At 71.4% G+C, this 42,857-nt stretch carries 39 protein-coding genes and 2 tRNA genes; 17 read left to right on the top strand and 24 right to left on the bottom strand.

Annotation, left to right across the window (positions count from 1 at the left end):
* Positions 1-3: 3 nt before the first annotated feature.
* Positions 4-1,038, bottom strand: coding sequence for an SIS domain-containing protein (locus I0C86_RS13685; protein WP_196201624.1), 1,035 nt, complete (start codon positions 1,036-1,038; stop codon positions 4-6).
* 191 nt (positions 1,039-1,229) lie between these two features.
* Here I0C86_RS13685 and I0C86_RS13680 point away from each other — a divergent pair, with 191 nt between their 5' ends.
* The gene (locus I0C86_RS13680; protein ID WP_323373628.1) at positions 1,230-3,083 is read left to right on the top strand and encodes a tetratricopeptide repeat protein; all 1,854 of its coding nucleotides are present in this window, start codon (positions 1,230-1,232) and stop codon (positions 3,081-3,083) included.
* A 64-nt stretch (positions 3,084-3,147) separates the two neighbouring features.
* Here the strand turns inward: I0C86_RS13680 and I0C86_RS13675 are convergent, their stop codons facing one another.
* Positions 3,148-4,731, bottom strand: coding sequence for an MDR family MFS transporter (locus tag I0C86_RS13675; protein ID WP_196201616.1), 1,584 nt, complete (start codon positions 4,729-4,731; stop codon positions 3,148-3,150).
* 114 nt (positions 4,732-4,845) lie between these two features.
* Here I0C86_RS13675 and I0C86_RS13670 point away from each other — a divergent pair, with 114 nt between their 5' ends.
* Entirely contained in the window at positions 4,846-5,445 is a 600-nt protein-coding gene (locus I0C86_RS13670) for a TetR/AcrR family transcriptional regulator (protein WP_196201615.1), read from the top strand.
* A 15-nt stretch (positions 5,446-5,460) separates the two neighbouring features.
* On the opposite strand, the gene I0C86_RS13665 is transcribed toward I0C86_RS13670, so the two are convergent.
* Together I0C86_RS13665 and I0C86_RS13660 are read right to left on the bottom strand one after the other, a co-directional pair.
* Positions 5,461-6,000, bottom strand: coding sequence for a GNAT family N-acetyltransferase (locus I0C86_RS13665; protein WP_196201622.1), 540 nt, complete (start codon positions 5,998-6,000; stop codon positions 5,461-5,463).
* A gap of 23 nt (positions 6,001-6,023) precedes the next feature.
* Entirely contained in the window at positions 6,024-6,239 is a 216-nt protein-coding gene (locus I0C86_RS13660) for a biotin/lipoyl-binding carrier protein (protein ID WP_196201614.1), read from the bottom strand.
* 202 nt (positions 6,240-6,441) lie between these two features.
* Between I0C86_RS13660 and I0C86_RS45450 the strand changes: the two genes are divergently transcribed.
* Positions 6,442-6,516, top strand: a complete 75-nt coding sequence (locus tag I0C86_RS45450) for a 50S ribosomal protein bL37 (protein ID WP_369814844.1) — start codon at positions 6,442-6,444, stop codon at positions 6,514-6,516.
* A gap of 144 nt (positions 6,517-6,660) precedes the next feature.
* Here I0C86_RS45450 and rsrA read toward each other — a convergent pair whose 3' ends face one another.
* From rsrA to I0C86_RS13635, 5 genes are all read right to left on the bottom strand, one after another.
* The gene (gene rsrA / locus I0C86_RS13655) at positions 6,661-6,945 is read right to left on the bottom strand and encodes a mycothiol system anti-sigma-R factor (protein ID WP_196201613.1); all 285 of its coding nucleotides are present in this window, start codon (positions 6,943-6,945) and stop codon (positions 6,661-6,663) included.
* 6 nt (positions 6,946-6,951) lie between these two features.
* Positions 6,952-7,821: a sigma-70 family RNA polymerase sigma factor gene (locus tag I0C86_RS13650; protein WP_323373627.1), complete on the bottom strand. Its 870-nt coding sequence runs from the start codon at positions 7,819-7,821 to the stop codon at positions 6,952-6,954.
* A gap of 250 nt (positions 7,822-8,071) precedes the next feature.
* Positions 8,072-8,686 carry an alpha/beta hydrolase family protein gene (locus tag I0C86_RS13645; RefSeq protein ID WP_196201611.1) on the bottom strand — a complete coding sequence of 205 codons (615 nt, stop codon included), beginning with the start codon at positions 8,684-8,686 and terminating at the stop codon, positions 8,072-8,074.
* A 134-nt stretch (positions 8,687-8,820) separates the two neighbouring features.
* The gene (locus tag I0C86_RS13640) at positions 8,821-9,225 is read right to left on the bottom strand and encodes a WhiB family transcriptional regulator (protein ID WP_196201610.1); all 405 of its coding nucleotides are present in this window, start codon (positions 9,223-9,225) and stop codon (positions 8,821-8,823) included.
* A gap of 201 nt (positions 9,226-9,426) precedes the next feature.
* Positions 9,427-10,152 carry an SOS response-associated peptidase gene (locus I0C86_RS13635; protein ID WP_196201609.1) on the bottom strand — a complete coding sequence of 242 codons (726 nt, stop codon included), beginning with the start codon at positions 10,150-10,152 and terminating at the stop codon, positions 9,427-9,429.
* 100 nt (positions 10,153-10,252) lie between these two features.
* On the opposite strand from I0C86_RS13635, the gene aroA reads away from it, so the two are divergent.
* Both aroA and rsgA read left to right on the top strand, forming a co-directional pair.
* A complete protein-coding gene (aroA, locus tag I0C86_RS13630) occupies positions 10,253-11,560 on the top strand; it encodes a 3-phosphoshikimate 1-carboxyvinyltransferase (protein ID WP_196201608.1) in 1,308 nt (435 codons plus the stop codon).
* A 171-nt stretch (positions 11,561-11,731) separates the two neighbouring features.
* Positions 11,732-12,682 (top strand): ribosome small subunit-dependent GTPase A, encoded by a 951-nt coding sequence (gene rsgA, locus I0C86_RS13625; protein ID WP_323373626.1) that lies wholly within the window; start codon positions 11,732-11,734, stop codon positions 12,680-12,682.
* Positions 12,683-12,701: 19 nt separating this feature from the next.
* On the opposite strand, the gene I0C86_RS13620 is transcribed toward rsgA, so the two are convergent.
* Complete coding sequence (locus I0C86_RS13620; RefSeq protein ID WP_323373625.1) at positions 12,702-13,271, bottom strand: DUF2087 domain-containing protein; 570 nt, start codon at positions 13,269-13,271, stop codon at positions 12,702-12,704.
* Between the two features lie 51 nt (positions 13,272-13,322).
* Here I0C86_RS13620 and hisN point away from each other — a divergent pair, with 51 nt between their 5' ends.
* Together hisN and I0C86_RS13610 are read left to right on the top strand one after the other, a co-directional pair.
* On the top strand, positions 13,323-14,114 hold the full coding sequence (gene hisN, locus I0C86_RS13615) for a histidinol-phosphatase (RefSeq protein WP_196201607.1): 792 nt from the start codon (positions 13,323-13,325) through the stop codon (positions 14,112-14,114).
* 74 nt (positions 14,115-14,188) lie between these two features.
* Positions 14,189-15,136, top strand: coding sequence for a hypothetical protein (locus tag I0C86_RS13610; RefSeq protein ID WP_230394116.1), 948 nt, complete (start codon positions 14,189-14,191; stop codon positions 15,134-15,136).
* A 22-nt stretch (positions 15,137-15,158) separates the two neighbouring features.
* Here I0C86_RS13610 and I0C86_RS13605 read toward each other — a convergent pair whose 3' ends face one another.
* Positions 15,159-16,358, bottom strand: a complete 1,200-nt coding sequence (locus I0C86_RS13605) for a glycosyltransferase (protein WP_196201606.1) — start codon at positions 16,356-16,358, stop codon at positions 15,159-15,161.
* A 281-nt stretch (positions 16,359-16,639) separates the two neighbouring features.
* Between I0C86_RS13605 and I0C86_RS13600 the strand changes: the two genes are divergently transcribed.
* Positions 16,640-17,206, top strand: a complete 567-nt coding sequence (locus I0C86_RS13600; RefSeq protein ID WP_196201605.1) for a DUF5709 domain-containing protein — start codon at positions 16,640-16,642, stop codon at positions 17,204-17,206.
* 60 nt (positions 17,207-17,266) lie between these two features.
* Here I0C86_RS13600 and I0C86_RS13595 read toward each other — a convergent pair whose 3' ends face one another.
* Entirely contained in the window at positions 17,267-17,896 is a 630-nt protein-coding gene (locus tag I0C86_RS13595; RefSeq protein ID WP_196201619.1) for a response regulator, read from the bottom strand.
* Positions 17,897-18,102: 206 nt separating this feature from the next.
* Positions 18,103-19,290: a MacS family sensor histidine kinase gene (gene macS, locus I0C86_RS13590; RefSeq protein WP_323373624.1), complete on the bottom strand. Its 1,188-nt coding sequence runs from the start codon at positions 19,288-19,290 to the stop codon at positions 18,103-18,105.
* A 157-nt stretch (positions 19,291-19,447) separates the two neighbouring features.
* On the opposite strand from macS, the gene I0C86_RS13585 reads away from it, so the two are divergent.
* Both I0C86_RS13585 and glpK read left to right on the top strand, forming a co-directional pair.
* Complete coding sequence (locus I0C86_RS13585) at positions 19,448-19,909, top strand: ATP-binding protein (RefSeq protein ID WP_196201603.1); 462 nt, start codon at positions 19,448-19,450, stop codon at positions 19,907-19,909.
* Between the two features lie 32 nt (positions 19,910-19,941).
* Positions 19,942-21,435, top strand: a complete 1,494-nt coding sequence (gene glpK / locus I0C86_RS13580) for a glycerol kinase GlpK (RefSeq protein WP_196201602.1) — start codon at positions 19,942-19,944, stop codon at positions 21,433-21,435.
* A gap of 26 nt (positions 21,436-21,461) precedes the next feature.
* Here glpK and I0C86_RS13575 read toward each other — a convergent pair whose 3' ends face one another.
* The 3 genes from I0C86_RS13575 to I0C86_RS13565 form a co-directional block, all read right to left on the bottom strand.
* Positions 21,462-22,193, bottom strand: a complete 732-nt coding sequence (locus I0C86_RS13575) for a 2OG-Fe(II) oxygenase (protein WP_196201601.1) — start codon at positions 22,191-22,193, stop codon at positions 21,462-21,464.
* A 30-nt stretch (positions 22,194-22,223) separates the two neighbouring features.
* Entirely contained in the window at positions 22,224-22,733 is a 510-nt protein-coding gene (locus I0C86_RS13570) for a methylated-DNA--[protein]-cysteine S-methyltransferase (RefSeq protein ID WP_196201600.1), read from the bottom strand.
* Between the two features lie 295 nt (positions 22,734-23,028).
* Positions 23,029-23,655 (bottom strand): hypothetical protein, encoded by a 627-nt coding sequence (locus tag I0C86_RS13565; RefSeq protein WP_196201599.1) that lies wholly within the window; start codon positions 23,653-23,655, stop codon positions 23,029-23,031.
* Between the two features lie 140 nt (positions 23,656-23,795).
* Here I0C86_RS13565 and I0C86_RS45020 point away from each other — a divergent pair, with 140 nt between their 5' ends.
* The 3 genes from I0C86_RS45020 (at position 23,796) to I0C86_RS13550 (ending at position 30,107) form a co-directional block, all read left to right on the top strand.
* Positions 23,796-27,656, top strand: coding sequence for an nSTAND1 domain-containing NTPase (locus tag I0C86_RS45020; protein ID WP_196201598.1), 3,861 nt, complete (start codon positions 23,796-23,798; stop codon positions 27,654-27,656).
* 115 nt (positions 27,657-27,771) lie between these two features.
* Complete coding sequence (locus I0C86_RS13555; RefSeq protein WP_196201597.1) at positions 27,772-28,974, top strand: glycosyltransferase family 4 protein; 1,203 nt, start codon at positions 27,772-27,774, stop codon at positions 28,972-28,974.
* Positions 28,971-30,107, top strand: a complete 1,137-nt coding sequence (locus I0C86_RS13550) for a glycosyltransferase (protein WP_323373623.1) — start codon at positions 28,971-28,973, stop codon at positions 30,105-30,107. The genes I0C86_RS13555 and I0C86_RS13550 overlap by 4 nt, the downstream gene beginning before the upstream one ends.
* Here I0C86_RS13550 and I0C86_RS13545 read toward each other — a convergent pair.
* Entirely contained in the window at positions 30,088-30,918 is an 831-nt protein-coding gene (locus tag I0C86_RS13545) for a phosphoribosylaminoimidazolesuccinocarboxamide synthase (RefSeq protein ID WP_196201596.1), read from the bottom strand. The two genes, I0C86_RS13550 and I0C86_RS13545, sit on opposite strands and share 20 nt — an antisense overlap.
* 296 nt (positions 30,919-31,214) lie before the next feature.
* Between I0C86_RS13545 and I0C86_RS13540 the strand changes: the two genes are divergently transcribed.
* The gene (locus I0C86_RS13540) at positions 31,215-32,450 is read left to right on the top strand and encodes an ABC transporter substrate-binding protein (RefSeq protein WP_323373622.1); all 1,236 of its coding nucleotides are present in this window, start codon (positions 31,215-31,217) and stop codon (positions 32,448-32,450) included.
* A gap of 77 nt (positions 32,451-32,527) precedes the next feature.
* Here the strand turns inward: I0C86_RS13540 and I0C86_RS13535 are convergent, their stop codons facing one another.
* Entirely contained in the window at positions 32,528-32,776 is a 249-nt protein-coding gene (locus I0C86_RS13535; protein ID WP_196201594.1) for a hypothetical protein, read from the bottom strand.
* Between the two features lie 210 nt (positions 32,777-32,986).
* On the opposite strand from I0C86_RS13535, the gene I0C86_RS13530 reads away from it, so the two are divergent.
* The gene (locus tag I0C86_RS13530) at positions 32,987-33,490 is read left to right on the top strand and encodes a MarR family winged helix-turn-helix transcriptional regulator (RefSeq protein WP_196201593.1); all 504 of its coding nucleotides are present in this window, start codon (positions 32,987-32,989) and stop codon (positions 33,488-33,490) included.
* A complete protein-coding gene (locus I0C86_RS13525; RefSeq protein WP_196201592.1) occupies positions 33,487-35,229 on the top strand; it encodes an MFS transporter in 1,743 nt (580 codons plus the stop codon). The genes I0C86_RS13530 and I0C86_RS13525 overlap by 4 nt, the downstream gene beginning before the upstream one ends.
* Before the next feature lie 78 nt (positions 35,230-35,307).
* On the opposite strand, the gene I0C86_RS13520 is transcribed toward I0C86_RS13525, so the two are convergent.
* From I0C86_RS13520 to I0C86_RS13505, 4 genes are all read right to left on the bottom strand, one after another.
* Positions 35,308-35,384: transfer RNA gene (locus tag I0C86_RS13520), tRNA-Met, on the bottom strand.
* A gap of 195 nt (positions 35,385-35,579) precedes the next feature.
* A tRNA-Met gene (locus I0C86_RS13515) sits at positions 35,580-35,653 on the bottom strand.
* Positions 35,654-35,759: 106 nt separating this feature from the next.
* Positions 35,760-38,774 (bottom strand): UPF0182 family membrane protein, encoded by a 3,015-nt coding sequence (locus tag I0C86_RS13510; RefSeq protein WP_196201591.1) that lies wholly within the window; start codon positions 38,772-38,774, stop codon positions 35,760-35,762.
* A gap of 179 nt (positions 38,775-38,953) precedes the next feature.
* A complete protein-coding gene (locus I0C86_RS13505) occupies positions 38,954-39,970 on the bottom strand; it encodes a YlbL family protein (protein ID WP_196201590.1) in 1,017 nt (338 codons plus the stop codon).
* Between the two features lie 181 nt (positions 39,971-40,151).
* Here I0C86_RS13505 and I0C86_RS13500 point away from each other — a divergent pair, with 181 nt between their 5' ends.
* Positions 40,152-41,351: a zinc-dependent metalloprotease gene (locus I0C86_RS13500; RefSeq protein ID WP_196201617.1), complete on the top strand. Its 1,200-nt coding sequence runs from the start codon at positions 40,152-40,154 to the stop codon at positions 41,349-41,351.
* A 29-nt stretch (positions 41,352-41,380) separates the two neighbouring features.
* Here the strand turns inward: I0C86_RS13500 and I0C86_RS13495 are convergent, their stop codons facing one another.
* Both I0C86_RS13495 and I0C86_RS13490 read right to left on the bottom strand, forming a co-directional pair.
* Positions 41,381-41,980, bottom strand: a complete 600-nt coding sequence (locus I0C86_RS13495) for a hypothetical protein (protein ID WP_196201589.1) — start codon at positions 41,978-41,980, stop codon at positions 41,381-41,383.
* Positions 41,981-42,104: 124 nt separating this feature from the next.
* Positions 42,105-42,635, bottom strand: a complete 531-nt coding sequence (locus I0C86_RS13490; protein ID WP_196201588.1) for a M48 metallopeptidase family protein — start codon at positions 42,633-42,635, stop codon at positions 42,105-42,107.
* Positions 42,636-42,857: the final 222 nt, after the last annotated feature.

Here is a 42,857-nt window from a genome sequence, read left to right as displayed (position 1 = left end):
GGGTTAGAGGGTGGCGGTTACCTTGTTCAGGCCGCGTGGGGCGTCGGGGTCCTCGCCCCGGGCCAGGGCCAGGGCCAGGGCGAGCCGCTGCACCGGCAGGATGTCCAGCATCGGGGCGTACCGCTCGTCGACCTCCGGCACCGTCAGGTGTGCGGCGGCGCCGTCGATCTCGGACGGTCCGACGACGACCAGGTCGGCGCCGCGCTCGCCGAGTTTGGTGACCACGTCCCGCATGGCTCCACCGCCGAGCCCGGGACCGACGACGGCGAGCACCGGAACGTCCGGGTCGGTCATTGCCAGTGGGCCGTGCAGCAGGTCCGCGCCGGAGAAGGCGAGCGCCGGCAGGTACGAGGTCTCCATCAGCTTCAGCGCCGCCTCCCGGGCGGTCGGGTAGGCGTACCCCCGGCCGGTGGTGACCATCCGGTCCGCGAAGCGGTAGCGGGGCGCCAGTTGACCCGGAACCGGATCGGCGAGGGTACGGCGGGCCAGTTCCGGCAGTGTCTCCAGTGCGGCCCGCTCGTCGGCGGGGAGTACGCCGTTCCCGGCCCGGATCCCCTCGACCAGCAGCAGCAGGGCGAGCAGTTCGGCGGTGTACGTCTTGGTGGCGGCGACGGCCCGCTCGTGCCCGGCGACGACGTCGATGGAGAGTTCCGCCGCCTGGGTCAGCGGTGAGTCGGGCGCGTTGGTCACCGCCAGGGTCAGCGCCCCGGCCGATCGGGCCACCCGGAGCACCTCGGTCAGGTCGGGTGAGCCGCCGCTCTGGCTGACCCCGACGACGAGCGCCTCGGACAGGTCCGGTCGGGCGCCGAAGACGGTGATCGTGCTCGGGGAGGCGAGCCCGGCCGGCAGGCCGAGCCGGATCTCGGCGAGGTAGGCGGCGTAGAGCGCCGCGTGGTCCGAGGTGCCCCGGGCGGTGAACACCACGTGTCGGGGTCGGCGTTCGGCGATCACGGCCGCCACCTGGGCAATCGCGGCAAGGGATCCCGGTTCCAGCAGTCGCGCGAAGCCCTCCGGCTGCTCGGCGATGTCCGCCGCCATGCCGGCTCCTGGTTGCGCCATGATGACCTCCTCATGCGCGAAACCCGCGCGTTTGATGCTCAGCGTTGCACGATTCAAGGTAATTAGGCAATTGAACGAGCAGCTTTGCGCAGTAGATCACCACGCTCCGTCCACATGCCCTAGGCTCCCCAACCCAGGGGAAAATCCACGTGCGGCGAAGGGTCGACTCGGTGCCCGAGGGAACGGACGACCCCCGGCTGTCGGCCGAGGGCGAACTGGCGCTGGCCCGGCTGGCGCTCGACGACGGCGACCTGCGACACGCCGCCGGGCACCTGGCCGGGGCGATCGCGTACGCGCCGACGATGCCCGAGGTCCACGAGGCACTCGCCCAGCTCGCCGCCCGGTCCGGCGGTGGGGTGGAACTCTTCCCGCTCGACCAGCACCCCTTCATCGGCACGGTGGTGGCCCGGGCACACCTGCTCGCCGCCGCCGGGCGCCCCGCCGACGGACTGGAGCTGCTGGCCGCCGCGACCGGGCACGCCCCCTCCGCCGACTGGGCCGGTGTGCCCTGGGTCAGCGCTCCGGAGCTGCCCGGCCATCTCGACCCGGACCGGATCGCCCGGATCCTGATGCAGGTCTGCGCCGGCATCCCCGATCCGGTACCGGAAACCGCCCGGGAACCCCTCTGGCCGTACCTGCGGCTGGCCCGGCACGCGGTGGCCGCGCACCCGCGACACGGCCTGCTGCTCGGCGCGTCCTCGGCACTGGCCCGCCGGGTCGGCGCGATCACCCTGGCCGTCGAGTGGGCCAGTCGGGGAACCCGGGAGTTGCCGTCGAAGCTCTCCGAGGTGTGGCTGGGCTACGCCTACCGCAGCGCCGGGCGCACCGACGACGCGCTCGCCGCCCTGCGCCGGGCGGTCGAGCACGACCCGGACGACCTCTCGGTGTACGCGGACATCGCCGGTACGCTCGCCGACCACGGCCAGCTCGACGAGGCCCTGGACTGGATCGACCGTGCGTTGGCCCGGGATCCGTCCTTCGACTGCGCCGTACACACCGGTCACCGGCTGCGCTACCGACGGGACGGTGCGCTCGACCATCTCGTGGCGCTCGCCGACTTCCAGCGGGACCATCCGGACGACTCGCACGAACACAGCGACCTCGCCGAGTGCTGCCACGGTCAGCCGTGGCTGGGCCGGGTTCCGGCGGCGACCGAGAAGGTGGCCGTGGCGGTACGGCAACGGCTCGGCGCCGGGGAGTCCGGCCTCGGCGTACATCTCCTGCTGACCGAGTTGGAGCCGCCGAGCGCGATGCGGACCGCGCTCGGCGAGGCCGCCGACCTGACCGTCACGGTCGAGCGGACACCCGCACCGGACCTGCGCGAGCCACGTCGGCCGGTCGCCCGTCGGCTGTGGCGCTACGACGGTACGGACGCCGTGCCGACGCTGCCCGAGCCGGCCGCCCCGGCGGTGGAACGGATCCGGCACCTGGCCCATCCGGCGTGGCCGCATCCGCCGGCCGCCTACGACGCGGCGGTCGGGCTCGCCACCGTCGAACTCGACGACCTGCTGGGTCTCCTCGTGCACCCGCCGGAGCCGCCGCCGACCGAGCTGGGCCGGACCCTGGCCGAGCACGATCCGACGCTGTGGGTGCGCTGCGTCCAGGTCTGGGTCTGTCTCGGCCTGCTGCACCACCGTACGGACGAGCCGTGGCCGGACTCGACCCGTCGCCGGGTACTGCTCGACCTGGTCTGGGGCGTCGAGGACTGGATCACCGAGGCGGCACTCTTCGCCCTGGTCACCGCCGCCTGGGTGGACCCGTCGGTGCGTACCGACGTGGCCCGGGTCGCGGCCGAGCGGCTGGTGGACGCGGTCGAGGTGGCCGGGCGTCGGCCGGTCTCGGTCAAGCGGTCACTGGCCCAGCTTGTCCTGGCCACCCCGTTGGCCGAGCCGGCCGCGGTCGATGCCGCCCGTCAGCTCCTCGCCCGGGAAAACGTCGCACGGGCGAGCCGGCTCCGCCGGTTCGGGCAACTGTGGCACCGGATGTGGAGCCGGATGTGGAGCCGGCTCGTCCGACGGCGTTGAGCGACGCGGCCGGCCGGCCGGCCGCGGTGTCGCCAGCCCGAGGGCTGGCGACACCGTCAGCGGATCAGCGCACCGGCGGGCTGGCCAGCGCCGTCTCCGCCTGCTCCTCCGGGCTCGCACCCTCGGCCGGCTTGTCCAGTGAGCCACGCAACGGGATCTCCTTGATGAACCAGGCCAGCACCGCGACGGCCAGGGCGAACGGAACCGCCCACAGGAAGACCCCACTGATCGAGTCGGCCAGGCCGCCGAGCACGGCGAGCCGCTGCTCAGTCGGCAACCCCTGTAGTGCTGCGGGGTCCACTCCGGCGCCATCGCCGCCGCTCAGCGCCGGACCGGCCGCCGAGTCGGCCAGCCGGTTGGCGAAGATCGCCCCGAACAGCGAGACACCGAACGAGCCGCCGATCGACCGGAAGAAGGTGGCCGCGCCGCTGGCCGCGCCCAGGTCCTTCTGCTCCACGCTGTTCTGGGCGATCAACATCGATGTCTGCATCAGGAAGCCCATGCCGACCCCGAGCACCACCATGTAGAGCGAGGACTCCAGCTTGCTCGTGTGAACGTCGAGCATCATCAGCAGCGCCATGCCGACGGTCATCACGATGCCGCCGATGATGGGGAAGGCGCGGTAGCGGCCGGTCTTGGTGATCGTCCGGCCGACCACGATCGACACCACCAGCATGCCGAACATCAGTGGCAGCAGCAGGAGTCCGCTGTTGGTCGCCGATGCGCCCTGCACGGTCTGCTGGAACAGCGGCAGGAAGTTCATCGCGCCGAACATCGCGAACCCGAGCAGGAAGCCGATCGCCGAGATCACCGCGAAGTTGCGGTTGGCGAACAGGCCCAGCGACAGGATCGGCTCGGACACCCGGCGCTCGACCAGTCCGAACGCGACCAGCGACAGCACGGCGAGTACGGCCAACCCGAGGATCTGCCCGGACGTCCAGTCGTACTCGTTGCCGCCCCAGGTGGTGACCAGGACGATCGCGGTGATGCCGACCGAGAGCAGCGCGGCGCCGAGCCAGTCGATCCGGTGCTCGGTGCGGTACTTCGGCAGGTGCATGCGGGTGGCCAGCAGGACCAGCGCCACCCCGCCGAGCGGCAGGTTGACGTAGAACGCCCAGCGCCAGGAGAGGTGGTCGGTGATGAAGCCACCGGCCAGCGGCCCTGCCACCATGGCGATGGCCATGATGCCGGCGATCATGCCCTGGTAGCGGCCCCGCTCCCGCGGCGGCACGAGGTCACCGATGATCGCCATCACCCCGACCATGAGCCCGCCCGCGCCCAGGCCCTGCACCGCGCGGAACCCGATCAGCTCCATCATGCCGTCGCCGGGTCCGCCGAGCAGGCTCGAACCGGCCATTCCGCAGAGCGCCGAACCGAACAGGAAGATCCCGATCGAGGTGAGGAAGACCGACTTGCGCCCGTACAGGTCCCCCAGCTTGCCCCAGATGGGCGTGGACACGGTGGTGCCCAGCACGTACGCGGTGACCACCCAGGTGAAGTGGTTCAGCCCGCCGAATTCCCCCACGATCCTCGGCAGTGCCGTGCTCACGATCATGTTGTCGAGCATCGCGAGCATCATCGCGATCATCAGGCCGCCGAGCACCACCCTGATGTTGACTCTTACCGGCGCCTCCGCCGTCGTGGTCATCTACGCTCCCCCTGAGTTGCGAACCACTTACTTGCCGACCGGCTAGTTATCTTACTTGCCGCACGGTAAGTTGAATGCCTGGTTCGCGTCAAGTGATTAGGAAAGGTGGTCCCGGTGACCGGCAGCACAGGCGATACGCGGTCCCGCATCCAGGCCGTGGCCCTCGAGCTGTTCACCGAGCAGGGATACGAGAAGACATCCCTGCGGGAGATCGCCGAACGGCTCGGAGTCACCAAGGCCGCGCTGTACTACCACTTCAAGAGCAAGGACGACATCGTCACCAGCTTCGTCTCCGACCGGATCGAACGGTTGGACGGGCTGATCGAGTGGGCCGGGCATCAGCCGGCCGACGCCGCCGGACGCCGAGCGATACTCCAGCGGTACTCGGAGGAGTTCTTCGGCGACACGGGACACACCGTGATGCAGTTCTTCGAGCAGAACCGGACGGTGCTCACGCACCTGTCCTCCGGACAGATGATGAGGGACCGGCTGCTGCAGATGGCCGCGGTGCTCTCCCGCGCCGACCCGTCGCCCGCCGGGCAGCTCCGGGCGACGCTGGCCATCTTCGCCGTGCACGGGAGCACGTTCGCGCTCCGCGGGCCGGACATCACCGTCGAGCAGCGGAAGCAGCTCGCCCTCGATGTCGCGTACGAGATGCTGGACCGGATCGGGGCGTCCGGAGCCGACGAGGACCGGACCGCGCTGCGGAGTTAGCCGTTCCGCGCCGGATCAGCCCCGGCTCGCCTCCGCCGCCACCGGGGACGGCACGCCGGCCAGGTCGATCCGGAGGGCGTGCAGGTCCACCCCCGGATCCGGCGACCAGTCGCGCTCCGGGGTACGGACGAAGCCGAGCCGCGCGTAGAGCCGGTGCGCCGGAGCGGAGAAACTGCGGGTGCAGATGACCACGCCATGGCAGCCGAGGGCGGTGGCACGGTCCAGGCAGGCCCGGACCAGCGACTCGCCGGCACCACGCCCCTGCGCCGCCGGATCCACGGCCAGCATCCGGAACTCCGCCTCGCCCGCCCCCGCCAACTGGGCGTACGGGGTGCCCGGCACCACGAACAGGACGGAACCGAGCACCTCGCCGGTGGCCTCGTCCACGGCCACCAGGAGTTCACCCGCGTCGGACCGGGACGACACGTCGAGAAGGGTCCGCTCGTACCCGGACTCGCCGGCGAGCTGTCCGTCCGCCCGGTACGCGGCAACGGTCAGCCGGGCGATCGCGTCGAAGTCGGCCGGCTCGGCACGCCGGACCAGCAGCGTGGCCATCCGGTCCTCCGCGTCCACGCCGGTCAGTCGATGACGGCGATCAGGTCGCCGTCCTGTACGACGTCGCCCTCGTTGACGGCGAGTTCCCGGAGCACCCCGTCGGACTCGGCGATCACGGGGATCTCCATCTTCATCGACTCGAGGATCACCAGCGTGTCGCCCTCGGACACCGAGTCGCCGGCCGCGGCAACGACCTTCCAGACGTTGGCCACCATCTCGGCGCGAATCTCCTCGGCCATCAGGCCCCCCTCGTCGTCACTGATACCTGCGAACGGTATCCAATCATGCGACGGCCCGCCTCGGGTCCTTGGCGGCGATCCAGCCGCTCGGCCTCGGCGGGTCCGGCCGAGCCGCCATGGGAGGATTGCCCGGCGCGAGCACAGCAAGGGCGGCGCACCGTAATGACCGCCGCCGCTCGCCGGAAGAGACGGGAGGTCAAGCATGGCGAAGAAGTCACGTAAGAAGAAGGCACGCAAGAAGAGCGCCGCCAACCACGGCAAGCGCCCCAACTCCTGAGCATCGGCGGAGCCGAGCCTGGACGGACCGGGCGGGGCAGGGGACCATCGACGATCGCGTGGTGCGGTCAAGGTGGCCCGGCCCCGGCCCGGTGATCCGTCCCATCCACCGCCCAAAGGGGGCGGAACGGGACCGGCCGAGGCGTCAGTCGGCCAGGTACTCCCGGGACTCGTTCTCGAAGACCAGCTCGGCGAGGCGGAGACGCAGCCGCTCGCGCAGGTCGGCGGGCGCGGTCTCGTTGCCGCAGCACCGGGCGACCAGCGCCTTGACCTCCTGCTCGATGCCGTACTCGCGCAGGCAGGGGGAGCATTCGTCGAGATGGTCCCGGATCAGGTTCCGCCGGTCGTCGGCGCACTCGAGGTCGAGGTATAGGTAGACCTCGGTGAGCACCTCACGGCAGTCGGTCTCGTGTGGTTCACCGCAACTCATGCTTGCTCACACCTCCTGGCCAGCGGCTGCGGACCTGGTCGACGGGGCGGACGAAAAGCCCCGCTCGGCAGCGTAACGCTCAAGCAGCTTCCGCAGGTTCCGCCGACCACGGTGCAACCGGGACATCACGGTGCCGATCGGCGTTCCCATGATGTCGGCGACCTCCTTGTAGGAAAACCCCTCGACGTCGGTCAGGTAGACCGCGAGCCGGAAGTCCTCCGGAAGTTGCTGCAACGCCTCTTTGACGTCGCTGTCCGGCAGCCGGTCCAGCGCCTCGGTCTCCGCGGACCGCAACCCGCTGGAGGTGTGCGACTCAGCCTCGGCGAGTTGCCAGTCGGTGATCTCCTCGGTGGGCGCCTGGACAGGCTGACGCTGCCGGCGACGGTACGAGTTGATGTAGGTGTTGGTCAGGATCCGATAGAGCCACGCCTTGAGATTCGTACCCTCTTCGAACTGGTGAAACGCGGCGAATGCCTTCAGGTACGTTTCCTGGACCAGATCCTCGGCGTCGGCGGGATTGCGGGTCATCCGCAGGCCGGCGGCGTACAACTGGTCGACGAAGGGCAGCGCGTCGCGCTCGAACCGGGCCCGCCGCTCGTCCGTACGCTCGTCCGTTTTCTCCGGTCGTGTCAACCGCGCGTCTCCCTCGCCTCGATACCGAACCGGCGCAGCGGCCTCCTTCACCACCGCCGCGGCGCTAGTCGGCTGTCCCGCCGAGGATACGCGGAAAACCCGACCCGGCGATTGCGTTCGGGTCGTGCCGGTGCTCACCGCGGCCCGATCAGCCGGCGATGGGCCGGGCCGTCCGTTCCGCCACAGGTCGAGCCGCCGTGCGGCGTTCCGCTCGTGCTCCAGGCTCCGTGTCTCGGTCGACACCGGTCAGACCCCCTCGTACGCAGTAGCTTCCGGGAGTTGTAACCCGTCCGACCGGCGAGGCATTCCGACCACCGCCCGTCCCTGGCCCCGGCCGCGGCCAATCCGGCTCGACTCGCCACCGCTGGGACCAGGAAGGGCCTGGGAGGATGAAACCGGGCGCCGCAGTGGATTCGCATCACCCGTGCGGTGTCCGGCATCAGAAGGAGCAACGATCACCCCGGTACGGAGAAACGGGCGTCCCACCGCGTCCTCAGGCCGTCCAGCCCCGCTCCCGGAGCCAGTCCACCACCACCTCGGCGATGCCCACCGGGTCACGTCGAAGGTCGTGCCGCTCCCCCGGCCGCACCTCGACCCGGATCCGCGGTCCGGCCGACGGCACACCGAACGGGTCCCGATCGCCGTTCACCACCAGGGTGGGCAGGCCGGTCTCCAGTTCCGCCGCCCGGGACCGCTCCGGAGCCCGGGGTGGACGCAGCGGAAAGGCCAGCGCGACGACACCGGACGCCGACAGTGCACCGGCGGTACGGCAGGCGACCCGGGCGCCGCTGGATCGACCGCCGACGACCAGGGTCGGGATCGAGCGATGCCGTCGCATCAGTTCCCCGACGACCGCCGTCCAGGCCTCGTCGAGGTGACCGGCGGGTGCCGGTGCCCGTCGACCGGCCACCCGGTACGGCTGGGTGACCCTGGCCACCCCGATTCCCGCACCGAGCGCGGCGTTCCGGAGCGCGACCAGGTCGGGCGCGTCCACGTCGCCGCCCGCGCCGTGCCCGAGCACCAGCAGGGTCGCGGGTTCGGAGTGCGGCAGGTCGACGTCCGCCCGAGCCGGCCCCCGTGGCGTGTCGATCTCGTCACTGCGGCGCACGGCGTCACTGTATGGCAGGTCCGACCGGGATATCGCCGATCGTGGTCCGGCCCGGCCGAAGACGTCCGCTGGTCGTCGGCCACGGCCCACCCCCGGGGGTCGACGGCCGACGACCAGCGATCTGTGCTCTTTGCTCAGTGACGACTCGTACTGAGTGGGATCAGGGTCAGTAGCCGGTCCCGGACCGGGGGGCCGGCGTCGCCGGCCGCGTCCGGGTCACGCTCCACCTGATCCCGCCAGGCGACCAACATCGCCCGTCGCTCACGGGGCGTGGTCGCTCCCCACACACCGTGACAGTCACCCACCTCCAGCGCCCAGGCCAGGCAGGGCCCCTGTACGTCACATGTCCGGCACAACGCGACCGCCGAATCGGCCGGTTCGCTCGGTGCCGGAAAGAACGTCTCAGGATCCACGCTCTGGCATACCCCTCTGGTTCGCCAGGCATCGTCGAGCCGCCGCTCAGTGAGCGCCCGGAGCAATCTCGGGTCTCGTCGCGCCATGGCAACCTCGTGCGGGCGTGGCATCCGCGCCCGTGTCATTCACCCACCTCCCCCGTGGGACCGACAATGTTCCGATGAGCGTCGCTCGCCCGGTGCGAGCCGACACCCACTGCCGGCGCTGTGTTCTATCGCACGAACACGAGGGGTGACAAGTGCTTCAAGCAAAGGTGTGGAAAAGTCGGTACGACGATCTATGCCGAACAGTGGCAAATCGGTGCACACGAATGTGCCGGAGCGTTCTCAGAACAGTGTCGATAAGACCGGGTCTTCTGGTAACGCTCCCAGTGGCGGGGCCGGGACCCTGGCCACCAGTTCCGGCCCGTCGTTCCGGACGTCACCGACACCCCTGCCGACCGGCCGGACCTCGATGGCCGCGAGCGCCTGGGCGGACGGCGCAGCGAGGAGCCCCGCCGGGTCAGCATCGTCGCCCGACAACCAGTCGGACCAACGGTGCCGGGGCAGCACCAGCGGCATCCGGTCGTGCACCAGCGCCAGCTCGCCGAGCGCCGCCATGGTGACCACGCTGCAACTGAGCAGCGGGTCACCGGCACCCCGCCAGACCGACCAGAGACCGGCGAAGACGAGCACCTCCCCGTCGCGCGGAGTCATGAAGTACGCCTGCTTGGCGCCGTCCCGGCGGACCCACTCGTACCAGCCGTCGGCGGGAACGAGACAGCGACGCCGGGCGAACGACTGGGCGTACGCCCGGGTGGTGGCCACCGTCTCGGCCCTGGCGTTGATCATGCGGGCGGCACCCCGGGTGTCCTTCGCCCACGAGGGGAGCAATCCCCAACGGGCGACGGAGAGCACCGAACCGCCCACCCGCTCGGAGATCCGGACGATCGGCACCGGATCGGTGGGAGCCACGTTGTAGTCGGGCACCAACCGGTCACCGCTGTCGTCGTACGCCTCGAACAGCGCGCTCAGATCGGCCGCGCTGCGGGTCGTCGCGTACCTGCCGCACATGGGGCCCACGCTAGCGCCTCGCGGTCCGTTCGGCCGTCCCGCGCAGCGGGAGGGCCGGGCCGGTGGGCCGCCCGGTCCGGTCGCCGGGCAGACTGTAACGGTGGCGAATCTGACGGCGACCCGGCCGCTCCAACCCTGGACCGCGCCGACCGCGACCGACCCGGTCGGTTCGACGTTGCGCCTGCCCGGTTCCAAGTCGTTGACCGCCAGGGCCCTGGTGCTCAGCGCGGTCTCCGACGGCACCTCGACGCTCAGCCATCCGCTGCGCGCCCGGGACACCGAACTGATGGCGGGTGGGCTGCGCGCGATGGGCGTCCACGCCTCCATCGTGGACGACGACCGCTGGCTGATCCGGCCCCGCCCGCTACAGGGCCCCGCCCACGTCGACGTCGGACTCTCCGGCACCGTCATGCGGTTCGTGCCACCGCTGGCCGGTCTCGCCGAGGGACCGGTCACCTTCGACGGCGACCCGTACGCCCGGATCCGCCCGCTCGGCCCGCTCGTCGGCGCGCTCCGCTCGATCGGTCTGCGGATCGACGCGGCCGACGGCGGACGACTGCCGCTGACCGTGCACGGCGCCGGACAGGTCGCCGGCGGCGAGGTGGTCATCGACGCCTCCGCCTCCAGCCAGTTCGTCTCCGGGCTGCTGCTCGGCGCGGCACGGTTCGAACGCGGCATCGTGGTCCGGCACGAGGGGCCACCGGTCCCGTCCGCGCCACATCTGCGGATGACCGTGCAGATGCTCCGGGCCGCCGGTGCCGCGGTCGACGACAGCACCCCGAACGTCTGGACGGTGGAGCCGGGCCGGCTCTCCGGACGCGGCTGGGACATCGAACCGGACCTTTCCGGCGCGGTGCCGTTCTTCGCCGCCGCGCTGGTCACCGGGGGCGGGCTGACCCTGCTCGGCTGGCCACGCAGCAGCCTGCAACCGGTCGACACGCTTCGTACGCTGCTCCAGCAGATGGGCGGCGAGGTGACGCTCGGCACCGACGGGCTGACCGTACGGGGCACCGGCGTGATCCACGGGCTGGACGCCGACCTCTCCGACGTCAGCGAGTTCACCCCGGTGCTCGCCGCGCTCGCCGTACTGGCCGACTCGCCGTCCCGGCTGCGCGGTGTGGCGCACATCCGCAACCACGAGACCGACCGCCTGGCCGCGCTGGCCCGGGAACTTCAGACGCTCGGTGCCGACGTCGTCGAGTCGGCCGACGGGCTGGAGATCCGTCCCCGGCCGCTGCGTGGCGGGCTCTTCGAAACCTACGCCGACCACCGGATGGCCCACGCGGCGGCGGTGATCGGACTGGCCGTCCCGGGGATCGAACTGAGCGACGTGGCGTGTACCTCCAAGACCATGCCGGAGTTCCCGGCACTATGGTCAACGATGGTGGCCGGCGGCGGACGCCAGTAGCCGGGACCGATTCGTCCCGTCGCTGGCTGTCGCCGCGGAACGAGACGGGGGACGGACCTGGCGGGCAAGCGGCGGGAATACGACGAGGACGACGTACGGGTACGACCCGGTCGCTCGTCACGTCCGCGTACCCGCACCCGGCCCCAGCACGCCGACGCCGTCGACGGGTTCGTGATCGCCGTCGACCGCGGTCGCTACACCTGCGTGACCGAGGACGACCTGACGGTCGGCGCCGGTGCCAAGGGCGGGGTCGGCACGGTCACCGCGATGCGGGCCCGGGAACTGGGTCGCAAGTCGGTGGTGGTCGGCGACCGGGTCGCACTGGTCGGTGACACCTCCGGCGCGGACGGGGCGCTGGCCCGGATCGTCCGGATCGCGGAGCGGACCTCGGTGCTGCGGCGCACCGCCGACGACGACGAGACCACCGCCGAGGGCCGGCTGGAACGCGTCGTCGTCGCCAACGCCGACCAACTCGTGATCGTCAGCTCGCTGGCCGATCCGCCACCACGGACGGGCTTCATCGACCGCTGCCTGGTGGCCGCGTACGACGCGGACATCGAGCCGCTGCTCTGCCTCACCAAGGCCGATCTGGCGGCGCCGGACGCCGTGCTCGGTTACTACACGGAACTGGACCTGCGGCACGTGCTGGTCGGGCCGTCGGTGGACCTCGGCGAGGTGCGCCAACTGCTCAGCGAGCGGATCTCGGTCATGGTCGGCCACTCGGGAGTGGGCAAGTCGACCCTGGTCAACCGGCTCGTCCCGGCGGCGGCCAGGGCGGTCGGCACGGTCAGCGCGATCGGGCGGGGACGACACACCTCGACCAGCGCCGTCGCGCTACGGCTGCCGCCGGTACGCGGCGGCGGCAAGCGGACCCATCCCGGCTGGATCGTCGACACGCCCGGGATCCGCAGCTTCGGACTCGCACACGTCTCGGCGGAGAGCCTGCTGCACGGCTTCCCGGATCTGGTCGAGGGGACCGTCGAGTGCCCGCCCAACTGTGAGCACACCCCGGACGAGACCGAGTGCGCCCTGGACGCCTGGGTGGCGGCGGGTAACGCCGATCCGCGCCGGCTGGCGTCGTACCGCCGGCTGCTGGCCTCCCGGGCCGGTGAGATCGAGTGACCGGTGCGGCGGCCCGCGCCTACGGGCCCGGTTCGAGGTCGACCGGCCCGCCGCTGCGCCAGTAGACGCCGTCCTCCCGGGTCAGCAGCACCTCGTCGACCAGATAGCGCCGCAGCGTGGCGTAGTCGTCGTGCCAGGCCCGCAGCAGGGCGTTGACCTCCCGCTCCGGATAGCGCACGCCCGGTTCGAAGATCGTCACGACGTGCTCCAGCAGCAGCCGGCGCTTCCCCCGCGCGGCCGGGAACTGGACGATCCGGCCGTCCCGGACGAACGTCCGCAGCACCGTCGACACGGCCGGATCCGGATCCGCGTCGGCGTCCGGTGGCGTCGGCGGATGCGCCCGGACCGCCTCCTTGAAGACGTCGACCAGGGCGACGGTCCGGCCGCCTTCGGTTCTGACCAGGCCACCGGACTCCAGGCGGCGCAGCGCGGCCACCACCATCCGGGCGGGCAGCCCGGTCCGCTCCGCCACCTCCGCCGGACCGCTCGCACCGAGCACCACCGCTGCGAACGCGGCGAGCCGGTCTGGCTCGGCCAGCAGACCGATCAATATCTCGGGAGTTCCGTCGGAAACCGTTTCGGAGGCCACGGCGCGGGATGCTAACGCACCTCGCGGACCCGATCGAGTAGGTTTCCCGCCATGGCCCGGTACGCGGATGACCTGTCCCTGGCGCACATGCTCGCCGACACCGCCGACTCGATCTCGATGGCCCGGTTCCGGGCCCTCGACCTCCACGTGGAATCCAAGCCGGACCTGACCCCGGTCACCGACGCGGACACCGCCGTGGAACGCGCCATCCGGGCGACCCTGGCCCGGACCCGGCCCCGCGACGGGGTGCTCGGCGAGGAGTACGGCGCCTCCGTCGCACCGGCCGGAGGCGGCTCCCGGCAGTGGGTGGTCGACCCGATCGACGGCACCAAGAACTTCGTCCGGGGCGTACCGATCTGGGCCACGCTGATCTCCCTGATGGAGGGCGATACGCCGGTCGTGGGGCTCGTCTCCGCACCCGCGCTCGGCCGTCGCTGGTGGGCGGCCACCGGCCTCGGGGCGTACGCGGGCAAGCACCCGGCCGCCGCCAGCCCGATCCGGGTCTCCGGGGTGGGGCGGCTCGCCGACGCCAGCTTCTGCTACGCCTCCCTGAACGGCTGGGAGGAGGGCGGCCGGCTCGACGCGATGCTCGACATCATCCGGACGGTCTGGCGGAGCCGGGCGTACGGCGACTTCTACGGCTACATGCTGGTCGCCGAGGGTGCGGTGGACGCGATGGCCGAGCCGGAGCTGTCGCTGTGGGACCTGGCCGCGTTGATCCCGATCGTGACCGAGGCCGGTGGAACCTTCACCGACCTGGCCGGACGCCCCGGCCCCGGTGGTGGCAGCGCGGTGGCCAGCAACGGGAAACTGCACCAGGATCTCCTCGATCGGCTCGGCTAGCCGACCGAGCGGAGAGCGGGATCTGCCTCTATCCTCGCCAGGTGGTCTCCACCGGTTGGTGCTTCCTCGCGGCGATGATCGCCGCGTACGGCATTGCCAATCTGCTCCAGTCGGTGGCGGCGACCCGGACGACCCTGCATCACACGTTCGACCCGGGGCTGCTGTTGCGGCTGGTCGGACACCGCAGCTACCTGGTGGGGCTGGGCTGCCAGATGCTCGGATTCGTCCTCGCCTTCCTGGCCCGGCGGGACCTGCCGCTGTTCCTGGTCCAGGCGAGCGTGGCGGCGGGGCTGGGCGTCACCGCCCTGCTCGGAGTGCTGGTGCTCAAGTGGCGGTTGCCGGTCGTCGAGATCCTGCTGCTGGTGCTGCTCCTCGTCGGGATCACCGCCCTGGTGCTGGCCGCCAAGCCGGCACCGTCCCGGCAACTCGGCACGGCCGGCGTGATCGGGCTGGTGGTCGCGCTCGGCGTGATCGGTGGACTCGGCTTCTTCGCCGTACGACTGCACGGGGCGCCGGGTTCGGTGGCGCTGGGCTCGCTCGCCGGGCTCGCGTTCTCGGCCGCGGCGGTGGCCGCCCGGCCGCTGGCCTCGGTGCAATCGATCGATGCGCTGCCCCGTGATCCACTGCTCTACCTGCTGATCGCCCACTCGATCGTCGGCCAGTTGCTGCTCGGCCTCGCGATGCAGCGCGGGTCCACCACCGCTGCGGTGGCCGCGATGGACGCCGCCGGGGCGGTACCGGCGGCGATCGTGGGCCTGCTGCTGCTCGGCGACCGGATCTGGCCGGGTCGGGAGTGGCTGGCGGGGGTCGGTTTCCTGGTCACCCTGGTCGCGGTGCTCGGGCTGACCCGGTACGCCGAACCCCAGCACCAGCACACCCTGGTCCCGGGACAGCGCGGCCCGGATCTGCCGGAGCTCTCCCGCCCGCGACCGGCGGCACGTTCCGGTCGCCGGGTGCTGCCGGACCGGGCGGCGCCCGGCGTACGGCGTTCCGGCCCGGTCGCCCCGGTTCCCCGACGCTGACCCGCAGCCGTTCCGTCCCCGGTCAACCCGCAGCGGGCTGTCGCCGGCTCACCACCCGCTCGTAGAGGCGCTCCAGGGCGCTCGCCGTACGGTCCCAGGTGTAGCTGCAACGCACCCGGTCCACGGCCGCGTGCCCGTACGCGAACCGCTCCGCGTCGGCGGCGAGCAGCCGGCGGAGGGTCACCCCGAGGCCGCGTACGTCGCCAGGTGGCACGAGCCGGCCGGTCACCTCGTCGACCACGGTGTCCGCGATGCCACCCAGGGAGTATCCGACCACCGGCACGCCACAGGCCATCGCCTCCATGGGCACCCGGCCGGCGGCGGCGTACCGGGAGGTGCAGGCCACCACGTCGGCCGAGCGGTACCAGGCGGACATCTGGTCGTGCGGCACCGAACCCACCAGCCGGATCTGGTCGGCGACCCCGTTCTCCTCCGCGACCTCCCGCAGCCGGCGGGCCTCGGCGTGGTTGTCGAGGCTGCCGGCGGGCGGGCCGCCCGCGATGACCAGTTCGACGTCCCCGACCAGTCGCAACGCCCGGATCAGGTCCTCCTGTCCGTGCCCCGGGGACAGGCCGCCGGCGGCCAGGATCCGGGGACGTCGGTCCCGGGGCATCGCCTCGCCCTCGGGAGCGAACAACTCGACGTCCACCCCGGCGGGCACCACGGTCACCGAGGCCCGTTGCAGCCCCATCCGGGTCAGTTCGTCGACCTCGTGGGTGGACTGGGCGACCGCCATGTCGACCGCCCGGGTCAACGCCAGCTCCAGCGGGATCCGCTGTCCCGGCCCGTCGTAGTGCTCCCCGAGGTGTCGCAACTGTTCCGTGCCGAGCGAGTGGAAGGTCTGCACGATCGGGATGACCGTGTCCCGGACCGCGCTGGCCGCGGCCAGTCCGCCGATCCAGAAGTGCCCGTGCACCACCTCGGGCGCCCAGTCCGCCGCCCAGCGGTCGGTCAGCCAGCGGCCGAGTTCGGGCACGTACGGCACCAGTTCGCCGGTCGGTGTGCGCCGCGACGGGCCCACCGGCACCCGTTCCAGCCGATAACCCTCGAACTCACTCGTCGGAGGCGAATCCGGGTGGTCGAGCCGCTCGTACACCCTTACGTCGTGACCTCGTCCCGCCAGCTCGGCGGCCAACCGGGCCACGTGCTGATGCGTACCGGCATGTCGGCCGCGGACCTCCTGCGGCGGGCCGGCGTGTGCGCAGACGAGGCCAACGCGCATGGGTCACCTCCAGGCGGGGGTCACGAGCAAACGGCCGTTCGATCAGAGGCTCCCATTAACCACGACGGGCCGAGCGGAAACCTGGCAAACCGGTCCGGGCGCCCGGCGCCACCGGCCAGGCGGTCCGTCGTCGACGGCCCGCCCCCCGAGGATCCGACAGACCTCGCCGGCACCTGCGTCCCCGTTCGGGCCCCGCCTAACCGCCGTGTTCCGGAATCCGGCCGTGTTCGGACCCGACTTGACCCGGTTACGGGTGCGGCGGCAGCGGGTAGTGATCTGTCATGCGTGATGACGAGTTTCCGACGCCCGTGTCCGACCCAGAAGCGGAGGGTCTGCCCGACACCGCCGACGACGACTCGACGGCCAGGGACGACGTCGCCACCGGCCGGGAGGCGGACGGTCCGGACCCGGCGCCGCTTCCCGGCGACCGCCCGCTGGCCATCGACCGTTTCGGCAACACCGCCGAGGAGCAGTTGGACGGCGAGTCGCTGGACTACAAGCTCGCGCGGGAACAGCCCGAACGTCCGGTCGACGATCCCCTCGCCGGCGCGGTCGACCCCGCGATCGCCGCCGAGGCGGACAGCGAGGAGGCCGCCGCCGAGGCACAGCTCGACGCCGACGTGATGGATCCCGGACCGACCTCCGATCCACGCTCACCGGTGTCGATCTACGACCACGGCATCCTGGGCGACGCTCCGGGTGGCGGGCCGGTCGGCCGGCTGGTGGAGCCGGACCAGGGCGCCCGCGGAGACGACGAGACCGACTCCATCGCGTACGACGCCGGAGCTGCCGGCGGCGGGGCGAGCGCGGAGGAACTGGCCGTCAACGAGACCCAGCCCCCGCCGTGAGCCGGCCCTGCCGCCGTACGCCAGCGGGGCCGGCGAGCCTCGGTGGCCCCACTCGGCGGTTCAGTCGAGGCCCTGTTCGATGGCGTAGCGGGTGAGTTCCACCCGGTTGTGCAACTGCAACTTGCCGAGCGTGTTCTGTACGTGGTTCTGCACGGTCCGGTGGGACAGGCCCAGCCGGGTGGCGATCTGTTTGTAGGACGCCCCCTTGGCGACCATCCGGAGCACCTCGGTCTCCCGGTCGGTGAGCCGGGGCAGTTCGTTGCCCGGCGGGTCGGGCGCGACGGCGAGCCGCCGGTACTCGCCCAGCACCAGGCCGGCCAGGCCCGGTGTGAAGACGGTGTCCCCGGCGGCGGTGCGCCGGACCGCCTCCAGGAACTCCGCCGGACCGGCCGACTTGATCAGATAGCCGGTGGCCCCCGCCTTCACCGCGTCGAGCACGCTCTGCTGCTCGCCACTGGCCGAGAGCATCAGCACCCGTACCCCGGGCAGCTCCGCCAGCAGGCCGTGGATCACCTCGACGCCGGAGATGTCCGGCAGTTGGAGATCGAGTACGACGACGTCGGGACGGGCCGCCCGAGCCACCCGGACGGCCTGCCGGCCCTCACCGCTGGTGGCCACCACGAGATAGCCGGCCTCGGTCAGGTCCCGGGCCACCCCTTCTCTCCACATCGGATGGTCGTCGACCACCATCACCCGGATCACCGTCTCGTCGCTCACCCGGCCGAGCCTAACTTCGGCGTCCGCCCCGGAACAGTCGGCGGTCCGTCACCACGGTCCGGAATGATCGGCGGTCCGTCACCACGTCCAGGCGTCCCAGACGCCTGGACGCCTGGACGCCTGGACGCCTGGACGCCTGGACGCCTGGACGCCTGGACGCCTGGACGCCTGGACGATCCTCAGTCGACCGGGGCGGCGGTGCCGTCTGGCGTGACACGGCTGCGTGGCACCCGCAGTTCCACTTCGGTGCCCTCCCCCGGCATCGAACTGATCCGTACCGTGCCGCCCAGCTCGGAGATCCGTCCCTTGATCGACTGGACCACGCCCAGCCTGCCCTGGCCGACGGCCTCGCCGAGCCGGCCCGGCGGGATGCCCGGCCCGTCGTCCCGGACCGAGACGGTCACCTCCGCGACATCGTCCTCCACCAGGACCCAGCCACGCCCACCGCCGTGCCTCGCCACGTTGTCCAGCGCCGCACCCACCGCCGCGGCGACCTCCCCGGCGACCCCTGCGGGCAACACCACCGGCGTCGCCGGTGCGGCGATCGACACCACCGGCGACGCGTACCCGCCGAGCAGCGACCGCAGGTCGATCTCCTTCCGGTCCAGTTCGACGGGTGCCGCGGTAGCGATCAGCGAACGCAGCGCGGCCTCCTGCTCGCCGGCCAGCCGGGCCAGCTCACCGGCCTCGCCGTCGAGATGGGCGCCCCGACGCTGCACCAGGGCAAGCACCTGGAGAACCGAGTCGTGGATGCCCCGGGCCAACCGCTCCCGTTCCCGGGTGGCGGCCTCCAACTCGACGGCCTGCTGCAACCGCTCCTCGGCGATCACCGCCAACCGGACCACGTGCCCGACCGCGATACCGGCGAGCAGCATCAGCGCCGCACCCGTCAGCGAGGACTGGCCCACCCTCTCCCGCGCGGCCAGGTCCGCGGCGCCGAGAATCAGCGCCGCCACCACGCCACGCCGCCGCCCGCCGGAGACCGCCCAGGCCAGCACCGGGCCGGCCAGCCAGGCGACGCTGAGCGGCGGCACCCCGGCGTCCAGCATCTTCGGACCGACCACCCGGGGAGCGGCCAGGATCACCGCGAGCGTCACCGCCAGGTCGGCCAGCAGCAGCGGCCAGCGGCGCCAGGACGGATCGGCGTACGCATATCCGCTGTACACGGTCCAGCTGGTCATCGCCAACAGCACCACGCCGCCGGCCACCGGGAACGCGTAGTCGCTCAGGTTCCGGACGGCCAGCACCGTGACGTACGTCAGGGCGGCGAACCGGTAGACGGCGATGGCCCGCCACAGCGGCGCCTGCAGGCTGCCGGGCGGATCACGGCGGCGCCCGCCCCGCCCGTCGTCCGACCACTGCGCCACGCACCGACCATCCCACAGCTTTCGCTTTCCGGACGACCCACGCCACCGGCCGATCCACCGTCCGTCTCCCGAGGGTGGCTCTGATGCGCCGCTACATACCCTGACGTAGGGTGGGAAAGCCACGAAAGGACTCGACAACCAGCGGGCGGGACGGGCCATGAGCGACGTAGATCCCCTCCCAGCGGCCACTGTTGTGCCCAATGGGTCGGCTCCGCTGCTCGCCGAGGGTTTCGATCATGGCCAGGTCACCGCGATCCGACACACCGTCGCCTCCCACGCCCAGGCGGCCGGGCTCACCGGCACCCGCCTGGACGACTTCGTGCTGGCCGTCAACGAACTGATCACCAACGCCGTCCGGCACGGCGGCGGACAGGGCTGGCTGCGCCTGTGGCGTACCGACGGCACCCTGTACTGCCGGGTCTCCGACACCGGCGCCGGCATCGACTCCGACCGGCTCGGCGACCGGCGGCGCCCCGCGCCGGAGGTCGCCGGCGGCTGGGGGCTGTGGCTGGCCCGCGAGCTCAGCGACGAGATGCTGGTCCGAAGCGGCCCCGAGGGCACGACGGTACAGATCAGCGCCAGCCTCGGCGGACCGGAGCCCGACCCGCTCGTCGGGTGACGCGGGCCACGACGCCGGGTACGGTGCTGCGAATGGCCGATCAGTACGTCGCCGCGATCGATCAGGGCACCACCTCCTCCCGGTGCATCGTCTTCGACGCCGCCGGACAGATCGTCTCGGTCGCCCAACGGGAACACCGGCAGATCTATCCGCAGCCCGGGTGGGTGGAGCACGACGCCGAGGAGATCTGGGCCGCCGTCGAGCAGGTCGTCCGGGAGGCGCTGGCCAGTGCGTCGATCGGCGCCGACGGGTTGGTCGCGGTCGGCATCACCAACCAGCGGGAGACCACGGTGGTGTGGGACCGGGCCACCGGTCGCCCTGTGCACCACGCCATCGTCTGGCAGGACACCCGGACCGGCCCGCTGCTGCGCCGCCTCGAGTCGGAGTACGGCGAGCGGCGCTTCCGGGAGCGGACCGGACTGCCGCTGGCCACCTACTTCGCCGGACCGAAACTGCGCTGGCTGCTGGAGAACGTGGACGGTCTACGGGACCGCGCCGAGCGCGGCGAGGTCCTGTTCGGCACGATGGACAGCTGGCTGATCTGGAAGTTGACCGGACGGCACGTCACCGACGTGACCAACGCCAGCCGGACCCTGCTGATGAACCTGCACACCCTCGACTGGGATCCGGAACTCCTCGACGCGCTGGGCATCCCGGCCGCGATGCTGCCGGAGATCCGCTCGTCGGCCGAGGTCTACGGCACGGCCGGCGGTGTGCTGGACGGAGTACCGGTGGCCAGCGCGCTCGGCGACCAGCAGGCCGCGCTGTTCGGCCAGACCTGCTTCCGTCCCGGCGAGGCCAAGTGCACCTACGGCACCGGCAGCTTCCTGCTGCTCAACACCGGGGAGAGTCCGGTGTCGTCGAGCCACGGACTGCTGACCACCGTCGGCTACCGGATCGGTGACCGGCCGGCGACGTACGCCCTGGAGGGGGCGATCGCGGTCACCGGGTCACTGGTCCAGTGGCTACGGGACAACCTCGGCCTGATCTCCAGCGCGCCGGAGGTGGAGGAGCTGGCCCGTACCGTCGAGGACAACGGCGGCTGCTACGTCGTACCGGCGTTCTCCGGGCTCTTCGCACCGCACTGGCGCAGCGACGCGCGTGGGGTCATCGCCGGCCTCACCGGGTACGTCAACAAGGGACACCTGGCCCGGGCCGTGCTGGAGGCCAGCGCCTGGCAGACCCGGGAGGTGGTCGACGCGATGAACGCCGAGGAGGACGTGACGCTGCGCCGGCTCCGGGTGGACGGCGGGATGGCCGCGAACGGACTGCTGATGCAGTTTCTCGCCGACGTGCTGGACGTGCCGGTGGTACGCCCCCAGATCAGCGAGACCACCTGCCTCGGCGCCGCCTACGCGGCCGGCCTGGCGGTCGGCTTCTGGCCGGACCTGGAGACGCTGCGGGCGCAGTGGCGCCAGGACGCCCAGTGGCAGCCGGCGATGGATCCCGCACACCGGGACCGGGAGCTGCGCAACTGGCGCAAGGCCGTCGACCGCAGCCTCGGCTGGGTCGAGGACGAGGACTGATCCGAGGTCCACTCGCGCCCAGGGGATCACGCCGCGTCGTGCAGGACCAGACCGAGGGTGTGCCGCAACCCCGACCGGACGGTGGACACGCCGTGGCGTACCGGTGACGCCGACCAGCCCCGCGACGACCGTACGGGCCGGTCACGGGTGGTGAAGACCAGTCCGTGGCCCTGCGGCAGCATCGTCACCGTGCCCCGGGACTGGGCCCGGGGACGCTGCTCGACGAGCAGGAACTCGCCGCCGGTGTAGTCCAGGCCCGGCCGGTCCAGGCCGATCACCACCTGCATCGGAAACACCAGGTCCCCGTACAGGTCGCGGTGCAGGGCGTTCCAGTCTCCGGCGCGGTAGCGCAGCAGGATCGGGGTGGACCGGCGCTGCCCGGCGGCATGACACATGTCCAGCCACTCGTCGAGGCTGTCCGGCCACGGGGCCGGTTGACCGAGCCGGGCGGCCCAGTCGCGGGCGATCGGCAGCAGCCTCGGATAGAACGCCGCCCGCAGTTCGGCGACCAGGTCCGGGTAGGGCCGGTCGAAGTAGCGGTACTGGCCGGAGCCGAACCGGAAGCGGGCCATGTCGACCGTGGACCGGAACCGCTCCACCTCGTCGTAGAGGCCGGCGATACCGGCGCACTCGTCCGGGCGCAGGAGCTGCGGGGTCACCGCGCAGCCGACCCCGTCAAGCTGCGCGGTGATCTCGTCCCAGTCGACGGTCGCCAACCGGTTCCGTGGGTCGACCGGTGTCGACGTACTCGAAATCATGATTGTCTTCTCTCGTTGTGCGCGCGGTCGTCAGACGAGCTGTGGTTGCAGCGCGCCCTCCAGGGTCAGCAACTCCCGTTTGCGGTCCACCCCACCGGCATAGCCGGTCAGCGCGCCGCTCGCGCCGATGACCCGGTGACAGGGGCGCACGATCAGCAGCGGATTGGCCCCGATCGCGGCGCCGACCGCCCGGATCCGGTCCCGGGGTACGCCGAGCCGTGCCGCCAGGTCGCCGTAGCTGACCGTGGTCCCGTACGGAATCGTGTCGAGCGCCGCCCAGACGCGTTGCTGGAACGCGGTACCCCGGGCGGTGTGGACGAGGTCGAACTCGCGACGCCCGCCGTCGAAGTACTCGGTCAGTTGCCGGCTGACGTCGGTGAAGGCCGACGGATCGGAACGCCAGTCGGGTCGCTCGGCCGGGTCGACGGCATCCGCGAAGGAGACCGTCGCGAGCGCCGCCTGTGCACCTCCTGCGGCCGGCTCGCAGCCAGCAAGCAGCAGGACGCCGAGCGGACTCTCCATCGTCGTGTACGTCATCATCGAAGCCAGCTCCTCGGGTTGGTGTCTCTCCTCGATTCAACAACCGCGCGACCTCGAATCCTGGCGGTTTTCGGACGTCACGCTCCCGGACCGGGGCGGCGACGCCAGGCCCGCGACCAATGTCATCCGAACGCCGTGACGGTGTCTCCACGGACCGTGTTCCCTTCGCTGAGATGCGGTTCATGGCAGTGGTCGTCTGAGTCTGCGGGAGTCCGAGCCGCAGCCTTCTCGCACGACGTGGCGGGTGCCGCCCCCCGGAAAGGGGGACGGCACCCGCGTGCTGGCCTGCGCCGAGTCACGTCTGGCAGAGGATGCCGAGGTCGTCGACCCAGGTGCCCAACTGCGTACCGTTGCTGTTCCCGATCAGCGAGACCCGGACCAGGACGTTCGTCGGGCCGTGGTTCCACTGGGTGGAGACGAAGGTGTACGGAGCGCTGCCGCTCAGCACCACCGTCCTCAGCGCGACGTACCTGAAACTGTTCGGCTCGATGATCTCGAAGTTGATCTGCTGGGTGGCCAGGACGGGGTTGACCCAGATCCCGGCCGTGCAACTGGTCGTCGCCGGCAACTGGACCCGCCGGCCGACCGACGAGAACCCGGCGCTGCGCATGGAGATGAATCCGTCGCGGACTCCGGTGTGGGTCTGGAGCGAACTGAGGCCGCCGGTGCCGTTCCCGACGTGGCTGAAGCTCCAGTTCGCCGCCTGGGTGCCCTCGAAGCCGTCCCGGACGGTGATGAGCGCGGCGCTGGCCGGTGACGCGGTTCCGGCGAGCAGGGCGGCGGTCAGTCCGAGCAGGACCGCCACCGTCCCCACCCGACGGGCCGGCCGACCGGTGCTCCGCCGCGCCGTCCCCGCGAGCGGGCCGTTCGGCGAGGAGACGAGAAGCTTGCGGATCGACGCGGGAACGTAGTGGGACAACATGATGACCACCTCGTGATCTGGCTGGTGGGGCGCCTGTCGCACCCCGCTGACCAGATGTCTAGTCGCCGACTCGTTGTCCGGCTTCGGGGCCGCGACCCGGACAATCAACTCCGGACGAATCGACCTACGGATGGTGTGCGGTGCCGCGACCAGAGGGCGAGTTGGGGCCGGGGACTCCGGCGGTGATCGAGTTCGCCGCCGGACTGCGGCTGCTCCGGGAGAAGGCCGGTCATCCGGGGTACCGGGAGCTGGCCCGGCGAGCCCACTTCTCCGCGACGACGCTGTCCGAGGCCGCCGGTGGCCGGCGACTGCCGACCCTGGCGGTCACCCTGGCGTACGTGGCCGCGTGCGGCGGGGACGCGACCGAGTGGGCGGAGCACTGGCGGCGGATCGCCCGGGAGGAGTTGCCCGGCGACGGCAACGCCGGCACCCTCGGCCGGGACGACGACGCGCCGTACCAGGGGCTGCTGGCGTACGGGCCAGAGCGGGCCGACTGGTTCTTCGGCCGCGAGGACGTCGTCGACGACCTGCGGCGGAGACTGGCGGGCAGCCGGTTCGTGGCACTGTTCGGTGCCTCCGGCAGCGGCAAGTCCTCGGTGCTGCGGGCCGGACTGGTCCCCTCGGTCACGGCCCGTCCGGAACAGCCTCCGGTGCTGGTACTCACCCCGGGCCCCGACCCGGTCGGCGAGTTGGCGGTGCACCTCGCCCGACTGCTCCGGGTTCCGGCCGGAGCACTCCGGGCCGACCTCGACACCGACCCGACCCGGCTGCACCTCGCCGTACGCCAACTGCTGGCCGGACACGCCGCCGCCGAGGCGGACCTGTGGCTGGTGGTGGACCAGTTCGAGGAGATCTTCACGCTCTGTCGTGACCCGTCGGCGCGGGCCGGGTTCGTCACGGCGCTGCTGGCCGCGACGACCGCGCCCGACAGCCGGCTGCGGGTGGTGCTCGGGGTCCGGGCCGACTTCTACGGCCACTGCGTCGAACTGCCGGAGCTGGTGGCGGCGTTGACCGACGCCCAGGTGCTGGTCGGTCCGATGACCGCCGCACAGGTCCGGGACGCCGTGGTCCGGCCGGCCGAACGGGCCGGGGCGATGGTCGAGGGCGTCCTGGTCTCCACCATCGTCGCGCAGGTGGCCGACCGGGCCGGGGCACTTCCGTTCGCCTCGCACGTGCTGCTCGAAGCGTGGCGACGGCGCCGGGGCAACGCGGTGACGCTGGCCGGCTACCGGGCGGCCGGCGGCGTGGACGGAGCGGTCGCGCAGACCGCCGAGCGGATCTGGCAGGAGTTCGATCCCGACCGGCGGCGGGCGGCCCGGCACGTACTGCTCCGGATGGTGGAGATCGGCATCGGCGAGGACGGGCCGGGTGTCCCGCACCGGGTGGACCGGACCGAGTTGCCGACCGCCCGCCGGGTGGACCGGACCGAGTTGGACGAGACGGACGCGCTGACCGCGGGGGTGCTGGAACGGCTGGCCGAGGCCCGGCTGGTCACCCTGGACGACCGCTCGGTCCGGCTGGCCCACGAGGCCCTGCTCGACGCGTGGCCCCGACTGCGCCGCTGGCTGGAGGAGGACCTGGACGGCGTACGGGTGCACCGGCAGTTGACCCAGGCGGCGGCGGTGTGGCGGTCGCTGCGTCACGACCCCGGCGGGCTGTACCGGGGGTTGGCGCTGTCCCGGGCCCAGGACTGGGCGGACGCACACCCGGCCGGATTGACGGGTCCGGAGCGGGAGTTCCTCGACGCCAGCCGGCACGCCGACGACCAGCGGACGGCCGTACGCCGACGTCGTCGACGGCTGCTCGGCGCGGCCCTGGCCGTGGTGGTCGCGGTGGTGACCGTCCTGGCGTCGGTGGCGGTCGTCCAGGCCGGACAGGCACGTGGCCAGCGGGACCTGGCGGTGCGCCGCCAACTGGTGGCGGCCGCGCGGGCCCAGATGCCCCGGGATCCGCAGTTGGCGTTCCTGCTGGCCCGGCGGGCGTTCGAGGTACGCCCCGACGCCGAGACCGAGACGGTGTTCCGGCAGGCGACCCTGAACTGGCGCGGCGTGGCGGCCCGGCAGGTCTTCGACACCCGGTTGAAGAACGCGGCGTTGACCCCCGACGGCCGGTACGTCGTCGCCGCCCATCCGGAGGGCGCGGTCTGGCGGTGGGACGCCACCACCCCCACCCGGCCGCCGGTACCGCTGCCGGATCCGGGCAGGGACATGCACGCGCTGGCGATCAGCGGGGACGGCCGGTGGGTGGCCAGCGGACACCACCATCCGGAGGTACGGCTCTGGGACAGCGCCGACCCGACCAGGGCACCGATCCTGCTGCCCGGCCATCGCGGGCCGGTCCTGGACGTGCGGTTCAGCCCGGACGGTCGCCACCTGGCCACCGGGGACGGGGACGGGGTGATCCGGATCTGGACGCTCGACGGGGCACCCCGGGCCCGGGTCCTGCCGCACGGCGGGCGTGGTGGGACGTACTCGCTGGCCTGGTCGCCGAACGGGCGTCGGTTGGCGGCGGCCACGCTGGCCGCCCCGGCCCGGGTCTGGGACGTCACCGATCCGGCCCGGCCCCCGGTCGAGCTGCCCGAGTCCACCGGCAGCGCCGACGGGCTGCTGTTCAGCCCGGACGGCCGGCGGGTGGCCGGGGTGGACAACGTCGTCGCGGAGGGCAGCACCCTGCGGCTCTGGAACGTCGGCGGAGGACGGCCGCTGGTGCTCGGCCGGCTCCGGGGCGTACTTCCGGCGGTGTTCAGCCCGGACGGACGACGGCTGGTCACCAAGAACAGCTATGGCGTGATCGCGTTCTGGGACACCACCGGGACCACCGAGCCGCTTCCGCTGCGCGGCCATGCCGGCGCGGTGTGCGCGATCACGCTGGCGCCGGACGGTCACCTGGTCAGCGTCGGTGCGGACGGCACCGTCCGGTCCTGGGACGTCGGTGGCGGCTACCACCCGGTGATCACCCACCCGCACGACGGTCTCGTGCACGCCGCCCGGTTCAGCCCGGACGGACGGCACCTGGCCAGCGCCGGCATCTACGACGGTACGGTCCGGATCTGGCCCGTACCGGCCGATGGCCCCGCCGACCGGAGCAGCGCCGCCGCACCTGTCGACCAAGGCAGCATCGTCGCACCTGTCGACCAAGGCAGCACCGCCGCGCCCGTCGTGCTCTCCGGCCACGCGGGGATGACGATGGACGTCGCCTTCGCCCCGGACGGGACCCGGCTGGCCAGCCTCGACTCGGCCGGAACCGTACGGGTCTGGGACTGGCCCGGCGGTCGACGGCTCGCCTCGTTCGAGGCCGGTCCGGCGAGCCGGCTCACGTTCGGTCCCGACGGCCGCCGGCTGTTGACCAGCGGCAGCGACGGCATCCGGCTCTGGGAGCAGGTCGACGGCGCCCGACCTGTCCCGGTGGAGTTGGCCCCGACGGGCTCCGGTGCGGCCTTCAGTCCCGACGGCGCTCGGCTGGCGACCGGCGCCGAGGACGGCACCGTACGGGTCCGGACCGTCGGCGGGAACACCGTCGCGACACTGTCCGGTGGAACCGAGCCGGTGAGTTCGGTGTCGTTCAGCCCGGACGGCAACTCCGTCGCCGGACTCGGCCGGGACGGCACCATCCGGATCTGGCCTGCCGACGGTGGAGCCGCGACGGTCGTGCTCGGCTCGGCCGGTCAGGGAACCGCCACCACCCGGCTCGCGTACACGCCCGCCGGACGGCACCTGGCGATCCTCGGTGGCGAGGAACTCACCGGGATCCAACTGTGGGCCGTCGACGGTGCCACCGAGCCGGTCACCCTGCGTACGCTCGGCCCGGGACCGCTGGGATTCGGCTTCGCCCCGGACGGGGAGCGGATCGCCACCGTGCACTCCGACGGCTCGGTACGGATCTGGACCTGCGACGTCTGCGGCCCGGTCGACCGGCTCCTCGCCGCCGCCGGCGCTCGGACCAGCCGCCCGTTCACCGCCGACGAACGCCGCACCTTCCTGCTCGACTCGCTCCGCCGTTGACCCTGCTCGACTCGCTCCGCCGTTGACCCTGCTCGACTCGCTTCGTCGTTGACAGTTCGCCGGCCCGTCACGATGTCGTGGCCTGCCCGGCGGGGTCCTCCGCGACCGTGGGCCCATGCGGATCGCGATCGTCACGGAATCGTTCCCGCCGGACGTCAACGGGGTGGCCCATTCGGTCGTCCGGGTGGCCGAGCACCTGGTACGGCGCGGTCACCGGCCGATGGTGATCGCCCCGCAGCCGTCGTCCGGAGCGCGGGACGGCACCGCGGCTCTGCCGTACCCGGTGGTCCGGTTGCCGTCGGTGCCGATGCCCGGCTATCCACAGCTCCGGATCGGCCTGCCCGGTCGGGAACTGGCGGCGGCGCTGCGTGCCCACGGCACCGACGTGGTGCATCTGGCCAGCCCGTTCGTGCTCGGTGCCCGGGGTGTGGCGGCGGCCCGGTCGATGGGCCTGCCGTCGGTCGCCGTCTACCAGACCGACATCGCGGCGTACGCCCGCGCGTACCGGGTCAGGATGACCGAGGCGACGGCCTGGCGCTGGCTGCGCTGGGTACACAACTCGGCGGCCCGGACCCTGGCTCCGTCCACCGCGACCGCGACCGCGCTGCACGAGCACGGCATCGAGCGGGTGTGGTTGTGGCAGCGCGGCGTCGACAGCGCCCGGTTCCATCCCGATCATCGCAGTGCGGCGCTGCGCCGGGCACTCGCCCCGGACGGCGAGGTTCTGGTCGGCTACGTGGGCCGGTTGGCGGTGGAGAAGCGGGTCGACCTGCTCGCCGGGGCCAGCAGGCTGTCCGGGGTACGGGTGGTGGTGGTCGGGGACGGGCCGGCGGCCGTACCGTTGCGGCGCTGCCTGCCCGACGCGCTGTTCCTCGGTCCGCGGCACGGCCGGCAACTGGCCCGGATCTACGCCAGCCTCGACGTGTTCGCCCACACCGGCCCGTACGAGACGTTCGGCCAGACCGTGCAGGAGGCGATGGCCAGCGGGCTGCCCGTGGTGGCACCCGCTGCCGGCGGTCCCCTCGACCTGGTCGAGCCCGGCCGCACGGGTCAACTGGTGCCACCCGACGACGCCGCCGCGTTCACCGACGTGATCGCCGGGCTCGCCGCCGACCCCGACCGCCGGACGGCGTACGGCCGGGCGGGTCGGGCCGCCGTCGCCGGGCGGACCTGGACGGCGATCGGCGACGAGCTGATCGGGCACTACACGGCGGTGCTCGCCGACGCCCGGACCACCGGTCTCCCCCGCCCCGGCCGGCTGTTCCGGCCACGGCAGGCCGCCGGCTGGACGAGCAGGCGAAGCGAGGACGCGGCGTGAGGATCGTCCGACTGGCGAACTTCGTCACCGAGAGCTCCGGCGGGCTGCGTACCGCCCTGCGGGAGCTCGGCACCGGCTACGCGGCGGCCGGGCACGAGTCCGTGCTGGTGGTGCCCGGCCGCCGCGACGCGGACGAGGAGACCGGACAGGGCCGGGTCGTCACGGTGGCCAGCCCGGCCGTTCCCGGGATGGGTGGCTACCGGGTGATCCTCGACCGGCGCCGGCTGGCCCGGCTGCTCCGGGGGTTACGCCCGGACCGGCTGGAGATCTCCGACCGGACGACCCTGCGCTGGACCGGTGCCTGGGCCCGGCGGTACGGCGTCCGCACCGTGATGGTCTCGCACGAGAGTCTCGACGGGCTGCTCCGGCTGCTTCCCGGTGGCCACCGCAGGCTGGCCGACCGGCTCAACGCCGGGACCGCCGGGACGCACGACCGGGTTCTCTGCACCACCTCCTGGGCGGCGGCGGAGTTCCACCGGATCGGTGCCCGGAACGTGGTTCAGGTACCACTCGGCGTCGATCTCGAACACTTCCGTCCGGACCGGTACGACCTCCGGCTGCGCGCGGAGCACGCCCGGCAGGACGAACTGCTGCTGCTGCACTGCGGTCGGCTGTCGCCGGAGAAGCGCCCCGAGCGGTCCCTGGCCGCGCTGGCCGCGCTGCGCGCCCGGGGCGTACCCGCCGTCCTGGTGGTGGTCGGCGACGGACCGCGCCGGGTCGGGCTGGAGGCCGTGGCGGCCCGGGACGGCCTTCCGGTCCGGTTCCTCCGGTACGTCGGCGACCGCGACCGGCTCGCGGGCCTGCTCGCCAGCGCGGACGTGGTGCTCGCGCCCGGCCCCGTGGAGACGTTCGGCCTGGCGGCGCTGGAGGCGCTGGCCAGCGGTACGCCGGTGGTGGCGAGCGCGGAGAGCGCGCTGCCGGAGGTGCTCGGCGGGGCGGGGATGGCCGCGCCCGGTGAGGGCCCGGCGTACGCCGACGCCGTCCTGGAGCTGGCGAACCGCCCTGCCGACCGACGGCGGACGGCGGCCCGGCGACAGGCCGAACGGTATCCGTGGTCCGCGGCGGTGGCCGGTTTCCTCTCCGCGCACGACCTGGGCTCGGGCGTTCCGGCTGCTACCAGCGGCGGCCGGTGAGCCGTTCGTAGACCTCGACGTAGCGGGCCCGGGTCGCGTCGACGATCTCCGGCGGCATCTCGGGGGCCGGCCCGGTCTTGTCCCAGCCTGTGCCGACCGCCCAGTCCCGGACGAACTGCTTGCTCAGCGACATCTGGTCCCGTCCGGGCTGGTACGAGTCGGCCGGCCAGAAGCGCGACGAGTCGGAGGTGAGCACCTCGTCGCCGAGGACCATCGTGCCGTCCTTGGCCCAGCCCAGTTCCAGCTTGGTGTCGGCGATCAGGATGCCCCGGTCGGCGGCCAGCTCGGCACCGCGCCGGTAGACGTCGAGGGTGATCTCGCGGAGCTGCTCGGCGGTCTCGGACCCGACCGTGGCGACCACGTCGGCGAAGGTGATCGCCTCGTCGTGTTCGCCCTGGGGTGCCTTGGTGGTCGGAGTGAAGATCGGCTGGGGCAGGATCGACGCCTCCGTCAGCCCGGGTGGCAGTGGTACGCCGCAGACCGAGCCGGTCTTCTCGTACTCCTTGATGCCGGAACCGGTCAGGTACCCCCGGGCGATGCACTCGACCGGGATCATCTCCAACCGACGGACCCGGATCGCCCGTCCGGCGAACTCGGCCGGTACGTCGCTGGCCGAGATCACGTGGTGTGGCACCAGGTCGGCCAGTTGTTCGAACCACCACAGCGACAACGCGGTGAGCAGTTTGCCCTTGTCCGGGATCGGGGTCGGCAGCGCCACGTCGTAGACCGACACCCGGTCCGAGGCGACCAGGATCAGGTCGTCGCCGTCGGCGTACACGTCCCTGACCTTGCCTGAATGCAGCAGTTCCACGGGCCCAAGTACATCACGCCGCCCGACCGGCTCCGGCTCGGCCCGACCTCTGCTCCGCCCCGGGGTCCGGGCTCCGGGGCGGGCGGTCCCGGAACCGGTTCCGGGCACCCGGGCGGGCGATCCCGGCCGGACGGACGTTGACACCCGGCGAGGCTGGCTGTGTAAATGATCCGGTTGCCCGTCGCAGATGACCGGTGTCGTCAGGAGCTGTCGTGCCTCTTCCCCTCCCCCACCCGGCCCGCGGGTCTCGGACAGGTCGGATCAACCGACGACTGGGTGCGGCCCTGCTGGTCCTGGTGACCGTGCTGAGTGGCTGCACCGCGCAGGCCGAGGCTCCAAAGGACAGTCGGATCGAACTCTCCGTCTTCTGGTGGGGTGGTGAGCGGCGGGCGGAGCTGACCAAGCAGGCGCTGGAGATCTACACCGAGCGGTATCCGGATGTCACCTTCAAGTTCACCTGGCAGGGCAACGCCGGTTACTTCGACCGGTTGTCGACCGAGGCCGCCGCGGGCAACGCTCCCGACCTGTTCCAGATCGACGACAACTACCTGACCGAGTACGCGCAGCGCGAGATCCTGCTGGATCTGACCGACTACGTCCGGTCCGACCTGCTCGACCTGCGCAAGTTGTCGAGCGGTCTCGCCCAGTCCAGCCAGGTGACCGGGCGTACCGTCGCCGCGGCCGCGGCCGAGAACACTCCCGGCCTGATCTACAACAAGAGCCTGCTGGCCCGGCTCGACCTGCCCGAGCCGCACATCGGGATGTCCTACGCCGACTATCTGGAGTGGGCCGAAGAGGTCACCGAGCGCAGCGGCGGAAAGGTCGCCGGCACGATGGACCCGTCGGCCGACTACAAGGCACTGTGGTTGTGGCTGCGGTCCCAGAACAAGGAGCTGTACCGGGGTCGGCAGGTGGGGTTCACCGAAGGTGACCTGACCCGGTGGTTCGATCTGTGGCGGGGGGCGCGGGCGAGCAAGGCGGCGCCGAAGGCCGAGGTGATCCAGCCCGCCAACACCGGCGACGTCACCAAACAGCTTGTCGCCAGTGGCAAGGCGGCGACCTCGTTCGTCTGGTCGAACCAGCTCTCCGAGTTGCAGAAGCTGACCAAGGACAAGCTAGGTCTGGTCAGCTATCCCGGCGACCCCAAGGCCCAGTGGGCCCGGGCGTCGCTCTACTGGGCCGGCTTCCGCGGCACCCGTCATCCGGAGACCGTGGTCCACGTCATCGACTTCCTGGTCAACGACGCCACGGCCGGCAGCATCCTCGGCACCGAGCGGGGCCTGAGCGCCAACCTGGACGTCCGGAAGTCGGTGGAGCAGTCGCTGACCGACGAGAGCATGAAGTTGTCGGTCGCCTTCGAGACCACCATGACCGAGCGGTTCGGCGCGGCCCCGGTCCCGCCGCCGAAGGGTCACGCCAGCATCAAGGCGCTGCTGATCCAGGCGGCGGAGAGCGTCCAGTTCGGGCAGGCGACCTCCAAGGAGGCGGCGGCGGCCTTCATCAGCCAGGCCAACGCGGCGCTGACGAGCTAGTACTAGCCGGGTGCCCACGCCGGGCCGCCGCCCCCCTGTCGGGGGACGCCGGCCCGGCGTCGGTCGTTGGAGTTCCGTCAGTCCCGCTTGCCCGACCTGCGGTTCCGCATGATGACGACGAGCGCGAGCACGATCAGCCCGACCACGACCAGGCAACAGATCAGCCCCCAGGCACCGAAGCTGCTCCGGCCGCGGCGCCGGGCCGCCTCCACCACCATCTCGCCGGGCCCGGTCGAAGCCCAGGCCGCCGCTGGTACGAACACTGTCAAAGCCGCCGTCGTGAGCACTGCGCCCAGGCGGACCCACCAGTTCCTGAGAATCTCCATAACCCCATCCTCGGGGCTGTAGGCAAGTCCTGCCGGTAACCGGGCCGGGTTTGGGACGAAACCCGGTTCGGCGGGCCGACCGGTGCGAAACCGGTACCACCGGACCAGCGTCGGGCGGGCCGGAGGCAGCGCGGCCCGTTCGAAGCTCTGACCTGGCTGTGGGCCGAATCATAAGTTACTTCTATAAGCCGCTGATGTAAAAATGGCGCGATGAGGACCCGAACTCCGGTGGACGGGCCGGACGCGGCCGAGGCGGACCTGCTGCGCACCGTGACCAGCTTCGACCGCCTGCTGCGGCTGCTCCGCCGGCTCACCACGCCGGACGGGCTGAGCCTCACGGCGGCGTCGACGCTGTACCGGCTGGAGGAGTTCGGTCCGCAACGGATCTCCGATCTGGCCGTCGCCGAAGGCGTGACCCAGCCCGGGATGACCCAACTGGTGACCCGGCTGGAGCGGGACGGGCTGGCCGAGCGGCGCGGCGACCAGGGCGATCGGCGGGTGGTCACGGTCGCGATCACCGAGGCGGGACGCGAACTCGTACTCCGCCGTCGCCGTGCCCGCGCCACGAAGCTGTCCCACCTGCTCGACGGAGTCTCCGCCGAGGAACGGGCCGCGATCGAGCTGTCCCTACGGGTGCTGGATCGACTCGCCGACTCGGCGTCGGCACCGACCTCGACCTCGACCTCGACCGAAGTAGGGAGCCGACCGGAATGACCGGCGCCGACCATCCGCGCTACAAGTGGATCGCCCTGTCGAACACCACCCTGGGCATGCTGCTCGCCACGATCAACTCGTCGATCGTGCTGATCTCCCTGCCCGCGATCTTCAACGGGGTCCATCTGAACCCGCTGGAGCCGGGCAACGTCAGCTACCTGCTCTGGATGCTGATGGGATACATGCTGGTCACCGCGGTGCTGGTGGTGACGCTCGGTCGACTCGGCGACATGTACGGCCGGGTACGCATCTACAACGCCGGCTTCGCGCTGTTCACGGTCACGTCGGTCGTACTCTCGCTGGACCCGTTCGACGGTGGCGGCGGGGCGATCTGGTTGATCGGCTGGCGGGTACTCCAGGCCGTCGGCGGGTCGATGCTGATGGCGAACTCGGCGGCGATCATCACCGACGTCTTTCCCGCCAGGCAGCGCGGCACCGCGCTCGGCATCAACATCGTCGCCGGCATCGCGGGCTCGTTCCTCGGCCTGGTGCTCGGCGGGCTGCTCGCCGAATGGAACTGGCGCTCCATCTTCTGGGTCAACGTGCCGATCGGCCTCGTCGGCACCGTGTGGGCGTACCGCTCGCTGCGGGAGAACCGGGTACGGGTCGAGGCGCGGATCGACTGGTGGGGCAACCTCACCTTCGCCGTCGGGCTGACCGCGCTGCTCGCCGGCATCACGTACGGGATCCAGCCGTACGGCGGGCACACGATGGGCTGGACGAACCCGTGGGTGCTGACCGGGCTGTTCGGCGGGGGCGCCGTACTCGCGCTGTTCTGTGTGATCGAGAGCCGGGTGGCGGAACCGATGTTCCCGCTACACCTGTTCCGGATCGCCGCCTTCGCCGGTGGCAACGCGGCCAGCCTGCTCGGCTCGATCGCCCGGGGCGGACTCCAGTTCATGCTGATCATCTGGTTGCAGGGCATCTGGCTGCCGCTGCACGGCTACAACTACGAACAGACCCCACTCTGGGCCGGCATCTACCTGCTTCCGCTCACCATCGGCTTCCTCGCCGCCGGCCCGCTCGCCGGGGCGCTCTCCGACCGGTTCGGCGCGCGACTCTTCGCCGCCGGTGGGCTGCTGGTGATGGCGGTGTCCTTCGCCGGCCTGCTGCTCATCCCGAGCGACTTCAACTACTGGGTCTTCGCCGCGCTGGTCTTCCTCAACGGTCTCGGCGGTGGCCTCTTCGCCGCACCGAACACCGCGATGATCATGTCCAGCGTTCCGGCCAGGCTGCGCGGAGCGGCGTCCGGGATGCGGGCGACATTCCAGAACGCCGGCATGGTGCTCTCGATCGGCGTCTTCTTCTCCCTGATGGTCGCCGGGCTGGCCAGGTCGCTTCCGCAGACCTTGGAATCGGGGCTGACCGCGCAGGGCGTACCGGACTCGGCCGCGCACTCCATCGCCGGGCTGCCACCGGTCGGTACGCTCTTCGCCGCCTTCCTCGGCTACAACCCGATCCAGCAGCTACTCGGCCCGGAGATCCTGGACGCGCTGCCGGCCGCGAGCGCGCACGCGCTGATCGGCCGGGAGTTCTTCCCCAACCTGATCTCGATGCCCTTCCACGACGGGCTGACGATCGTGTTCTGGCTCGCCATCGCGATGGCGCTGGTCGGGGCGGTGGCCTCGCTGCTCACTCCGAGGACGCGGCCATCCGGACCGGCCGAGTCGGTCAGCCGGGAAACCGAACCGACCGACGAGGTTCACGGTGCGGAGTCGCCCACTCCCTCCGCCAGGTAATTCGCGGAAACGCCAGGTTCCGCTCTGAGGGGACATGCGAAACGGCCCGCCAGATGATCTCTGACGGGCCGTTCACTGTGGTAGCGGGGACAGGATTTGAACCTGCGACCTCTGGGTTATGAGCCCAGCGAGCTACCGAGCTGCTCCACCCCGCGTCGCCTGATGAACCATAGCCCAACTGCGACAGAAGTCCAACTTCAAGATCGTCGCGCCAGGCCGGACACCGAACCGGCCATGGCCTTCGGCATCCTCCACCGATTGATCAGAGTACGCGGCCGATGCCGACGACCGGAGGAAAACCAAGAACCCGGCCCCATCGGGACCGGGTTCTGATCTGGTGTTCCTGTTTGTAGCGGGGACAGGATTTGAACCTGCGACCTCTGGGTTATGAGCCCAGCGAGCTACCGAGCTGCTCCACCCCGCGTCGGCTCGTTAACACTAGCGCACACCGCCCGGCCCCATCAAAACGGGGGTGAGTTACCCGGCGGCGACCATCTCGCCGCCGCCGGGTGAGCTCACGAATCAGCAGCTCAGCCGCCCGGCGACTGGGCCGGCGGGCTCGGCGTACCGCCGCTGGCCGGCGGTGACCCCGCGGGTGCCGGATTCGGTGCCGCCCCGCCTCCGCCCTTCTGGGCCGTCTGGAACTCCGTCATCGCCTCGTCCAGCGCCTTCAACGCCCGGCCGTACCGCTCGAAGTCGCCCGACGCCTGCGCGGCCTTGACCTCACCGATCGCGGTCTGCACCTTGGCCGCGGCGGCGGCCAGGGCCGGAGTCAACGACGGAGGGGTGTCCGACGGTGGTGTCGGGCTCGGAGTGGCGCCCGGATTCTCGTTCGACGGCGGTGGCGGGTTCGCCGGCGTCTCCGCACCGGCCTTCTTGCCCTGCTCGACGAGCTGCTTGATGCCGTCCTCCAGGCTGTTGGCGAGTACGACGTACTGACCGCCGTCGCCGTACGAGATCAGCACCCGTTGCAGCAGTGGATACGCGTTCGTCTGGTTGCTCTTCACGTACACCGGCTCGACGTAGAGCATGCCGTCGCCGAAGGGCAGCGAGAGCAGGTTGCCGTACTGCACCTGGGCCTGGTTGGAGGTCAACAGGTTCAGTTCCTGCCGGATGTTCGCGTTGTTGGTCATCTTCTGGTGCACCTGAACGGGTCCGGAGACGGCCGTCTGGTCGGGCAGTTCCAGCACCTCCAACCGGGGCTGGCCGTTCAGGTACGACCCACTGATCAGTGCCGCCAGGTTCTGCCGGCCGGCCGGGGTGACCGCCGACGTCAGCTGGAACCGCGGTTCCTTCTGCCCCGGAAGCTGGGTGAAGAGATAGTAGGGCGGCTGCTTCTCGTTGCTGTCCGGGGCGTCGGGGACGTTCGGCACCTCCCAGAAGTCCTGCCCCGAGAAGAACTCCGACGAGTCGGTGACGTGGAACCGGGACAGCAGGTTGCGCTGCACCTTGAACAGGTCGGCCGGGTAGCGGAAGTGCGCCGCCAGGTCGGCCGGGATCTCCGCCTTCGGGGTCACCAGGTCGCCGCCGAACGCCTTGTTCCAGGCCTTCAGCACCGGGTCGGTCTCGTCGAACTCGTAGAGCTTCACCGTGCCGTCGTACGCGTCGACGGTGGCCTTCACCGAGTTCCGGATGTAGTTGACGTCCTCCCGGGCGAGTTCGAAGGTGCCCAGCCCGGTCAGCTCGTCGGCGGTCTCCTGCTGGAGGTTCACCTGCTCCGCGTACGGGTAGGTGGCCGCCGTGGTGTAGCCGTCGACGATCCACTGGATCCGGCCGCCGACCACCGCCGGGTACGGGTCGCCGTCCAGGGTCAGGAACGGCGCCACCTTCTCCACCCGCTCCCGGGGGTTACGCACGTACAGCAGCTTGGAGGAGTCGTTGACCGCGCCGGAGAGGACGAAGTTCGGCTCCTGCTCCTTGATCGCGTAGAGCAGCCGACGACCGAACGAGCCGATCTCCACCCCACCGGAGCCGGTGTAGGTGTAGTACTGCTCGCCGCCGTCCTTTCCGGTCGGCCGGTCGAACTCGACGGGGTTGCCCGAGCCGCTCTGGCCGACGATCGCGTAGTCGCTGCCGTCCATCTGCTCGCCGTAGTAGATCCGCGGCTGGGTGGCCGGAAGGGCCTCACTCGCCGAGGAGCACGCCTCCTCGGCCTTCTCGCCGAGGAAGCCGGAGACGAAGTACGGCTGGCCACCGCAGACCACCTGGTTGGCGGGCGCACCGACCAGGCCGTACCCGTGGGTGAAGACCGTGTGGCGGTTGATCCAGTTGCTCTGCTGCGCGGTCAGCTCCAGATAGTTGATCTCGCGCATCCCGACGACGTAGTCCTGGGTCTCGCCGTTGATCTGGTACCGGTCGATGTCCAGCTTCGGGCCGAAGTCGTAGAAGCCCCGCACCTGCTGGAGCTGGGTGTACGTCTCGGAGACCAGTTGCGGGTCCAGCAGCCGGATGTTCGGCACCACCGAGGTGTCGGTGGCCAGCGTCGCCGGCGGCTTGAGGTTGGCCGCGCTGTACGGCGCCATCATGGTGCCGGCGATCCCGAAGGCGTCCCGGGTGGCCGTGATGCTGCGCTCGATGTACGCGGCTTCCTTGTCCTTGACGCTCGGCTTGACCTCGAAGGTCTGCACCGCCCACGGGTAGATGCCGCCGATCGCCACGGCCGAGATGCCGAGCAGGGCCAGCGAGATCCCGGGCCAGACCAGGTTCCGCATCACGGCGTTGGAGAAGACGATGATCGCGACGGCGACCACGATCGAGATGTACGCCAGGATCTCCTTGGCCGGCAGCAACGCGTTGATGTCGGCGTAGCCGGCGCCGTAGAGGTTGACGCCCTCGTTGAACTCCAGCAGCATGGCCCGGCGGTCGAGGACGTACGCGATCGCCTTGAGCAGGACGAACACCGCGACGAGCGACGTCAGGTGGGCGCGGGCGGCGCTTGTCATCCGGTCGCCGACGCCCTGGAGCCGTACGCCGCCGAAAATGTAGTGCATGGCCAGCGCGCCGACCACGGCCAGCACCACGGCGGTGAAGCCGATGCCGAGCAGGTACCGCAGGAACGGGAACTGGAATACGTAGAAGCCAATGTCGATCTTGAACTCCGGATCCTTCACCCCGAAGTCCTGCGCGTTGCGGAACAGCATCCACTGGCCCCACCGGGTCTGCGCGGAGAGACCGGCGAAGAGTCCGACGACCACGCCGACCGCGGCGAGCCAGGTCCCGATCCGCGGTGCCAGCACCGATCGGTAGCGTTCCAGCGTCACCTGCTCCGGCGAGTTCGGCCGCAGCACCGGGCGCAGCCGGTAGGCCAGCCACATGTTCCCGCCGACCAGCAGGGCCATCGCCAGCCCCACCACGACGAAGAGCATGATCCGGGTGACCAGCACACCGGAGAAGACCTTGGTGTAGTCGACCTCTTCGAACCAGAGCCAGTCGGTCCAGGCCTGGACGCCCCAACCGAGCAGGGTGAGAAGCAGAAACACCCCGAGGAGTACACCCACCGTGACGCGACCGCGCCGACTCATTCTTGGTAGGGGGCTGCTACGCATAACCACTGTTGGCTCCGCACGTTCGGAAATGACCGGCTCTGATCAGGCACCCAGACTACGGGGTATTCCTGAGTGTGATCGGCCCCGGTCAGCCGAACCCGCGACGGCGGTTCGGCCGACCACGCTTCCCGGTCGGATGCCGGGCCGATCGCGGAGTGGATCGACCCGGAAACAGCGGGTCAGCAGCGCGTCGGCTGGCCTCCGGCCCGGATCGTCTCCAGTGCGGACAGCGCCTCGCCGAGAGTCGCCACCCGAGCCATCGGCAGTCCCGACTGTGCGTTACGAAGCGCTTCCTCGCAGTTGTCGGCCGGTACGAGAAAGTACTTCGCGCCCGCCCGCTTCGCGCCGACCAGTTTCTGCGGGATCCCGCCGATCGGGCCGACCGTGCCCTCGTCGTTGATCGTGCCGGTGCCGGCGATGATCTTTCCGCCGGTGAGGTCCTCGGGCTTGAGTTTGTCGATGATGCCGAGCGCGAACATCAGTCCGGCGCTCGGGCCACCGATGTCGCTCAGGTCGATCTTCAATTCGAACGGGTGCGGCTGGTTCTGCTCGATCTCGACACCGATCCGGGGCGGTCCGCCGTCGGTGGACGCGCTGACGAGGGTCGCGGTGGCCGGCGTACCGTCCCGGGTGTAGCCGACCGCCAGCGGCGAGCCCACCGGCCGGCTCCGAATGAGATCGGTGAGGGTGGTCGCGGACGGCACCGGCTTGTTGTCGACCGAGGTGAGGACGTCGCCGACCTTCAGGATCCCGTCCGACGCGGCCCCCGGGGTGACCTTCTTGACCACCACCTGCACCGGGTAGCCGAGTTCGCGCAGCGCCGCGGTCTCGGCGCTGGTCTGCGAGGCGGCGAAGTCCTCCGCGTTGCGCTCCTCGATCTGCTTCTCGCTCTGACCGGGCGGGTAGATCAGCTCGTACGGCACCACCGCCTCGTCCGACGAGAACCAGCCGGCGATCGCGGACAACAGTTTGACGTCGGGTTGCACCCCGACGGTGGTGAGCCGAAGTTGTCCCGCCGACGTCGAGGTCCCGGTGCCGGACACCTGGATCACCTCTTTGTCGTTCTTCCGGCCGAGGGTGTCCACCGTCGGTCCCGGTCCGAGAACGACGTACGGAATGGGTGCGGCGAGCACACCGATACTGAGCAGGGCGGTGATCACCGCGCCGAGCAGAACCGTGACACCGCGACGTCTCATACGCGGAAGCGTACCGAGCCACCCCATCCGGTCCGGCACCTGAACCCCAGGTTCGCCCTCGGCGTGACACCTGGGCGGGCATGCTGCGGCGCGGCGCGCGTACCGTGGACGCGTGCCTGATATTCCGTTCGGCTTCGCCCTGCCGGGTGGCCAGCCGCCCGACCCCAACGACCCGCAGCAGATGCAGCAGTTCATGGCGCAACTGCAGCAACTGCTCGCCGCGCCGGGCAGCGGTCCCGTGAACTGGGACCTGGCCCGCCAGGTCGCCGCCAGCCAGCTCTCCTCCGCCGGTGATCCGGCGGTGACGCCGTACGAGCGCAACTCCGTGGAAGAGGCGCTCCGGCTGGCCGACCTGTGGCTGGATCCCACCTCGGCGCATCCGTCCGGGATCCGTACCTCGATCGCCTGGAACCGCAACGAGTGGATCTACAAGACCCTCGACGTGTGGCGGAAGCTCTGCGATCCGGTCGCCGGCCGGATGGTCGCCGCGATGGGCGACCTGGTGCCGCCGGAGGCCCGGGCGCAGCTCGGTCCGATGCAGTCCATGCTCACCACGCTCGGCGGCGCCCTGTTCGGTGGCCAGCTCGGCCAGGCACTCGGTTCGCTGGCTGCCGAGGTCCTCTCGGCCGGCGACATCGGCCTGCCGCTCGGCCCCGCCGGTACGGCCGCACTGCTGCCGGCCAACATCCGGGCGTACGGCGAGGGCCTCGAACTCCCGGAGGACGAGGTACGCCTCTACGTCGCGCTGCGGGAGGCCGCGCACCAGCGGCTCTTCCAGCACGTGTCGTGGCTGCGCGGACACGTGCTCAGCTCCGTCGAGGTGTACGCCGCCGGGATCACGGTGAACCGGGAGGCGATCGAGGAGGCGATGGGCCGGATCGACCCGACGAACCCGGAGTCGATGCAGGCGATGGCGATGGAGGGCATCTTCACTCCGGAGGACACCCCGGCGCAGAAGGCGTCGCTGACCCGGCTGGAGACCACGCTCGCCCTGGTCGAGGGCTGGGTGTGCCACGTCGTGGACAGCGCCGCGGCCGAGCGGCTGCCCAACGTGAACCGACTCGGCGAGGCGTTCCGGCGTCGCCGGGCCGCCGGAGGTCCCGCGGAGCAGACGTTCGCGGCGCTGGTCGGACTGGAGCTGCGGCCCCGCCGGCTGCGCGAGGCGGCGACGTTGTGGGCGGCGCTCACCGAACATCGGGGCATCGCCGGGCGGGACGCCCTCTGGGGGCACCCGGACCTGCTTCCGGCCGGAGAGGACTTCGCCGATCCGGAGACGTTCGCCCGGTCCCAGCTCGACCTCGGCGATCTGGACGACTTCGACTTCGGCAAGCCCGACTCCGAGCCCGACAAGCCCGACTCCGAGCCCGGCAAGCCCGAGTAGCCGGCTGCTCAGGAGCCCGAGCGGCCGGCTCAGCCGCCGAGCAGTACCCGGGTGGTGTCCCAGCCCTCGACCGCCGGGTCGAGGGTGGCGAGGTCGGCCGGCTGCCGGAGCCGGCGCCAGCCCGGGGTCACCGCCACCTCCGCCGGTCGCGGCGCGGCGGCGCGCACCAGTCCGACGTCGGCGGTGTCCAGGTCCAGCTCCGGCAGCCAGTCCGGCGCCGGTAGCCGGACGGCGATGCCGAGCAGCCCCGGCCCCGGTCCGGCCGCCGGGGCGATCGCGACGGTACGGCTGGTCAGTGGGCGCAGGAGCTTGCCGAGGATCAGGCCGGGGACGTCGGGCGCGTCGGCGACGATGACCGCGGCCTGGTCGTACCCGTCTGCGGTCGCGGCGGCGAGTGCGGCGTCGGTGCGGTTGACCGGCAGGTCGTACACCGGCATGCCGGGCCAGGCGACCGCGTCCGCCAGGCCGCGATCGGCGGGGGTGGCGGCGATCGCGGGTTCGACCTCGTTCAGGGTGGCGACCAGGTCGACCACATCCTCGGCCAGCGCAGCGCGCCACCGGGCCGGGTCGGTCCCCGGCGGCGTCCAGACGACGGGTCCGAGCATCACCACGATCACACGGCGGGCCACCCGCCGACCCTAGCCGACCACCCGGCCCCGGTCGCCGGCCCGACCCGCCGCACTCGGCCGGCGGGTGGATCCGATCCCGGCCGGCGGCGCTACGGCTGGTCCGTTCGATCCCGTCGAAGTGGCTTCAGTCGGTCGGTTCGATCCCGGCCGCCGCGGCTACCCCTTCCAGGTAGCCCCGGGCCCGCTCCGCCTTCGGGTAGCGCCCGACCAGGGCCCAGAACCGCGCGTTGTGGCTCGGCACGACCAGGTGGGCCAGCTCGTGCAGCAGGACGTAGTCGATCACCCAGTCCGGCATCTCCTGGATCCGGTGCGAGATCCGGATGGTCCGGTCGGCCGGCGTACACGAACCCCACCGACCGTTCTGGTTCGTCACCCATCGGACGCTGACCGGCAGCGCGGCCCGACCGTGCTCACGCAGATATCGGTCGATCAGTCGACGGGAGCGGATCAGCAGTTCCTCGTCGGACCGGCCGAGCCGTTCCTCGCGGGCGGCGAGCCGGGCGAGCATCCGGTCCACCCACTCGCTCTCCTCCGCCCGGGAGAACTGGTCGGGGATGAGGACCACGACGCGCTCGCCGTCCCGATAGGCGGACACCGTCCGGCGCCGGCGCTGACTGCGCCGTACCTCGACGACCGGCTTGCGCAATCCAGCCATTATCGGCCCGCGCCGCCCCGGGTTTCGTTCACGATGGAAAACTAATGCTTAGTGGCCAGGTCACCGCAAGAGTCAACGCGGAGATGGCCGCCGGAAAAGTCCCGGTTAGCGGCGGCGCGTCCGGAAAAAATTCATTGCGATGATCGCTCAGCGACCCCTCACCGGCCACCGAGCCCCGCCCGGGCGGCGCTCCGACCCTCGCCGGAGTCAACGGTAAAGGAT

Source organism: Plantactinospora alkalitolerans, from assembly GCF_015690345.1.
Classification (GTDB): Bacteria; Actinomycetota; Actinomycetes; order Mycobacteriales; family Micromonosporaceae; genus Plantactinospora; species Plantactinospora alkalitolerans.
The sequence above is the reverse complement of the archived record's forward strand: the minus strand, read 5'-3'. Positions and strand labels throughout refer to the sequence as shown.

Bases quoted from the DNA above. Each gene is read 5' to 3' on its own strand.
- I0C86_RS13685 (WP_196201624.1), bottom strand. From the start codon at position 1,038: ATGGCGGCGGACATCGCCGAGCAGCCGGAGGGCTTCGCGCGACTGCTG.
- I0C86_RS13675 (WP_196201616.1), bottom strand. From the start codon at position 4,731: ATGACCACGACGGCGGAGGCGCCGGTAAGAGTCAACATCAGGGTGGTG.
- I0C86_RS13665 (WP_196201622.1), bottom strand. From the start codon at position 6,000: ATGGCCACGCTGCTGGTCCGGCGTGCCGAGCCGGCCGACTTCGACGCG.
- I0C86_RS13660 (WP_196201614.1), bottom strand. From the start codon at position 6,239: ATGGCCGAGGAGATTCGCGCCGAGATGGTGGCCAACGTCTGGAAGGTC.
- rsrA (WP_196201613.1), bottom strand. From the start codon at position 6,945: ATGAGTTGCGGTGAACCACACGAGACCGACTGCCGTGAGGTGCTCACC.
- I0C86_RS13640 (WP_196201610.1), bottom strand. From the start codon at position 9,225: ATGACACGGGCGCGGATGCCACGCCCGCACGAGGTTGCCATGGCGCGA.
- I0C86_RS13635 (WP_196201609.1), bottom strand. From the start codon at position 10,152: ATGTGCGGCAGGTACGCGACGACCCGCAGCGCGGCCGATCTGAGCGCG.
- hisN (WP_196201607.1), top strand. From the start codon at position 13,323: ATGGCCCGGTACGCGGATGACCTGTCCCTGGCGCACATGCTCGCCGAC.
- I0C86_RS13610 (WP_230394116.1), top strand. From the start codon at position 14,189: ATGATCGCCGCGTACGGCATTGCCAATCTGCTCCAGTCGGTGGCGGCG.
- I0C86_RS13605 (WP_196201606.1), bottom strand. From the start codon at position 16,358: ATGCGCGTTGGCCTCGTCTGCGCACACGCCGGCCCGCCGCAGGAGGTC.
- I0C86_RS13600 (WP_196201605.1), top strand. From the start codon at position 16,640: ATGCGTGATGACGAGTTTCCGACGCCCGTGTCCGACCCAGAAGCGGAG.
- I0C86_RS13595 (WP_196201619.1), bottom strand. From the start codon at position 17,896: ATGGTGGTCGACGACCATCCGATGTGGAGAGAAGGGGTGGCCCGGGAC.
- I0C86_RS13585 (WP_196201603.1), top strand. From the start codon at position 19,448: ATGAGCGACGTAGATCCCCTCCCAGCGGCCACTGTTGTGCCCAATGGG.
- glpK (WP_196201602.1), top strand. From the start codon at position 19,942: ATGGCCGATCAGTACGTCGCCGCGATCGATCAGGGCACCACCTCCTCC.
- I0C86_RS13575 (WP_196201601.1), bottom strand. From the start codon at position 22,193: ATGATTTCGAGTACGTCGACACCGGTCGACCCACGGAACCGGTTGGCG.
- I0C86_RS13570 (WP_196201600.1), bottom strand. From the start codon at position 22,733: ATGATGACGTACACGACGATGGAGAGTCCGCTCGGCGTCCTGCTGCTT.
- I0C86_RS13565 (WP_196201599.1), bottom strand. From the start codon at position 23,655: ATGTTGTCCCACTACGTTCCCGCGTCGATCCGCAAGCTTCTCGTCTCC.
- I0C86_RS13555 (WP_196201597.1), top strand. From the start codon at position 27,772: ATGCGGATCGCGATCGTCACGGAATCGTTCCCGCCGGACGTCAACGGG.
- I0C86_RS13535 (WP_196201594.1), bottom strand. From the start codon at position 32,776: ATGGAGATTCTCAGGAACTGGTGGGTCCGCCTGGGCGCAGTGCTCACG.
- I0C86_RS13530 (WP_196201593.1), top strand. From the start codon at position 32,987: ATGAGGACCCGAACTCCGGTGGACGGGCCGGACGCGGCCGAGGCGGAC.
- I0C86_RS13525 (WP_196201592.1), top strand. From the start codon at position 33,487: ATGACCGGCGCCGACCATCCGCGCTACAAGTGGATCGCCCTGTCGAAC.
- I0C86_RS13510 (WP_196201591.1), bottom strand. From the start codon at position 38,774: ATGCGTAGCAGCCCCCTACCAAGAATGAGTCGGCGCGGTCGCGTCACG.
- I0C86_RS13505 (WP_196201590.1), bottom strand. From the start codon at position 39,970: ATGAGACGTCGCGGTGTCACGGTTCTGCTCGGCGCGGTGATCACCGCC.
- I0C86_RS13500 (WP_196201617.1), top strand. From the start codon at position 40,152: ATGCAGCAGTTCATGGCGCAACTGCAGCAACTGCTCGCCGCGCCGGGC.
- I0C86_RS13490 (WP_196201588.1), bottom strand. From the start codon at position 42,635: ATGGCTGGATTGCGCAAGCCGGTCGTCGAGGTACGGCGCAGTCAGCGC.